Raw genomic sequence first — 57,671 nt, forward strand, 5'->3', positions numbered from 1 at the left:
CGGGGCACCTCCTCGGGCGTCGAACGTGCGGAGGCGGCGGACATGTACGGCGTGGTTGTGTTCGACGCCCTGCGGGGGCGCCCCACCGCACGCCCGACCCCAACGGCGCGGGAGTGCGGGGCTGCGGGGGTGCCCCGCAGCACGCCCGACCCCGCCGGCGCGGGAGTGCCCCGCAGCACGCCCGACCCCGCCGGCGCGGGGGTGCCCCGCCGCGCGCCCGGCCCCGGCGGCGCGGGGGCGGGTCAGAGCAGGGCGTCGCCGTGGGCGCCGCCGGCCTCCGCGATGAGCTCCGCGGGGGTCTGCGCCGGCCGGGCCAGGGAGAAGCGGACCCCCGCCGGGGTCACGGCGAAGCCGTGCACGGCCGGGCGCGGCAGGCTGTTGTAGCCGTAGTGCGCGGTGAAGAAGTACGCCCCCGTGTCCGGGACCGCGATGACGTCGCCCGCGGCGAGTGGGGGGAGCTCCCGGGCCGTCGCCAGGAGGTCACCGGCGAAGCACGCCGGGCCGGCGACGTCCTGCGCCACCGCGTCCCCGCTCTTCGGCGCGCCCTTCGCGTCGTACGGCAGGATCCGCACCGGCCAGGAGGCGGGGGCGTAGGCGGTGCGGGTCGCCAGCTGGACCCCCGCGTGGGTGAGGGCGATGGCGCGGCCCCCGCTGGTCTTGGTGTACTCGACCCGCGCCAGGACCAGGCCGTTCTTGGCCAGCAGGGACCGCCCGAACTCCGTGACGAGCCCGTACGAGCCGTCGAAGAGGCCCGGGGCCGCCCCGCGCAGGACGGACACGTACTCGTCGTAGGTCGGGGTGGTCTCGTCCGAGGCGAAGTTCACCGGCAGGCCCCCGCCGATGTCGAGGGTGTCGACCTGGCGGCGCCCGGCCGCCGCGTTGATCTCTTCGGCCAGTGCGTGCAGTTCGCGCACCCCTTCGGCGATCAGGGGCAGCGGGACCCCCTGTGAGCCCGAGTGGGTGTGCAGCCGGGTCAGCCACGGCCGTTCCACGTAGGCCCGTACGAGCCACTCGCGCGCGCCCGGATCGCGCAGGGCGATGCCGAACTTCGAGGTCGCCGTGGCGGTGGACAGTGCGTCGATGGTGCCCGCGCCGGTCTGCGGGTTGATCCGCATGCCGATCGGGGACCTGGTGGGTTCCCTTCCGATCAGGGCGTCGAGGCGCTGCAGCTCCTGCCGGTTGTCGGCGTTGACGGCGATGCCCAGCGCCAGGGCCTCGCGCAGCTCGCCCGTGGTCTTGGCGGGGGAGTCCAGCACGATCCGCCCGGCGGGGAGCCCGGCCGCCCGGGCCAGTGCCAGTTCGCCGGGGCTGGCGACCTCGCAGCCGAGCCCGGCGTCGGCGAGCAGCCTCAGTACGGGCACCAGGGGGGCGGCTTTGACGGCGAAGGCGTGCAGGACGGGGGTTCCGGGTGGCAGTGCGGCGGCGAAGGCGCTGGTCAGGGCGGCGGCGGAGGCTCTGATCCCGGCGATGTCCAGTAGGCAGGCCACCGGCTCGGAGTCCAGGAGGCCCTGTTCGACGGCGGCTCGTACGACCACGTCCCTGTCCATGTCCGTCATCCCATCATCCGAAGGGACGGCCCGCAGCTGTTGACTGAATCTATTCAGGACGGGAGTATGTGAATGGATTTACCAACATCGGAGGAGGCAACGCCATGTCAGGACCCCGCCCCGTACGTGCCGCGCGAGGCACCGAGCTCAGCGCCCTGGGATGGCAGCAGGAAGCCGCGCTGCGGATGCTCCAGAACAACCTCGACCCCGAGGTCGCCGAGCACCCCGACAAGCTCGTCGTCTACGGCGGCACCGGCAAGGCCGCCCGCGACTGGCGCTCGTACGACGCGATGGTCCGCACCCTGCAGACCCTGAAGCAGGACGAGACGATGCTCGTCCAGTCCGGCCGCCCGGTCGGCGTGATGCAGACCCACGAGTGGGCGCCGCGCGTCCTGCTCGCCAACTCCAACCTGGTCGGCGACTGGGCCAACTGGGAGGAGTTCCGCCGCCTGGAGCACCTCGGCCTGACCATGTACGGCCAGATGACGGCCGGTTCGTGGATCTACATCGGCACCCAGGGCATCCTCCAGGGCACCTACGAGACCTTCGCGGCCGTCGCCGCCAAGAAGTTCGGCGGCACCCTGGCCGGCACCATCACCCTCACCGCCGGTCTCGGCGGCATGGGCGGCGCCCAGCCGCTGGCCGTGACGATGAACGACGGCGTCGCGATCTGCATCGACGTCGACCCGCGCGCCATCGAGCGCCGCATCGAGCACCGCTACCTGGACGTCAAGGCCGACGACCTGCGCCACGCGCTGCAGCTGGCCGTCGAGGCCCGTGATGCCCGCAAGCCGCTCTCCATCGGCCTGCTCGGCAACGCCGCCGAGCTGCTCCCGCAGATGCTCGCCGAGGGCGCCCCGATCGACATCGTGACGGACCAGACGTCGGCGCACGACCCGCTCTCCTACCTCCCGGTGGGCGTCGACTTCGACGACATGGCCTCCTACGCGGCCAAGGACCCGGCCGGCTTCACCACGCGGGCCCGCGAGTCCATGGCCAAGCACGTCGAGGCCATGGTCGGCTTCATGGACGCCGGCGCCGAGGTCTTCGACTACGGCAACTCCATCCGCGGCGAGGCCCAGCTGGCCGGCTACGACCGCGCCTTCGCCTTCCCCGGCTTCGTCCCGGCCTACATCCGGCCGCTGTTCTGCGAGGGCAAGGGCCCCTTCCGCTGGGCGGCGCTGTCCGGCGAGGCATCGGACATCCACAAGACCGACAAGGCGATGCTGGAGCTCTTCCCGGAGAACGAGTCCCTGCACCGCTGGATCAAGATGGCCGGCGAGCGCGTCCACTTCCAGGGCCTGCCCGCCCGCATCTGCTGGCTCGGCTACGGCGAGCGCGACAAGGCCGGCGAGCGCTTCAACGAGATGGTGGCCGACGGCACGCTGGCCGCCCCGCTGGCCATCGGCCGCGACCACCTCGACTGCGGCTCGGTGGCCTCCCCGTACCGCGAGACCGAGGCCATGCTCGACGGCTCCGACGCGATCGCCGACTGGCCGCTGCTCAACGCCATGGTCAACGTGGCCTCCGGCGCCTCCTGGGTCTCCATCCACCACGGCGGCGGCGTCGGCATGGGCCGCTCCATCCACGCGGGCCAGGTCACGGTCGCCGACGGCACCGCGCTGGCCGGCGAGAAGATCCGCCGGGTCCTCACCAACGACCCGGGCATGGGCGTCATCCGCCACGTCGACGCCGGCTACGACATCGCCGAGACGGTGGCCGACGAGCGCGGCGTCCGCGTGCCGATGCGCGAGGGCGACGACGCGTGAGCGACAACCCCGCAGGGGCGGCCTCGTTCCACACCATGTGGAACGAGCTCGCCCCCATCGGCCGCCACGCGGAAACCGGCGGGTACCGCCGCCACGCGTGGACCGGCGCCGACGCCGACTGCCGGACCTGGTTCCAGGCGCAGGCCGAGGCGCGCGGGCTGACGTACGAGACCGACCGCAACGGCAACCAGTGGGCCTGGCTCGGCGACCCCCGCGCGGGGGACGCTGTGGTCACCGGCTCGCACCTGGACTCCGTCCCCGACGGCGGGGCCTTCGACGGCCCCCTCGGCGTGGTGTCCTCCTTCGCGGCCCTGGACGAACTCCGCAGGAGGGGCGCGGAGTTCGCCAGGCCGCTGGCCATCACCAACTTCGGTGACGAGGAAGGCGCCCGCTTCGGCCTCGCCTGTGTCGGCTCCCGGCTCGCCGCCGGGCAGCTGACCAAGGAGAAGGCGTACGAGCTCCGCGACGCGGACGGCATCAGCCTGCCCCAGGCCATGGAGGCCGCCGGGTACGACCCCGACGCCATCGGGGCCGACCCCGAACGGCTGGGCCGGATCGGCGCGTTCGTCGAGCTGCACGTGGAACAGGGCCGCGCCCTCGACCTCTCCGGCGACCGGGTCGGCATCGCCTCCGCGATCTGGCCGCACGGCCGCTGGCGGTTCGACTTCCGCGGCGAGGCCAACCACGCCGGAACCACCCGGCTCGTGGACCGGCGCGACCCGATGCTGACGTACGCGGCGACCGTGCTGGCCGCCCGCACCGAGGCGGCCCTCGCCGGGGCCGTCGCGACCTTCGGGAAGATCGCCGTCGAGCCCAACGGGGTCAACGCCATCCCGTCCCTGGTGCGCGGCTGGCTCGACTCGCGGGCGGCCGACCAGGCCACCCTCGACACCGTGGTCACCGCCATCGAGAAGACCGCCCGCGAGCACGCCGACCGCGACGGCATCGACCTCGACATCGTCCGGGAGTCCTTCACCCCGGTCGTCGAGTTCGAGCACGCCCTGCGCGACGAGATGAACCGGATCCTGGGCGGCTCCGTCCCCGTACTCGGCACCGGCGCGGGACACGACGCGGGGATCCTCTCCGCGGCCGTCCCGACCGCGATGCTGTTCGTACGGAACCCGACCGGCGTCTCCCACTCCCCGCGGGAGTTCGCCGCCGAGGACGACTGCGTGGCCGGCGTCCTCGCCCTCGCCGACGTACTGGAAGGACTCGCGTGCCGGTGACGACGACGTACTGGCTGGAGCACGCCTGGCTCGACACGCACGTCGAGCCGGGCGTGGCCCTCGACGTATCCGCCGACGGGCGGATCGCCGCCGTCCGGACCGGGGCCCTGGCCCCGCCCCCGGGCGCGGAGGTCCTGCGCGGCCTGACCCTCCCCGGGCTGGCCAACGCGCACTCCCACGCCTTCCACCGGGCCCTGCGCGGCACGGTCCAGGTGGGCTCCGGCACCTTCTGGACCTGGCGCGAGGTCATGTACTCCGTCGCCCAGAACCTCACCCCCGACTCGTACTTCGCGCTCGCGCGGGCCGTGTACGCGGAGATGGCGCTGGCCGGCATCACCGCGGTGGGCGAGTTCCACTACGTCCACCACGCGCCCGGCGGCGCCGCGTACGCGGACCCCAACGCGATGGGTGAGGCTCTGATCGCGGCCGCCGCGGAGGCGGGCATCCGCATCACCCTCCTGGACACGGCGTACCTGTCGGCCGGCTTCGGAGAGGCCCCGAACCAGCACCAGCTGCGCTTCTCCGACGGCACCGCCGAGGCGTGGGCGGAGCGGGTCGGCGGGCTGAAGCCCCGGGACCACGCGCTGATCGGCGCCGCGATCCACTCGGTACGCGCCGTGCCGGCGGGGCAACTGGCCACGGTGGCCGCGTGGGCGCAGGAGCGGCGGGCGCCGCTCCACGTGCACCTGTCCGAGCAGACCGCGGAGAACGAGGCCTGCCTGGCCGCCCACGGCCGTACCCCGACGCAGCTGCTCGCCGACCACGGCGTGCTGGGACCGCGGACCACGGGCGTCCACAACACGCACCTCACGGACGAGGACATCGCCCTCCTCGGCGGCACCACCACCGGCACCTGCATGTGCCCGACCACCGAACGCGACCTCGCGGACGGCATCGGCCCGGCGGTCCGCCTCCAGCGGGCCGGCAGCCCGCTCTCGCTCGGCAGCGACAGCCACGCGGTGATCGACCTGCTGGAAGAGGCTCGGGCGATGGAGCTCAACGAGCGGCTGGCGAGCCGTACGCGCGGCCACTGGACGGCGGCGGCGCTGCTGCGGGCGGCCACGGCGGACGGGCACGCGGCGCTGGGCTGGTCGGACGCGGGCACCTTGACGGTGGGCGCGTTGGCCGACTTCACCACGATCGCGCTGGACTCCGCACGCACGGCCGGTCCGCTGCCCCGGCTCGGCGCGGAGACCGCCGTGTTCGCGGCGACGGCCGCCGATGTCCGGCACACGGTGGTGGCCGGCCGGCACATCGTCCGAGACGGCCACCACACCCTGGTCCCGGACGTCCCCTCCGCCTTGGCCGACTCCATCGCAGCCCTCCGCACCTGACCGCCAGCCCCTGCCGTGACGCCTGCGGCGGGCTTCCCCCACCCCGCCCCTTCCCGAAACCGGGGGCGCAGCCCCGGACCCCCGCGCCTCAAACGCCGGCGGGGCTGGAATGTGCCGCTGCGCGGCAATTCCAGCCCGCGCGGCGTTTGAGCGCACCGGGCGCGCAGCGCCCGGAACGGGGTCCGGGGCGGAGCCCCGGTTTCGGGAAGGGGCGGGGTGGGGGACAAGACCACGACCACCACGAGGAACCCATGACCACGACCACCGCGATCACCAACATCGGCAGCCTCGTCACCAACGACCCCGCCCAGGGCGACGGAACCCCCCTCGGCAGGATCGAGAACGCCGCCCTCGTCATCGAAGGCGACCGCATCGCCTGGGTCGGCCCCGCCGACCGGGCCCCCGCCGCCGACACCGCGTTCAACGCGAACGGCCGCGCCGTCATCCCCGGCTTCGTCGACTCCCACTCGCACCTCGTCTTCGCGGGCGACCGCACCGCCGAGTTCAACGCGCGCATGTCCGGAAGCAGCTACGCCGCCGGAGGCATCCGCACCACCGTCGCCGCCACCCGCGCCGCCACCGACGCCGAGCTCGAAGCCAACCTGCTGCGCCACCTCGACGAGGCCCGCCGCCAGGGCACCACCACCTTCGAGACCAAGTCCGGCTACGGCCTCACCGTCGCCGACGAGGCCCGCGCCCTGCGGATCGCCGCCGCGCACACCGAGGAGGTCACCTACCTCGGTGCGCACATCGTCTCCCCGGACTACGCCGACGACCCGGCCGGCTACGTGGACCTGGTCACCGGCGAGATGCTGGAGGCCTGCGCCCCGTACGCCCGCTGGGTGGACGTCTTCTGCGAGAAGGGCGCCTTCGACGGGGACCAGGCCCGCGCGATCCTCACCGCCGGCGCCGCCGCCGGGCTGATCCCGCGCGTGCACGCCAACCAGCTCTCGTACGGTCCCGGCGTGCAGCTCGCCGTGGAGCTGGAGGCCGCCTCCGCCGACCACTGCACCCACCTCACCGATGCCGACGTGGACGCCCTCGTCCAGGCCGCGGACACCACCGTCGCCACCCTCCTCCCGGGCGCCGAGTTCTCGACGCGCGCCCAGTGGCCCGACGCCCGGCGCCTCATCGACGCGGGTGCGACCGTGGCGCTGTCCACGGACTGCAACCCCGGCTCCTCCTACACGAGTTCGATGCCGTTCTGCGTCGCGCTCGCCGTGCGCGACATGCGGATGACCCCGGACGAGGCCCTGTGGTCCGCCACCGCCGGCGGCGCCCGCGCCCTGCGCCGCAGCGACATCGGGACCCTCACCCCCGGCGCCCGGGCCGATCTGGCCCTGCTGGACGCCCCGAGCCACGTCCACCTGGCCTACCGGCCCGGTGTCCCGCTCGTTTCCGCCGTGTGGCAGAAGGGTGTCCGCGCGCACTGACGAGAGCTGTTGACGAGCGGTCAATTCCGGCCCGCCCTTTGTCTTCCCTCCGTAAGACCCCCGGCGTACCTTGAGCCACCAATCTGATGTGCCGTCAGTAACTTGTGGCCCAAGGTTCGAGGGGAAGACGAAGGTGTCCGACCGGAAACGCTCCACCGCGCTCGCGCTGGCCTCCGCGCTGGCAGCCGGATCGGCGGTCCTGCTGGCCGCCCCCGCGGCTCAGGCCGCCGTCATCGACGTGGCCTACGACTGCAAGACCCCGATCGGGGACAAGTCGGCCGTATCGCCCATCGACATCAAGGCCGTGAAGGAAGGGGACGGCTACAAGCTCACCATGTCCTTCCAGAAGGGCGTCTCCTCCAGCCCCGTCGAACTCGGCAAGGGTGCGATGAGCCCCAGCGCCGTCATCCTCGTCGACGGAGCGGAGAAGACCTCCGTGCCGGTCTCCGGGGCGCCCAACGCCGAGGCGCTCCCCGCCAACACGCCCATCAAGATCACCGACCTCTCGGGCACCTACAAGCCCAAGAAGAGCGGCAAGGTCAACTTCACCGCCGGGGTCCTGACCATCAAGGCGCTGGGGACCACGACCACGTGCACCCCGGGCAACAGCCCCAAGCCCTCCCTGGAACTGGACGTCACGGCCGCCGCCGGCGGTGGGGGCACGCAGCCCGGAGGGTCCGGCGGCGGGGAGACCCTCCCGCAGACCGGACCCACCGACTCCGCCCTCGCGCTGGGCACCCTCGGCGGCACCGTGCTGCTGAGCGGCGCCGTCGGCGTGCTCTGGCTGACCCGGCGCGGCCAGCGGGCCCGGTCCTGAACGGAGCGCCTCCGGCCATGCCCGTGCTCCACGCCCTCAAGCGCGCAGGCGTCCTGCTCCTGACGGCCGCCGCGCTGTACGCGGCCCCCGCGCAGCACGCGGCGGCCGACGAGCCCGGCTGGACGGCCGAGCCCGCCGCCGGAACGGCCGCCGCCGCGCCCGGGGGTGCCCGCCCGTACTTCTACCTGGCGGGCACCGCCGGCACGGTGCTGGAGGACCGGCTCGCCCTCACCAACACCACCGACCGGGAACGCACCGTCACCCTGCGCGGGGCCGACGCCTACAACACCGCGGACGGCGCCTTCGCGGTGCGGCCGGCCCAACAGTCCACCGGCGCCGGATCCTGGATCAGCTTCGGCGCCGCGGCCACCGTGAAGATCCCGCCCCGCACCCGCGCGGTGGTGCCGTTCACCGTCACCGTGCCGCCCGCGTCCCCGCCCGGCGACCACCCCGCCGCCGTGGTCGCGACCGAAGGCGGCCACGAAGCCGGCGTACGGGTCCACCTGCGGGTCGGCGGCCCCACCCTGGCCGCGCTCACCGTCGAGGACGTCTCGGTACGCGGTGAGGGCGCGGCCGCCGTCATCGCGTACACCCTGGTCAACCGGGGCAACGTGGCCCTCGCCCCCGAGCTGTCGGTCCGCGCCGAGGGTCGCTTCGGCGAGGTCGCGGGGCGCGGCGCCCGCACCCTGCCGGTGGAACTGCTGCCGGGGCAGCGGGCCCGGCTGACCGAGCCGTGGCCCGGCGCGCCCGTCTTCGACCGGGTCCGCCTCACCCTCACCGTCACCGCACCCGGCGGCGCCCGCGCCACCGCCGCCACCTCGGCGTGGTTCGTGCCCTGGCGGCTCGCGGGCCGGCCGGCCGGCGCCCTGCTCGCCCTCGGCGGGACGACGGCGGCCGCGCTGTACCTCGTACGCGGCCGGCGGCGCACCCGGCGGGACCAGCGGTCCGACGTGACGCCCGTACCCGTACCCGTACCCGAACCGGAACACGAACTGACGGGAGCAGCCAGGTGAGCGCCAAGGCCGGCGGCACGATCCGCGCCCTCCGCCCCTTCCGCCCCCTCCGCACGCTCCTCGCGGCGGCCCTGGCCACGTGCGCCCTCGCGCTGCTCCCGGCGGCCCCGGCCACCGCCGCCGAGGACCCCAAACCGGGTGTGGCGCTCTCGCTCCAGGAGGCGGCCAAGGGCACCGAGCTCACGGTGACCGGCACCGGCTGGCGGGCCAAGTCGCTGGTGATGCTGCTGGTCTGCGGCCAGAACATGATCGGTGGTACCAACAGCTGCGCCAACGCCGACGGCGCCGCCGTCTCGGTGGCCGACGACGGTCACTTCACCGCCAGGCTGCCCGTGGTCGCCCCGCCCAAGCCCTGCCCGTGCGTCGTCAACGTGACCTCCGTCAACGGCGACCAGTCCACCGTGGCCGTGCCCCTGAAGATCACCGACCACGAGGTGGCCGAGCTGCCCGCCGAGTCCGGGACGGCCCGCCTCGCGATGCTCACGGGGGTCCGGCTGGAGGGCGAGGACGGGGTGCTGACCTGGTTCGGCGCTCCGCCCACGCGGAAGTTCAAGGTCACCGTCGGCAACCTCGGCTCGGTCGCCGTCAAGGACCCGGTCTTCCAGCTCGGCACTGCCCACGGCGTGTTCGCGCCGCTGTGGGAGGAGGCCCGCTGGAAGGGGACCATCCCGCCGGGCGGCAAGGCGGAGATCGCCCTGGACGTGGCCCTGACGGCCGGCGCCTACGGGGACTACACGGTCTCCCTCAAGTACGGCGAGACGGTGGTCGCCACCCAGCCGTGGGGCGTGGACCGCCCGTACGGGGTGCTGCTCTTCTGGGGCCTGCTCCTGCTGGTGATCCCGGCCGCCGTCTTCCGCGTCGGCATGGCCGTCGTCGACAAGGTCCGCCCGAGCGAGACGTCCGCGGGCGGCCGGCACCGGGGCGCGCCGCCCGAGTCCGCCTCGGCCGTGACGGCCCGCCTGCCCAGGATCGCGGCGCTGCGGGGCCCCGCACGCGCGGCCGCCGCTCCGTCTGCGGAAACCCCCCAGACCACCGCGGCGGTACTGCCGTGGTTCACCCCGGACAGCACGCCGGAGACAGCACCACAGACGTCCGCACCGTCTGAGAACCGTTCGACGACGAAGGGACAAGCGTGAAGACCCAACGGAGGGTGAGCGCGGCGGCAGCCGCGCTGCTGCTCGGCGGCGCGGGCCTTGTCATGGTGGCGACGCCCGCCCAGGCCGCTGAAGTCACCTACGAGGTGAAGTGTGCTCCCCCGGTCGGCAAGGACATCGTCGGCCCCACCACGGCCAAGATCACCGCACCCGCCAATGCCAAGGTGGGGGACGAGGTGAAGGTGGTGTGGGAGACCGTCAAGGCCGCGGCCGACAATCCGGGGTACGTCGACATCGACGAGGACACCGTCCAGCCGACCGGCGTGATGAAGCTGGGCGGGGCGCAGACCGGTGAGCTCCAGATGGAGGGCGACCGCAAGAACCCGAAGATCCCCAAGAACTCCGAGATGAAGCTGTCCCCCATGAAGGGCACGCTGAAGCTGACCAAGGCGGGGGAGGTCACGCTGACGCCCGACTGGTACAACGTCAACGTCAGCACGTTCAACGCCAACACGAAGTGCACGCCCACGGGCGCGGGCAAGGTCGGAGCGACCATCAAGGTCTCCGATTCCGGCGGTCCGACCCCGACGCCCACGCCGACCCCGACCCCGACCCCGACGTCCACGCCGACGCCGACCCCGACGTCCGCCCCGACGTCCACGCCGACCCCCTCCGGCGGTGCGACCCCCAGCCCCACTGCCGGCAACAGCGGCCCGAGCGAAGTCTCCGGCAAAGAGGTGTCGGTGACCTTCGCGTGCAAGGCCCCGGGGCCGGAGAGCGTCCAGTCCAAGGTGACGATCAACGCCAAGCGGAACGGCGGCAGCTGGGACCTCACCGTCAAGACCGCCAAGGGGGTCATGACCAGCCCCGCCGCACTTCCCGCAGGAGCGCTCAAGCCCTCGATGGAGGTCGTTGTCGGCGGTTCCGACAGCGGCAAGGTCCGGGTGGTCGGACCGGGCAACAAGGAGCCCATCGCGGCGAACGAGCCCGTGAGCCTCAGCGACATGACCGGCACCTACAAGCCGGGCAAGAGCGGCAAGGTGACGCTCAGCCCCGGCAACCTGACGATTGATGCACTCGGCATCAACATCGATTGCCAGGCCAAGTCCAGCGGTGTGTCGCTGGAGCTGGACACCATCGAACAGCCCGGCGGCAGCACCGGCTCCGGCCCGTCCTCCAGCGGCTCCGGCGGATCGGGCGGCGACCTCGCCCAGACCGGCTCCGACGACGAGGGCGGCATCAAGGCCCTCGCCCTGGTCGCCGGCACCGTGATCCTCCTCGGTGGCGCGGTGTTCACCTTCACCCCGTGGCGCCGCCTGCGCGGCACCCGCTAGCGGTACCGGAGAACGCGAACGGCCCGGCACACCTTCCGGTGTGCCGGGCCGTTCCCCGCTACGGGGAGTGCGTCAGTGGACGCCACCCATGAGCGGCTGGACCTTCTTGCGGTACATGTAGATCGCGATACCGGCGAGGATGGCGAGCACGCCCTGGGAGGCGAACCAGCCCTGGGTGTCCGTCGGGGCGCCGATCAGCTGGAGCAGCGCGATGGCCGAGTCACCGGCGGTGACCGCGAGGAAGAAGACGCCCATCATCTGGGAGCCGTACTTCTGCGGCGCCAGCTTGGTGGTCAGCGACAGGCCGACGGGGGAGAGGGTGAGCTCACCGACGGTCTGGATGAAGTACACGCCGACCAGCCACATCGGGCTGACCTTCGTGTCGCCGCCGGCCAGGCCCTGGGCGACCATCATGACGCCGAAGGAGGCACCGATCATGACCAGCGCGAAGGAGAACTTCGCGAGGGTGGTCGGCTCCTTGGAGCGCTTGGCGAGGGCCACCCACAGCATCGCGAAGAGCGGGGCCAGGGCCATGACGAACAGCGGGTTCAGCGACTGGAACCAGCTCTCCGGGAAGTTGAAGCCGAACAGCGTGCTGTCCGTGCTGTCCTTCGCGAACAGGGACAGCGTGGAGCCGGTCTGGTCGTAGATCGCCCAGAAGATCGCGGCGGCCGCGAAGAACCAGACGTACGCCGACATGCGGGACCGCTCGACCGTGGAGAGGTCCTTGTCGCGCTTGATCCGCATGATCGCCCACGCGGGCAGGATCAGACCGGCGATGGTCAGCGGCCACAGCGCGTAGTTGATCGTGAAGATCCCGGCCACACCGATGACGGTGTAGGCGGCGGCGGCGACGCCGAGCCAGATCAGGCCCTTCTTGACGACGGAGGACTTCTCGGCGGCGCTCAGCGGGCTCGGAACGGTGTTCGAGACCGGGTTGAGGTGGCGGAAGCCGAAGAAGTAGAAGGCGAGACCCAGGGCCATGCCGACACCGGCCATGGCGAAGCCGAGGTGCCAGTTGACCTCCTGGCCGACGTAGCCGATGGTCAGCGGCGCGACGAAGGCACCGAGGTTGATGCCCATGTAGAAGATCGTGAAGCCGCCGTCACGGCGCGGGTCGTTCTTGTCCCGGTACAGCTGGCCGACCATCGTGGAGATGTTGGCCTTCAGCACGCCCGAACCGGCGGCGATCAGCGCCAGGCCGATGAAGAACGAGATGGACGAGGGCACCGCCAGCAGGAAGTGACCGGTCATGATCACGACACCGGCGACGGCCACGGCCTTGCGGGCGCCCCACACACGGTCACCGAGCCAGCCGCCCGGGAGGGCGAGCAGGTAGACCATGGCGTTGTAGACGGAGTAGATCGCGACCGCGGTCGCGTCGTTCATCCCCAGACCACCGTCGGCCACGTTGGTGGCCAGGTAGAGGACGAGCAGCGCGCGCATGCCGTAGAAGCTGTAGCGCTCCCACATCTCCGTCATGAAGAGGAAGGCGAGGCCGCTGGGGTGGCCGAGGAAGGTCTTCTCGGTGGAGGTGTCCGCCGAGTTCCTCGTCAGGCTGGAAGCCATGGGTCGATCCTTGCTTGCTCGGGACGCTTCGCTTCGTGAGCGGAACAGCGCCCGGGACGAGTGGCCGGCACCGGCAGCGGATCCCCCACCCCACGCCCAGGGGTCTCGCCCCTGTTGGGGGCGAAGGGAACATCCGTAACCGGGATCCACGCCCGCTCGCGCACCTTCGCGCGTCGGGCCCGGCCCATAGGTCATTCACTGTCATCAAGCCCGGACAGGTGAGTCCGTCGGCAAGTCCGTCAAGACTGCCTGTCCGGTCAGGACAGAAATAGAGACCTTTGGCATTTTTTGGCACAAAGGTCCCTGAGATAGTGCATCAGGCGTCTCGCCACCATACGACACGACACTGGGGCATATGAAAGGACTTGAGATATGGATCACAGGCCGGCCGGGAACCGATCGGGCACATTCGAAGGTCGGTAGTAGTTCATAAGGCCAGTTCGGCAGGGGTGTGACGGCAGGCCCCTCGATGCACTCACCGCGGACTACCATCACCCACATGACGCGTGTACTGCTCGCCGAGGACGACGCATCCATCTCGGAACCCCTGGCCCGCGCCCTGCGCCGGGAGGGGTACGAGGTCGAGGTCCGGGAGGACGGCCCCACCGCCCTGGACGCGGGACTGCAGGGAGGCGTCGACCTCGTCGTCCTGGACCTGGGCCTGCCCGGGATGGACGGCCTGGAAGTCGCCCGCCGGCTGCGTGCCGAGGGCCACGGCTTCCCGATCCTGGTCCTCACCGCCCGGGCCGACGAGGTGGACACGGTGGTCGGCCTCGACGCCGGCGCCGACGACTACGTCACCAAGCCCTTCCGGCTCGCCGAGCTGCTGGCCCGCGTCCGGGCCCTGCTCCGGCGCGGTGCCAACGACGCCTCCCAGCCCCCCGCCACCCACGGCGTGCGGATCGACGTGGAATCGCACCGCGCGTGGATGGGGGAGGAGGAGCTCCAGCTCACCGCCAAGGAATTCGACCTGCTGCGGGTCCTGGTCCGCGACGCCGGCCGGGTCGTCACCCGCGACCAGCTGATGCGCGAGGTCTGGGACACCACCTGGTGGTCTTCGACCAAGACCCTCGACATGCACATCTCCTGGCTGCGCAAGAAGCTCGGCGACGACGCGGCCAACCCCCGCTACATCGCCACGGTCCGGGGCGTCGGCTTCCGTTTCGAGAAGAGCTAGTACGTACTGAGTCATGCGCCGCCGCCTGATCAACTCCACGCTCGCCGTGGTCCTCGTCGTGATCGCCGTCTTCGGGGTCTCCCTGGTGATCGTGGAGACCCGGACGATCACCAACAGCGCCCAGGACCGGATCGACTCCGAGGCCCTGCGCCTGCTGAGCATCGTCGAGGCCAACGCCCTGGAGAAGACGCCGATCGACGCCGAGGCGCTCGGCGAGCAGCTCGACGTCGGCCACTACGCCCGGATCACGGTCCCCGGCCGGCCGGCCGTGGAGGTCGGCGACCGGATCCCCGAAAAGGTCGTACGCGGCAGCGCCCGCGGCGAGCAGGGCGAGACGGTCGTCGTCGAGGCCTCCCGCTCCACCGTGACCAAGGAGGTCGGGCGGACCCTGGCCGTGGTCGGCGCGGTGGCGCTGCTGGCCGTCGTGGCGGCCGTACTGCTCGCCGTACGGCAGGCGAACCGACTCACCTCCCCGCTCACCGACCTCGCCGAGACCGCGGAACGCCTCGGCTCGGGCGACCCCAGACCCCGGCACAAGAGGTACGGAGTGCCCGAGCTGGACCGGGTCGCGGACGTACTGGACTCCAGCGCCGAACGGATCGGCCGGATGCTGACCGCCGAGCGGCGCCTGGCCGCCGACGCCTCGCACCAGCTGCGCACCCCGCTCACGGCCCTGTCGATGCGGCTGGAGGAGATCACCGTCACCGACGACCTGGAGACCGTCCGGGAGGAGGCGTCGATCGCCCTCACCCAGGTGGAGCGGCTCACGGACGTGGTGCAGCGGCTGCTCACGAACTCGCGGGACCCGCGGACGGGCTCCGCGGTCCCCTTCGACCTGGACGAGGTCGTCAAACAGCAGGTGGAGGAGTGGCGGCCGGCCTACCGCAGCGCCGGCCGGGCCATCGTGCGCTCCGGCAAGCAGGGTGTACGGGCCGTGGGTACCCCGGGCGCGGTCGCGCAGGTCCTGGCGACCCTCGTGGAGAACGCCCTCATGCACGGTGGCGGAACGGTCGCGCTGCGTACCCGGGTCGTCGGCAACCAGGCGGTGCTGGAGGTCACGGACGAGGGCCCCGGGGTCCCGCCCGACCTCGGGAACCGGATCTTCGAGCGGACCATCAGCGGCCGCAACTCCACGGGGATCGGCCTCGCCGTCGCCCGGGACCTCGCGGAGGCCGACGGCGGCCGCCTCGAACTGCTCCAGGCGCAGCCGGCGGTCTTCGCACTGTTCCTGAGCCGGACGTCACCGAAGCGGCCGGAGCCAGAGGCCACGGTCCGCTAGGGCACGGTCCGGAGCCCGGAGAGCGCTAGTTGTTCGCGGGCTCCGGCTCGGGCAGCGGGTCCGGCCTGCGGTCGGGCTTGGGCAGCGGCGCCGGCTCGGGCATCGGCTCGGCGGGCGTCGTGGCGAGGGGTGCGGGAAGGGCCTTGAAGACCCAGGTGCGGTAGGACCAGAAACGGAACACGGTGGCCGTCCCGATGCCGATGAACTTGAACACGTTGCTGGCGACCGAGCCGTTCCAGCCGAAGCCGTACGTGGCGACGTACAGCACGCCGTTCTCGATGACCAGGCCGATCGCGCTGAACGCCACGAACAGGACCAGTTCGCGCGTACGCCCGGCAGGGTTGCTCTGGGTGCGGTCGCGGTAGGCGAAGTAGCGGAAGCCGAGGTAGTTCGTGGCGATGGCCACGACGGTGGCTATCACGCTCGCGCGCACGACCTGCAGATCCGTGGTGCTGCGGATGAGGTTGAAGACACCCAGGTTGACCAGCACACCCAGGCCGCCGACCGCTCCGAACTTTGCGACCTCTCGTGCGAGTCCGCGTACGCGTTCGAGAACAGGTCCCTTCCCCGGCGTGCTCATCAGTAGGTCAGTCCTGTCGGTCACCGCCCCGCGAAGGGCGTCCAGTGTTATGCGTCAACTGTTCTCCGTCAACCCATCCATGCTAAGTGTCCCCCCTGTGCTCCGTCTGTGCCTTCCGGTCTCGTGAGACGCATGGCACACGCCGGAGGACCGGCCAAGGCCCGCAACGGCTTCGTGACGGGGCGGCTCAAGGGTCACGTCCAAATGGCGGAATCCAGCCGGATACCCTGGATGAGTGACGTTCCCGGTAGTTGGCATGGTCGGCGGCGGGCAGCTCGCCCGCATGACCCACGAGGCGGGCATCCCCCTCGGCATCAGATTCAAGCTCCTCAGTGACACACCACAGGACTCGGCGGCCCAGGTCGTGAGCGATGTCGTCATCGGCGACTATCGCGATCTGGAGACGTTGCGCGCGTTCGCGCGCGGCTGCGACGTGATCACCTTCGATCACGAGCACGTACCCACCGAGCACCTGCGGGCCCTGGAAGCGGACGGCATCCCCGTCCGCCCGGGGCCCGACGCGTTGGTGCACGCCCAGGACAAGGGGGTGATGCGCGCCAAGCTCGACGAGATCGGCGCACCCAGCCCCCGCCACCGGACCGTGAGCGATCCGGCGGACGTGGCGGCCTTCGCGGCGGAGGTCGGCGGGTTCCCCGTCATCCTCAAGACCGTGCGTGGCGGCTACGACGGCAAGGGCGTGTGGTTCGTACGCACCCAGGAGGACGCGGAAGCGCCCTTCCGGGCCGGTGTCCCCGTCCTCGCCGAAGAGAAGGTGGACTACGTCCGCGAACTCGCGGCCAACATCGTCCGCTCCCCCCACGGCCAGGCCGTGGCCTACCCCGTCGTGGAGTCCGTCCAGGTCGACGGGGTCTGCGACACGGTGATCGCCCCCGCCCCGAACCTCTCCCCGGAGCTCGCGAGCGAGGCCCAGGCACTCGCCCTGCGCATCGCCAAGGAACTCGACGTGACCGGCCACCTGGCCGTGGAGCTGTTCGAGACCACCGACGGCCGCATCCTCGTCAACGAACTGGCGATGCGCCCGCACAACAGCGGCCACTGGACCCAGGACGGGGCCGTGACCTCCCAGTTCGCCAACCACGTGCGCGCGGTCCTGGACCTACCGCTGGGCGATCCGCGCCCCCGCGCGAAGTGGACCGTGATGGCGAACGTGCTGGGCGGGGACTACCCCGACATGTACGCGGCGTACCTGCACTGCATGGCCCACGACCCCCAGCTGAAGATCCACATGTACGGCAAGGACGTGAAACACGGCCGCAAGGTCGGCCACGTCAACACGTACGGCGACGACCTGGACGATGTCCTTGAGCGCGCACGCCACGCAGCCGACTACCTCAGAGGAACGGTCACCCAATGAGCACCTCCGCAAGCGCGCCCCTCATCGGCATCGTCATGGGCTCCGACTCGGACTGGCCGGTCATGGAGGCCGCCGCCCAGGCCCTCGACGAGTTCGAGATCCCCTACGAGGTCGACGTCGTCTCCGCGCACCGGATGCCGCGCGAGATGATCTCGTACGGGGAACAGGCCGCGGACCGGGGGCTCAAGGCGATCATCGCGGGCGCGGGCGGCGCCGCCCACCTGCCGGGCATGCTCGCCTCCGTCACCCCGCTCCCGGTCATCGGGGTCCCCGTCCCCCTCAAGTACCTCGACGGCATGGACTCCCTGCTGTCCATCGTCCAGATGCCCGCGGGGGTTCCCGTCGCCACCGTCTCGGTCGCCGGGGCGCGCAACGCGGGGCTGCTGGCCGCCCGCATCCTCGCCACGCACGACGAGGACCTGCTGGCGCGCATGCGCGACTTCCAGCAGGAGCTGAACGACCAGGCCACCGAGAAGGGCAAGCGGCTGCGGGCGAAGGTCGCGGGCGCGGACTCCTTCGGATTCGCGAAGTGAGCGCGGCGCAGCGCCTGGACGAGGCGCGTGAGCTGCTCGCCGAGCACCCGGTGGTCGACGGCCACAACGACCTCCCCTGGGCGCTGCGCGAGCAGGTCCGCTACGACCTGGCGAAGCGCGACATCGCCGGCGACCAGTCCGCCCACCTGCACACCGACATCCCCCGGCTGCGGGCCGGCGGGGTCGGCGCGCAGTTCTGGTCGGTCTACGTCCGCTCCGACTACGCCGGGGACACGGCGGTCAGCGCCACCCTGGAGCAGATCGACGCGGTCTCCCAGCTGATCGACCGTTACCCCGGCGACCTGGTCCGGGCCCTGACGGCCGACGACATGGAGGCCGCCCGCGCGAGCGGACGCATCGCCTCCCTCATGGGCGCCGAGGGCGGCCACTCCATCAACAACTCCCTCGCCACCCTGCGCGCCCTGCACCGGCTGGGCGTGCGCTACATGACCCTGACCCACAACGACACCATCGACTGGGCGGACTCGGCGACCGACGAGCCCCGACACGGCGGCCTGACCGACTTCGGCCGCGAGGTCGTCCGCGAGATGAACCGCGTCGGCATGCTCGTGGACCTCTCGCACGTCGCCGCGACGACGATGCGCGACGCGATCGCCGTCTCGGCCGCGCCGGTGGTCTTCTCGCACTCCTCCGCGCGTGCGGTCTGCGACCACCCCCGCAACATCCCGGACGACGTCCTCGCCCTGCTCCCGGCCAACGGCGGGGTGGCGATGGCCACGTTCGTCCCGAAGTTCATCCTCCCGGCGGCGGTCGAGTGGACCCGGGCCGCGGACGAGAACCTGCGCGCCCACGGCTTCCACCACCTGGACACCACACCCGAGGCGATGGCCCTGCACCGCGCCTTCGAGGAGGCCCGCCCCCGTCCGGTGGCCACCGCCTCGACGGTGGCGGACCACCTCGACCACATGCGCGAGGTGGCCGGCATCGACCACATCGGCATCGGCGGGGACTACGACGGCACGGCCTTTACCCCGTCCGGCCTGGACGACGTGGCGGGCTACCCGAACCTGGTGGCGGAACTCCTCACCCGCGGCTGGTCCCGCGAGGACCTCGCGAAGCTGACGTGGTCGAACGCGGTCCGCGTCCTCCGCGACGCGGAGTCGGCCGCGCGAGACCTGTCGACGACCCGCGGCCCGTCGAACGCGGTGCTGTAGCCCACCGCCGCGCGGCGCTTCCACCGGGGCCCCGCCCCGAACCCCGCGCCTCAAACGCCGGCGGGGCTGGATTTCGCCGCCGTCCGAGCCCCGGCTCTTCCAGCCCGTCCGGCGTTTGAGGATCGGGGTTCGGGCCGGAGTTCCGGGTTTTTTCAGCCCGTCCGGCCTTTGAGGACCGGGGTTCGGGCCGGAGTCCCTGGTTCTTTCAGCCCGTCCGGCGATTGAGGACCGGGTCCGGGCGGAGCCCGGGAAACGGAGAAAGGGCGGGGCGGGGAGCAGCTCCGCGCAGCGGCCCCCGCCCCACCGGGCCCCGCACCCGGCCCTGCCCGGCACCGGTACCGGCACTGGCAGCGGCGGCAACGGCCCGGCCAGGGCAACGGCAGCGGCCACCCGAACGCCTCACCCGCCGGGCGGCACACACGCCCCGCGTGTCACGGTGGCACCACCTCTCCCTGCTGCCGCCGAGACCGGAGCGAACGCCATGGCCGACCTGCAGGATGAACCCCACTCCGTGGGCATCGGAGCCGAAGACCCCCCGGCCCCCGCCACCAAACCCGCCGCCGGCGCGCTCGACCGCGCCACCGCGCTGCTGTCCGTCCATCCCGTCGCGGACGGCTGCAACACGCTCGTCCGGACCTTGCGCCAGAGCCCGTACCACGACATCGACACCCCGGAAGCCGGCGTCGACACCGACATCCCGAGGCTCCGCGCCGGCGGGGTCGGTGCCCAGTTCTGGTCCCTGCTCGTACCCCAGACCAGCCCTCCCGGGGCCGTGGTCTCCGAGACCCTGGAACAGATCGACGTGGCGCTGGCCCTGATGCGCCGCTACCCCGACAGCCTGCTCCTCGCCCTCAGCGCCGACGACATGGCCGACGCCCGCAACCGCGGCCGCATCGCCTCGTTCCTCGGCCCCGTGCCCGGCAGCACGCTCACCGATTCCCTCGGCGCGCTGCGCGCCTTCCACACGCTGGGCGTACGGATCCTCGCCCCCGCGGGAGCGCCCTGGGCGGCGGAGGAGCTGACCGCCTTCGGCCACCAGGTGGTCCGCGAGGCGAACCGGCTCGCGGTCCTGCTGGACCTCGCCGGCTGCGAGCCCGAGGCGGCCTGCCGGCTCGTGGAGGCGTCCAAGGCGCCGGTGGTCGTCTCGAACACGGGCGCGGCCGCCCTGAACCCGCATCCCGGGAACGTGACCGACGAGGTCCTGCTCGCCCTGCGCGAGGCCGGCGGCCTGGCGATGGTCACCTTCGACACCGCCCGCACGGGGGACTCCCTGCACGCGGTGGCCGACCACATCGACCACGTACGGGCCGTCGCCGGTCCGGGCGGCGTCGGCCTCGGCGCCGGCTTCGGCTCCGAACAGGGCAGCCCCCGCCCGACCGGCCTCACCGACCCCTCGGGTTACCCCAAGCTGCTCGCGGAACTCCTCGAACGCGGCTGGTCGGAGGCCGACCTCGCGGCGTTGACCTGGGGCAACGCCCAGCGGGTCCTGCGCGACGCGGAATTCACGGCCCGCGCCGCCCAGCACCGCCGCACGTAGACCTAGCAGGCGCAGAGGCAGACCGGGTGCCCGGCAGGGTCGGCGTAGACCCGCCACGTGCGGCCCCGGTCGTCCGTGTCGAGGGGCTTGGCCCCGAGGGCGAGGATGCGTTCCTCCGCGGCGTCGAGGTCGTCGACGGTCAGGTCCAGGTGGAACTGCTGCGAGCCCTCGGGGGAGGGCCAGTTCGGAGCGACGTGCCCCGGTGCCAGCTGGAAGGCCAGTGGCGTGCCCTCGTGCCCCTCCAGGTCCACCCAGGTCCCGTCCTCGTCGGCGCTGGGGCTGCCGCCGAGCAGGCCTGCGTAGAAGGTGGCGAGGGCGAGCGGGTCGGGACAGTCGAGGACGACGGTGCCGAGCTTGGCGACGGCCATGGTTCTCTCCTTGGGGTTACCGGTAAACACCTCTTACGGGTAACCCCAACCTACGCGTTACCTCTGCTCCGCGCCAAGAGGTAACGTCGAGGGCATGAGTGGACGCGCACCGGCACCCGGCGGTCTCGCGCTGGTGGAGAAACTCGTCAACACGCTGAGCGTGGACACGGGCGACGACCGCCTCGCGGCCGAGTTCGGCCTGTCCGGGGCGGCCCTGGCGGAGGCCGTGGAACTGCGCGAGGCCCTGCGCGACGCCCTGCTGGCCCACGCGGGCCACGAACTGCGCCCCGGCGCCGAGGACCGCCTGAACCGCCTCCTGGCGGAGGCCCCGCTGACCGTGCGCATCGACGCGTCCGGCGCCGTGACCCTCGCCCCGGCGGGCGCCCCGACCCTGCTCACCCGGATGGCCGAGGCCCTGGCCGAAGGGGCCGCCGCGGGCACCTGGCCCCGCCTGAAGGCCTGCGCGGCGGACGACTGCCGCTGGGCGTACTACGACCGCAGCCCCGCGGGTCGCGGCCGCTGGTGCTCGATGTCGATCTGCGGCAGCCGCGAAAAAATGCGCAAATACCGCGCCCGCGATGCCAGCCCCACCGGCGGCAACCCCAGCCCCTCCGGCGGCAACCCCAGCCTCTCCGGCGGCAACCCCAGCCCCTCCGGCGTTTGAGGAGCGGGGTCCGGGGCGGAGCCCCGGCAACGGCGCCGCACCGGCATCCCGCAGTCCAACGGCGCCGCACCCGCATCCCGCAGTCCAACGGCGCCGCACCCGCATCCCGCAGAGCAAGGCGCCGCACCCGCATCCCGCAGAGCAAGGCGCCGCACCCGCATCCCGCAGAGCAAGGCGCCGCACCCGCATCCCGCAGTCCAACGGCGCCGCACCTACGTCAAGCGGGGCATGCCCGCAGGGCGCCAGGCAGGGCGCCAGGCAGGGCGTCAGGCCCGGGGGCGCCCCATCGCGCGGTACGTCCAGCCGGCCGCCCGCCACACCGTGGGGTCCAGCGCGTTGCGGCCATCCAGGATCAGCCGGTCCGTGACGACGCCGCCCAGCTCCGCGGGGTCGAGGTCACGGAACTCGCGCCACTCCGTGAGGTGCAGGACGACCTCCGCCCCGCGCGCCGCCTCCAGCGCGGAGTCCGCGTACCCGAGGGTCGGGAACACGCGCCGCGCGTTCTCCATCCCCTTGGGGTCGTACACCGTCACCTGCCCGCCCTGGAGGTGGATCTGCCCGGCCACGTTCAGCGCGGGCGAGTCCCGTACGTCGTCCGAGTCCGGCTTGAAGGTGGCGCCGAGCACGGCCACCCGCTTGCCCAGGAACGAGCCGCCCACGGCCTCCCGCGCCAGCTCGACCATGTGCCCGCGGCGGCGCATGTTGATCGAGTCGACCTCCCGCAGGAAGGTCAGCGCCTGGTCGGCTCCCAGTTCGCCGGCCCGCGCCATGAACGCCCGGATGTCCTTCGGCAGGCAGCCGCCGCCGAAGCCGATCCCGGCCCGCAGGAACTTCGCGCCGATGCGCTCGTCGTAGCCGATGGCCTCCGCCAGCTTCACCACGTCGCCGCCCGCCGCCTCGCACACCTCGGCCATGGCGTTGATGAACGAGATCTTCGTCGCCAGGAAGGAATTGGCGGCGGTCTTCACCAGCTCGGCGGTCGGGAAGTCGGTCACCACCATCGGGCTGCCCTCGCCCATCGGCGTCTCGTACACCTCGCGCAGCACCTTCTCGCCGCGCTCGCCGTGTACGCCGATCACGATCCGGTCGGGGTGCAGGGTGTCCTGCACGGCGAAGCCCTCCCGCAGGAACTCCGGGTTCCAGGCCAGTTCCACGTCCGCGCCCGCCGGGGCCAGCTCCACCAGCTTCTCCGCCAGCCGCTGCGCCGAGCCCACCGGCACGGTCGACTTGCCGACCACCAGGACGGGCCGCGTCAGGTGCGGGGCCAGCGACTCCATCGCGGAGTCGACATACGACATGTCACACGCGTACTCCCCGTGCTTCTGCGGAGTGTTCACGCAGACGAAGTGGACGTCGCCGAACTCGCCGACCTCCTCCCAGGAGGTCGTGAACCGAAGCCGCCCGGTGGATCCCGGCAGCCCGGCCACGTGCTTGGCGAGCAGTTCCTCCAGCCCGGGCTCGTACATCGGCACCCGGCCGGACGCCAGCATTTCGATCTTCTCGGGCACCACGTCCAGCCCCAGCACCTCGAACCCCAGCTCCGCCATCGCCGCGGCGTGGGTCGCGCCGAGGTAGCCGGTGCCGATCACGGTGATCTTGAGGGGGGCCATGGGTGCTCCAGAGGTGCGGGGCCGTGTGCGGCCACTGAGCATAGTCGGGCCCGTACGGGGGACGTTCCCCAGTGGGTGACCCCTCTGTCACGCAACTCACGTGGGCCGTCCATACCGCTGCCCCGGCACCGGCGACTAAACTTGGGTTACTTAACGGTAGTTAGCATCACGAAACGCGTCACCCTTGGGGAGTGAGAGATCTTGGCGGGTTCTGCCGACTTCGACCTGTACCGCCCGGCCGAGGAGCACGACATGCTCCGAGAGTCCGTCCGCTCGCTCGCCGAGGCGAAGATCCTGCCGTTCGCCGCCGCGGTCGACGAGGAGTCCCGCTTCCCGCAGGAGGCCCTCGACGCCCTGGTCGCCAGCGACCTGCACGCCGTCCACGTGCCGGAGACCTACGGCGGCGCCGGCGCCGACGCGCTCGCCACCGTGATCGTGATCGAGGAGGTGGCCCGCGTCTGCGCCTCCTCTTCGCTGATCCCGGCCGTCAACAAGCTCGGCTCGCTGCCGGTGATCCTCTCCGGCTCCGAGGAGCTCAAGGCCAAGTACCTCGGCCCGCTGGCCAAGGGCGACGCGATGTTCTCGTACGCCCTCTCGGAGCCGGACGCCGGCTCGGACGCGGCCGGCATGAAGACCCGCGCGGTCCGCGACGGCGACCACTACATCCTCAACGGCGTGAAGCGCTGGATCACCAACGCGGGCGTCTCCGAGTACTACACGGTCATGGCCGTCACCGACCCGGAGAAGCGCTCGAAGGGCATCAGCGCCTTCGTCGTCGAGAAGTCGGACGAGGGCGTCTCCTTCGGTGCCCCGGAGAAGAAGCTCGGCATCAAGGGTTCCCCGACGCGCGAGGTCTACCTCGACAACGTCCGCATCCCCGCCGACCGCATGATCGGCGCCGAGGGCACCGGCTTCGCCACCGCGATGAAGACCCTCGACCACACCCGCATCACCATCGCCGCGCAGGCACTCGGCATCGCCCAGGGCGCCCTGGACTACGCCAAGGGCTACGTCCAGGAGCGCAAGCAGTTCGGCAAGCCGATCGCCGACTTCCAGGGCATCCAGTTCATGCTCGCGGACATGGCCATGAAGATCTCCGCCGCCCGCGCCCTGACCTACCAGGCCGCCGCTGCCTCGGAGCGCGGCGACGCCGACCTCACCTACCTCGGCGCCGCGGCCAAGTGCTTCGCCTCCGACGTGGCCATGGAGGTCACCACGGACGCCGTCCAGCTCCTCGGCGGCTACGGCTACACCCGCGACTACCCGGTGGAGCGCATGATGCGCGACGCCAAGATCACGCAGATCTACGAGGGCACCAACCAGGTCCAGCGCATCGTCATGGCGCGCAACCTGCCGTAGCCCCCTTCGCTTGCGGTTGAAAAAGCCCGGCCGGGTTTTCCCGGTCGGGCCTTTTTTCGTGGAGGGGCCCCGGGGATTCGAGCTAATGTTTGACAACTACCAAGATCCAAGCGATTTTTGGCTGTTGTCTCTCCCGTCCTGAAAGGACCCTGCCCGGTGCCCTCTCGCATGCGTCAACCCGTCATAGCAGCCATCGCGGTCACCGCGCTCTGTGCCTTCGGTGCCTATGCGACGGCTGCCGACGGTTCGGGTGATTCTTCGGTGGCGGATCCGGCGGCGCTTGCGAAGCCCTCGGCGTCGGCATCGGTGCCCGCGTCGCCCAGCGCGTCGCCCACGCCCACGGCGACCGCCACGACCTCGCCGTCGCCCTCGGTACCCGTCCCCGCCTCGCAGTCGCCTTCGGTGCCCGTCGAGGCCCCGGAGACCCCGTACCCGAACTCCGCGGAAATCCTCGCGAAGGACGGAATCAAGATGGTTCGCGGAAACGGCGGAATCACCCTCGCCGAATGCGGAATGAATGCTTCCCAGATTCGCGTGTACGCCTACGAGGACGCCGCCACCAAGCGGAAGCCCATGTACTGCTTGAACGTCGGTTCGCAGACCGGCCGGGTCACCTTCGAATTGGACCGGGTCTTCGCCCTCGACGCCGGTGCGCACCCCGTGAACGCCAAGCTCGTCTCGGGCGCCACCACCACGAACGCGATTGTCCCCAAGAACAGCTACGTGCGCGTCGTCGACAAGCCGCTGGACGCCACGGGCCACGTCGTCGTCGAACTCCGCGTGACCGGCTGACCCTGCCGCGGCCGTCGGGTCCCCGGGTTCGAGACCTCTGGTTTCCCCGGTCACCCAGCCGCGCCTTCCGCCCTGTCATGCGAAGACGTTCCGCGTCGCAGTTCCTCTCCAGCGAAGGTCCCAGACCCGTGATGAAGCGCACCGCGCACCTCAGCCTTGCCCTGCTCGCAAGCACCGCCCTCCTCGGGCTCGGCGTCACCCCGGCCGCCGCGGCCCCAGTGCCCTCCCCGCCCCTTCTCCACATCATGCCGCTCGGTGACTCCATAACCATGGGTGTCGGCAGCCCCGGCAACGTCCTCGGATACCGGCCCGCCCTGTGGAACCTCATGTCGGGTCAGTCCCGCTACCTCCCCGACTTGGTCGGCAACCTCTCTTTCGGCAACTTCGCAGACCCCGACAACGAGGGGCACAGCGGATGGCGAATCGCAGACGTGCAGCCGCAAATCGCCCAGTGGCAGTCCGCCGCCAACCCGGACGTCGTCCTGCTCCACCTGGGCATCAACGACCTGCTTGAGAAGGACGGGAGCACCGGCGCCTTCAAGGCCGACCCGGTCACCGCGGCGAACCGGCTGTCCACGCTCATCGACGGGATCCAGGCGCGAAAGCCCGGCATCACGGTCATCGTCCAGGGTCTGCTGACCTCCACCGTGGGCCAGGAACAGCGCGCGGCCGACTTCAACGCGGTCATTCGTGGACAGGAGGCCTCCCGCCGGGCCGCCGGCCAGCACTTCCGCTTCGCGGAGCCGGCCCAGGTGGTCGCCGCCACGGAACTGGCCGACGGTCTGCACCCCAACGAAGCCGGCTACGCCAAGATGGCGCGCGTCTACAGTGACGCCCTGGAGCAGGCCGTCACCGACGGCTGGACGCAGCACGCCCCCGCCCCGCGGGCCGGGAACGAGGTCGGCGGTGCCGCTCGGGTGCGCTGGGCCGACTGGGACGGTGACGGCAAGGTCGACCAGATCCTCGTCGCGGACAACGGCGCCGTCGACGTCAAGCTGAACCGCGGCGGGAACTCCCGTGGCGGCTGGCAGGGCCCCATCCGCGTGGCGAGCGGCCTCACGACGGACCGCTCGCGAGTCCGGTTCGCCGACTGGGACGGGGACGGCAAGACGGACTACATCCTCCTCAACACCAACGGCAGCATCGTCGTCTACCTCAACCGCGGCGGCGACGCGGGCGGCGGCTGGGCGAACGCCGGGCAGGTCGGCTCCGGCGCCACGAGCACCCAGGACCAGGTCCGCTTCGCCGACTACGACGGCGACGGCCGCACCGACTACCTCACGATCGGCACCAACGGCGCCGTCGTGGCCTACGTGAACCGCGGCGGAGACGCCGGCGCCGGCTGGCAGGTCCTGAACCAGGTGGCCACCGGTACCACGAGCGACCGCTCCCGCGTCCGCTTCGCCGACGTGGACGGCGACGGCCGGGCCGACTACATCACGATCGGCACCAACGGCGCCATCGTCGCCTACACGAACCGCGGCGGTGACACGCACGGCGGCTGGGGCTCGCTCGGGCAGATCGCGAGCGGTCTGACGACGGTGCAGAGCAAGGTGCAGTTCGCCGACTTCGACGGCGACACCCACGCCGACTACTTCCTCTCGGGGACCGGCGACAGCGTGGTGGTGTACCTCTTCAACGGCGGCGACGGGAAGGGCGACTGGACCTCCCTCGGCACCGTCGTGTGATCCCCGTGTGATCCGCATGTGAGAGGGGGAGGGAAGCCCGGTTCCGTCGCGCACGGCAACGGCACCGACGCGGTGACGTACCGAATCCGCAACAACGTCACGGGTCTTCCCTCCTCCCACCCCACATCGTGCGGACGAGCATCCGATCCAAGGCATGATGGGGGGCGCGCCACAGGCGCGGGCGGCACTCGGGGGAGGCGCGGACGGCAGGTGGCCGGAGCGGCCCACCTGGGACTTTTGTACGCCCCCGTATGGGCTAACTTTGAACCTTCGTACGCCCGAACCGCTTGGGGAGAAAACAATGACGGAAGCGATCCTGCTGGTCGGAGGGCAGGGGACGCGACTGCGCCCCGTGACGGTCAACACCCCCAAGCCGATGGTGCCGGCCGCTGGTGTGCCGTTCCTCGCCCACCAGATAGCCAGGGCCGCCGCCGCCGGTGTCACCCACATCGTGATGGCCACCTGCTACCTGGCAGAGGTCTTCGAGCCCTACTTCGGTGACGGGTCCGAGTTCGGGGTCACCCTGGAGTACGTGGTCGAGGACGAGCCCCTCGGTACCGGCGGCGCCATCCGCAACGCCGCGCAGCGCCTCACCGGAGGCCCCGACTCCTCCGTCCTCGTCTTCAACGGTGACATCCTCACCGGCCTGGACATCGCCGGCCTGGTCGAGTCGCACCAGGCGGCCGACGCCGACGTCTCCCTGCACCTGGTGCGGGTCGAGGACCCGCGCGCCTTCGGTCTGGTCCCCACCGACTCCGAGGGGCGGGTGCTGGCCTTCACCGAGAAGCCGCAGACCCCCGAGGAGATCGTCACCGACCAGATCAACGCCGGCTGCTACGTCTTCCGCCGCAGCGTCATCGACTCCATCCCGGCCGGTCGGCCGGTGTCCGTCGAGCGCGAGACCTTCCCCGGTCTGCTCGCCTCCGGAGCCAGGCTGCACGGCGTCACCGAGGACACGTACTGGCTGGACCTCGGCAAGCCCGAGTCCTTCGTCCAGGCTTCCGCCGACCTCGTCCGCGGCATCGTCTCCTCCCCGGCCGTCCCCGGCCCCCGTGGTGAGGCCCTCGTGCTCCCGGGTGCCCAGGTGGCTGACGGAGCCAAGCTTTCGGGCGGTACCGTGGTGGGTGCCGGCGCCCGCATCGAAGCGGGCGCGGTCGTCCAGGGCTCCATCGTGCTGGACGGTGCGACCCTCGGCCCCGACACGGTGGTGAGCGCCAGCCTCATCGGCGCGGGTGCCTCGGTGGGTTCGCGCACGGTGGTGAACGGCGCGGTCATCGGTGACGGTGCCGTCGTAGGAGCTGACAACGAACTTCGCGCAGGGGTGCGGGTGTGGTGCGAGGCTGAACTTCCCGCCGCCGCGGTCCGCTTCTCCTCCGACCGGTGACCAACTTCAGTGAGGCATAACCCTGTGATAGGCGAGCAGCAGACCCCCCGCGCGACCGACGTCGCATCCACGAAGCTCCCCGACGCCTGGGCGCACACCCCGCTCACCGTGGTCATGCCCACGTACAACGAGGCGGGCAACCTGCCGGGCATGGTGGAGTTGCTGATGGGGCTCGACCAGCCGGGTCTGCGCCTGCTGGTCGTCGACGACTCCTCGCCCGACGGCACCGGCAAGATCGCCGACGAACTGGCGGAGAGCCACCTCACGGAGGACGGCAAGCCGCGCATGTCGGTCCTGCACCGCACCGCGAAGGACGGCCTCGGCCGCGCCTACGCGGCGGGCATGGCCAAGGCGGTCGAGGACGGCGCCGAGTACGTGCTCCAGATGGACGCCGACGGCTCCCACCCGGCCGGGAAGATCGCGGAGATGCTGGGCGTCGCCCGCTCCACCGGCTCCGGTCTCGTCGTCGGCTCCCGTTACGTCCCGGGCGGCACCCTGTCCGACGCGTGGGGCGCCCACCGCAAGCTGCTCTCCCGCTGGGCCAACGCCTACGCGAGCACCATCCTGGGCACCCGCGTCCGCGACATCACGGGCGGCTTCAACCTGTGGAGCGCGGACGCGCTGAAGGCGATCGACCTGGCGTCGATCGGCAGCGCCGGCTACAGCTTCCAGGTGGAGATGAAGTTCAAGGCCCTGCGCCGCGGCTTCCAGGTCATGGAGGTCCCGATCCACTTCGAGGACCGCACCGTCGGCGAGTCCAAGATGAACCTGGCGGTCCAGCTGGAGTCCATCGCCATGCCGTGGAAGCTCCGCGCCCGCGCCGGCAAGCGCTGATCGACCCACCCGCGTACGGGAAAGGGGCACCCCCGAGGGGGTGCCCCTTTCCCGTACCGCCGTCCGCCCGCGAGCCCGGTGCGGGTGCGGGTCACTGCCCGCGGACGGTCACCTTCTCGTCGTTCTGGATCTGCTTGACCAGCTGCTGCACCTTCGCCTTGTCCCAGACGAGGTTGCCGCCGCGCTGGCCGGAGATCGGCATGTTCATCGAGACGCCGTCACCTCCGTTGACGCCCTTCATCGCGAAGAACATCTGGCCCATGTCGTACAGGCCCATGTCCTTGTCCACGATCAGCGTGTCCAGGCCCGCGCCCATCAGCGGGTAGAGCTTGAACGGGTTGAGGATCGTGGACGGGGTCGCCGCCTGGTTGGCGAGCGCCGACAGGAACTTCTGCTGGTTCTTCGTCCGCTGGAGGTCCGACTCCGCGAAGGCGTACCGGGTGCGGACGAAGGCCAGGGACTGCTCGCCGTTCAGCGTCTGCTTGCCCGCCTTGAAGTCGGCGCCCGACTTCTCGTCCTTGAAGCCCTGCTCGATGTCGAGTTCGACGCCGCCGAGCGAGTCCACGATGTTCGCGAAGCCGGCGAAGCCGATCTCCGCGTAGTGGTCGATGCGCAGGCCGGTGTTGAACTCCACCGTCCGCACGAGCAGCTCGGGGCCGTCCTCCGCGTACGCCGCGTTCAGCTTGGTGCGCTTGCCCGTGCCCGCGTACTTCTTGCCGGACTGGGAGCCGACGAACGAGGGGATCTCCACGTCCGAGTCACGGGGCAGCGAGATCATCGTGTTCCCGCTGGAGCACTTCGCCAGGATCATCATCGAGTCGGTGCGCTTGCCCTCGGCGGAGCCCGTGTGGAGCTTCTTCTTCTCCTCGTCGGACATGCCCTCGCGGCTGTCGGAGCCCACGATCAGGTACGTCGTGCAGTCGCCCTCCTTGGGCCGCTCGATGACCTTGGAGAGGTCCACCTCGCGGCGCACCTTGGAGTCGGCCCAGAAGTACGTGGAGACGCCCGTCACCAGCAGCGCGGAGACCAGGACGATCGAGCCGACCTTGATCCGCTTGCGCCAGTCCGGCGCGGGACCGGCCGGCCGCGGCGCGGAGCCGCCGGGACCACCCGGACCACCCGGACCGCCGGGGCGCCCGGAGCCGCCCTGGCCGCCGCCCGAGGGGGAGCCGTAGACCTGGCCGGTGTTGTAGCCGCTGTCGTAGCCGTCGTACGTGTCGTGGCTCCGCGCCCCCTGCGGAGGCACGGACGGGCGTACGGGCTGCGCGGGGCGCCGCGGCGCCGGGGGACCCTGCGGGGGCCGCGGGGGCTGGGGCGGCTGCTGCGGCTGCTGCCGCTGGATGTGCCGCATCCGCTGGGCGCCCTCGGGCTGCGGCTGCGCGCTGCCCTGTCCGTACCCGCCGTCACGACCTTCTGGCCAGTCATTCATGCGCCCAAGAATGCCTGCTCGGGCGTGTCGTCCGACAGCCCGGTGGGCCTTCCGTACCGGTGCTGTTGCAGAGCTGATGCCTCCGGTACCGATCTAAGGTGTCCGTATGACTCAGATACCGGGCGAGCTGCCCGGGAAGCCGACCGCGGCCTCCCGTACGACCCTCAGCCACATCATGACCGCCAACGACACCAACCTCCTGGGCACGGTGCACGGTGGAGTGATCATGAAGCTGGTGGACGACGCGGCGGGCGCCGTGGCCGGCCGCCACTCCGGCGGCCCGGCGGTCACCGCCTCCATGGACGAGATGGTCTTCCTCGCGCCCGTGCGCGTCGGCGACCTCGTCCACGTGAAGGCCCAGTGCAACTGGACCGGCCGCTCCTCCATGGAGATCGGCGTACGGGTCCTCGCGGAGCGGTGGAACGAGTCCACCCCCGCCACCCAGGTGGGCACCGCCTACCTCGTCTTCGCGGCCGTGGACGCCGAGGGCAAGCCCCGGCCGGTCCCGCCGGTCCTGCCGGAGACGGAGCAGGACGAGCGGCGCTACCAGGAGGCCCAGATCCGCCGCACCCACCGGCTGGCCCGCCGCCAGGCGATCCGGGCCCTGCGCGAGGAGCGGGCCGCCCAGGGGTTCGACGACTGACCTCAGGGGGATTTCCCGCCCGGTTCCCGGCGGCGACCCCCGTGCTGAGTCCTGTCTCACTTTCGTCGGTGGCCGGTCCAACCCTCACATCGGGCCCACGTAGACTGACCCGCTGACGTTCGGCTCGGCTCGTGGGGTGGAGCGACGTGGTCCGTGAACCGGCTCTGCTGCGGAGAAATTCCTCTATGTCGACGGTCATCCAGCCTCACCGGTCTCCAGAGGGCACTGCGCCGGGGCCGTCGGAGCCCGCGCCGGCACCGGTCGAGTCGGGCGGCGTCCGCCGCCCGCGGCTCCGGGCCCTGGACGGACTGCGCCTGGTGGCCGCGCTCATGGTGGTGGCCTTCCACTGGACGGGCGTCAACCGAGGGCCCGACGTCTGGGAAGGCGTCCCCCGGAAGCTGATGCCGGAACTGCACCGGTTCACCGCGTACGGCTTCCTCGGCGTGGAACTGTTCTTCCTGATCAGCGGCTTCGTCATCTGCATGTCCTGCTGGGGCAAGACACCCCGGCAGTACTTCACCTCGCGCGTCGTGCGGCTCTTCCCCGCCTACTGGGTCGCGATCATCCTCACGGCGCTCGTGTTGAAGTACGCGGCCACCGCACGCCACCGCGCCCATCTCAGCGTGACCGACGTGCTCACCAACCTGACGATGCTTCAGCAGCCGCTGGGTGTCTCCGAGGTGGACCCCGTCTACTGGACCCTCTGGGTCGAACTCCGCTTCTACCTGCTGTTCGCGGTCGTCGTGGCCATGGGTCTGACCTACCGCCGGGTCCTGGTTTTCTGCGGGATCTGGATGTTCTTCGCGGCCATCGCCGCCAAGTCGGACGTCGAGCTGCTGAAGACGTTCGTGATGCCCGAGTACGCGCCCTACTTCATCGCCGGTGTGGCGATGTTCCTGATCTACCGGTTCGGAGTGAACTGGCTGCTCCTGGGCATCGTCGGGTTCTCCTGGCTGGTGGCCCAGAACCAGCTGCTCGGTACGAAGGACAGCTACGAGTACGGCGTCATGCACACGCTGAGCTGGTACGTCATGGCGGGCTTCTCCCTCCTGGCCTTCGGCGTGGTGCTCGCCGTGGCGATGGGCGCCTTCGACCGGATCCAGTGGAAGTGGCTCACCGTCGCCGGCGCGCTCACCTACCCCGTGTACCTGCTGCACCAGGAGATCGGCTTCGCGTTGATCCGCTGGGCCCGCAACCACGGCATGGGCATCGGAGTGACGCTGCTCGGCACGCTCGCCGCCGTACTCCTGCTGTCCTGGATCGTGCACCGGTACGCGGAGCGGCCGCTGTCGGCCCTCATGAAGCGCATGCTCGACGCCCCCGGTCTCCACCTGCCGAAAGCCGACCCGCCGGTGCGCCGACGCGCCGCGAACGAAGAACGGAAGACGATGGAAACGGCGGGTCCCGCACGATGAGCACCAGTACCGTCCCCGCCTCGACCGGCCGTCCCGCACCCGAGCGGTCCTCCGACCGAGCAGACCGGGAACGCCGCCCCGCCCGTGTGCCCGACTGGCTCTGGGCCGCCGTGCTGACCTTCCTCGTGGCCGTCGCCGGCAGCGGCAACCCGCAGCTGTGGCGCGACGAGCTGGCCAGCTGGAACGCCGCGATACGCAGCACCGGCGACCTCATAGCCATGCTGGGCCACGTTGACGCCGTCTCCGGCCTCTACTACCTGCTCCTCCACGGCTGGGTCTCCCTCTTCGGCGACTCCGCCATGATGCTGAGGATGCCGTCCGCGTTCGCCGTGGCGGGCGCGGCCGCCTTCGTCGTACTGACCGCCCGTAGGGCCTTCGACCGCCGCACCGCCGTCTTCGCGGGCCTGTTCTTCGCCCTGCTCCCGACGGTCACCCGCTACGGCCAGGAGGCCCGCTCGTACTCCTTCGCCGTGCTCGCGGCGGCCGCCGCGACCTGGCTGCTGCTGCGGGCCCTGGACCGGCCGACCGCGCGCCGCTGGGCGCCGTACGCCCTCGCGGTGGCGGTCGCCGGGCTGTTCCACATCGTCTCGCTGCTGTTCCTGCTGCCCCACGCACTGGTCGTGCTGTGGCGCTGGTGGCAGGACCGGCGCGGGCGCACCGTGGTGGCCTTCGCGGTGACGGTCGCCGTCGCCCTGGTCCCGGTGGTCCCGCTGGTGCTGCTGGGCCAGCGCCAGGTGACCCGCCAGATCAGCTGGATCAAGACCCCGCACCTGCGCGGCATCGCGGACCTCTGGAACGCCCTCTTCGGCTCCCCGCTGATCGCACTCGCCGTCGTCGCGCTCGCGCTGCTCCCCCTAGCGTGGAGCCGCGGCCGCCGGCCCGCCGTCGAGCTGCTGCTGGTCGGCGCGGTCCCGATCGCGGCCGCCTGGGTCGTCTCGCAGGGCGCCACCTCGTACTTCATGGACCGCTACCTGCTCTTCACCATGCCCGCCTGGGTGGTGCTCGCCGCCGCCGGTCTGGCGGCCCTGCGGCCCCGGCCGCTCGGCGTGGCCGGCCTCGCCGCGGTGATCCTCCTCGGCCTCCCCGACCAGCGCCAGCTCCGTACGGAGACGGTCAAGTCCGGTCGCGAGGGCCAGAAGGCCGCGGAGCTCATCACCAAGGGCTACCGGCCCGGTGACGGCTTCGTGCCGGTCAGGGGCGCCGACAGCGTGTTCATGACCGATTTCCAGGTCGAGTACTTCCTGCCGCCGAGGGTCAAGCTCCGCGACGTGTTCGCGGAGCGCACGGCCGTGGCGAACGACGACCTCTTCCCGGTGGAGTGCGAGCAGCCGGAGAAGTGCCTCGGCACCACCCAGCGGGTGTGGGTGGTCACCTGGAGCGGCACCCAGAACCCGTACCACAAGCTCCCGCAGGAGCAGGCCGCCGCGTTGGAGAAGCACTTCAAGGCGGTGCAGAAGACGAAGGTCGGCAACCTCCAGGTGACGCTGGTGGAGCGGGTCCGATAGGCCCGGTGGGTCCAGTGGGTCCGGTGGGCCCGGTGGGCCCGGTGGGCCCGGTGGGCCTACCTCCCGCAGACCACCTGGTCCCCGGTGACCACCCCGGCCGTGCCGCCCTGGTAGGGGTCCTCCGCCCGCACCGGGACCACCTTGCTGTAGTCCGCGCCCGCGATGACCAGCACCGTCCGGCCCTGGCCCGGCACTGCCCGCAGCTCGCTGCCGGGCAGTGCCGCCGAGACCGACCGGGCGGAGCGGTCCCAGCGAGGGTCGTACGTGACCACCGTGCGCCGGACCTCGCGGCCGGCGCCGTTGGCCGGGGTCCCGGTGGTGTCGAAGCCGGTGGCGCGCAGCGCGGCGTCGACCCGGCCGCCCAGCCCGTCGATCCGGCTCCCGTTCTCCACCTGCACCCGGACCTGCTGCGGCGGCACGTCCACCGGCACCGCCGCCGGCCTGGCCGCCGCGGCGGCGGTCTTCCCCGGCCGGGCGGGAGCCAGGGCCCGGTCCTCGCGCAGCGCCTCGAAGAGCTTGGCCGCCTTCGGTTCGTCCCACTTCACGGTGGAGCCGATGCCCTTGACGGGGAAGGAGGCGTCACCGATCGGCACCGAGGCGAACTCCGAGGAGGAGGGGGTGAAGTCCCGCATCGCCTGGCCGAGCGCGAGCATCTGCTCCGAGCCGAAGCCCTTGTCGGCCCGGACGGAGCCGAGCAGCGTGGAGCTGACCTCCTTGAACTTCACCGGGTTCAGCAGCACCCCGCCGCCGGTGGCCTGTTTGATCAGGGCGGCGATGAACCGCTGCTGACGCTGCATCCGGCCGAGGTCGGAGGCCCCGTCCACATGGCGCGAGCGCACGTACTGAAGGGCCTGTCCGCCGGTGAGCCGGTGGGTGCCGGGGAGCAGCTCCAGGCCGGTGTTCGGGTCGCGCATGGTCTTGGCGGTGCAGATCTCCACCCCGCCCATCGCGTCGACGGTCTTCATGAAGCTGGTGAAGTCGACCTCCAGGTAGTGGTCGATCTTCACCCGGGTCATGGCCTCGACGGTCCGCACGGTCAGCTGGGGGCCGCCCTCCGCGTAGGCGGCGTTCAGCTTCACGGGGTGGGCCTTGTGGTCCTTGCCGCTGTTGAGGTCCCGGTGCGCGGGCACCTCCGCGTAGCTGTCGCGGGGCAGGCTGATCACGCTGGCCCGTTCCCGGTCGGCCGAGAGGTGCACGAGCATGATCGTGTCCGTGCAGTGGCAGGGCGCCCCGCCGAGGTGGTACTCGCGCTTCTCCTCGGGGGTGATCTTCTCCCGGCCGTCGGTGCCCACCAGCAGGAAGTTCAGGCCGTGCCCGGCCTGCGGGCGGTTCTTCATGTCCTTGAACGGGTCCACGCGCTCGATCCCGGTGTCCAGGCCGGTCATCACGGCGTGCCCGACGGCCCCGGAGCCCAGGACGACCACCGCCAGCCCGGCCGCGATCCGCACCCCCCACCGGGGCCGGTCGTCGCCCCGGCGCCGTGCGCGCTGCGCCGGGCGCGGCCCGGCTGGACGGGGGGGACGGTGCGGGTGGGGCACGGGGGACACCTCCGCGAGGCAGCAGGGGAACGGTCGGCAAGGGCGTCGAAGCTTCGGCTGATTCGGCAGAACAGTAGGCCCATACGATCAGCGTCTGTCCGTACCGCTCACTCGGCGCGCACCCGGTTCCCCCGTACGCGGTAACGTGACACAGATACCCGACCTTGAAGGACGACATGCCCGCCCAGCAGCCCGCAGTCTCGGTGATCATGCCGGTGCTCGACGAGGAGCACTACCTCCGCGATTCCGTCCGCCACATCCTGGAACAGGAGTACGCGGGCGAGATGGAGGTGGTGATCGCCCTCGGGCCGTCCACGGACCGCACCGACGAGATCGCCGCCGAACTCGTCGCCGAGGATCCCCGCGTCCACACCGTTCCCAACCCCACCGGACGGACCCCGGCGGCGCTCAACGCCGCCATCAAGGCCTCGCGTCACCCGATCGTGGTACGCGTCGACGGCCACGGCATGCTCTCGCCGAACTACATCGCCACCGCGGTCCGCCTCCTGGAGGAGACCGGTGCGCAGAACGTCGGCGGCATCATGCACGCCGAGGGCCAGAACGCCTGGGAAGACGCCGTCGCGGCGGCGATGACCTCGAAGATCGGCGTGGGCAACGCGCCGTTCCACACGGGCGGCCAGGCCGGCCCCGCCGAGACCGTCTATCTGGGTGTCTTCCGCCGTGAGGCGCTGGAGCAGCAGGGCGGATACAACGAGGAGTTCATCCGCGCCCAGGACTGGGAGCTGAACTTCCGCATCCGCGAGGCCGGCGGCCTGATCTGGTTCTCCCCGGAACTGAAGGTCCAGTACCGCCCGCGGCGCACCGTCAAGGCACTGGCCAAGCAGTACAAGGACTACGGGCGCTGGCGCCACGTGGTGGCCCGGTACCACGCGGGCTCCATCAACCCGCGCTACCTGGCCCCGCCCACCCTGGTCTGCGCGCTGGCCGCGGGCGTGGTCGTGGGCGTGGCGGTCAACCCCCTGGGCTTCGTCCTCCCGGCCGGCTACCTCGCGGCGATCGTCGCGGGCTCGATCCCGGCGGGCAAGGGCCTGTCGCCGAAGGCCCGGGCGCAGATCCCCGTGGCCCTGGCGACGATGCACCTGAGCTGGGGCTTCGGCTTCCTGACGAGCCCGCGCGCGCTGGCGAACAAGGTCATCGCGAGCCGCCGTCCGGCGGTCCGGCGGGACTCCTCGCAGGTCTGAGACGCGGTCCGTACACGCGAGGAGGGGGCCCGGTGCGACAGCACCGGGCCCCCTCCTCCATGTGTACGGGCTACCAGGTGAAGCCGGGCTGGATCGCCATGCAGGCGCCCTCGTTGTCGCCGTTGAGGGCGTGGGCCGAGGTCGGCAGCGAGGTCGGGGCCGGCGCCGGCGGGGCCGGGGCGTCACCGGTCCGCCAGTCCTTGCCGACGTACAGGGTGATCCCGGAGACCTCGTCGGACTTCAGCACCGAGGAGGCCGGCAGGCCCAGCGCCGTGGCGACGACCGCGGCGTCGGCCGCCTGCGCGTCGTCGGCGAAACGGACCACGGTGGTGTCCTCGCCCCCGGCCGTGGCCGTGGTCTCCGAGGAGGTCTTGGTGAATCCCTTGCGGATCATCAGCGAGGCGACCTCGCTCGCCCGGCTCCTCACCTTGGCCTGGGCACCGTCCTTGCCGCTGGTGGCGTTGCGGACGAAGATCGAGATCTTCGCCGGTGCCGAGGCCGGGGCCGTGCTCGGGGACGCGGGGGACGACGGCGGCGCGGAGGCGCCCGGCGAGGGGGAGGTGCCGGCGGCCGCGGGGTCACCGGAGCCCTTGAAGTCGAGCGGTACGTCCTCGCGGACCATCTTGAACACGGCCTCGGCCGCACCCGGTTCGGGCTCGACCCGGCCCTCCTCGCGGGTGCTGTACACCCACGGCATGGTGGTCATGGTGATCCGGTTCGGCGGAACCTTCTTGAGTTCCATGCTCAGGTCGTACAGCCGGTCGATCTTGTTCAGGCCGGGGTCGACGACCATGGCCTTGATCGCGGCCTGCGCCAGGCTGTTGAGCATCACCGGGTTGCTGAGCTTGGCGTTCTTGCGGAACTCGCGGGACAGCGAGCTCATGTACTGGTGCTGCGCGTGGGTGCGGCCGATGTCGGTGCCGTCCTCGAACCCGTAGCGGGTGCGCATCCACTGCAGGGCCTGCTCGCCCTGGATCCTCGTCGTGCCCTTCGGCAGTTTCAGGCCGGAGCCCTTGCCGTCACGGGTCCGGGAGTGGACGTTCTGCTCGACGCAGACCGGGACGCCGCCGATGGCATCGGCCATCGAGACCACGCCCTTGAAGTCGATCATCATGAAGTGATCGATGGGTATCTTCGTCAGCTCGGTCCAAGCGGCGACGGTGCAGCCCGGGCCGCCGCGGTTGAGGGACTCGTTCGTCTGGACGAGCCGGGTGCTGGCCGGGTGCACCTTGCCGTTCGGCTCGGTGCACTTGGGCATCATCAGCAGGGTGTCGCGCGGCATCGAGACCACCGACATGTTGCTGCGGTCCGCGGACAGGTGCAGCAGCATCTGCACGTCCGCGAGGGGCGGGCCGTCGAAGGTTTCCGTGGCCCCGCCGAGCGCCTGGTTCGCCTCGTCGTTGCGGGCGTCCGAGCCGATGAGGAGGATGTTCAGCGGGGTCTGCCCGAAGGCGTTGGGCTTGGAGCCGCCCAGCTTGTTCTCGCCGAGGTTCAGCGCATCCGTCCTGATGCTGCCGTTGAGGTGGCGGTAGTACAGGTATCCGGCCGCCGCCGTCCCGAGTATGAGGAAGGCCAGCACGGAGGACGCCCAGCGCAGCACGCGTCGGCGACCCCGCCTGGAGCCGCGGCCGCCGTCCGCGCGCCGGCTCCTGCGCGAGCCGCCCCGTGGTGGGGGCACCGTGCCGGACGAGCTCGCCCCGCCGCCGGATATGTCACCGGCGGACTGGGCGGTCGCCCCCTCCCCCCGCACGCTGCTACGCCTCACGTGTTCCCCCTAGAAGAATCCTGATTACTCGGCATTGTGCCGGTATGACCGGCTACGGCCCGTTATTTGGCGCAGACTGCCTTGTCGGCCTGTGCCTGCTGTACGTCTTCCGGCAACTGCTGCGGGGCGGCCGGCGCCAGCGGGGCGCCCGGCTGCTGGAAGTCCGACCCGAGCGTCAGCTTCATCGGCGTCCTGGCCGCAGCGTCGGTGGTGCCCATCTTCATCGCCGTGGCGGGCAGCCCCATCATGTCCGCCAACGCCCGGGCCTGGTCGGCCTGGTTGGGGGCGTACTCCAGTTGCGTGGCACCGACCTTCGCGGGCGCGTTGCCCCCGCTGCTCGTCTTGAGCACGCCCTTGGTGTTCTGCAGCCAGGTGAGCGTCGTGGACGCCGCGCCCTTGGTTCCGCTTCCGTTGTACACAACCACTCTGATGTCGCCGGCGGGCGACCGGTTCCCTTGCAGGAGCGCGTCCTGCTTGGCCTTCGCCTGCGCGTCGGCGGCCTGCTTGGAGGCCTTCTCCTGCTTCTCGACCTCCGTGAGCGAGACGTCTCCCCGGATCATCTGCAACAGAGGGTCGGCCAGTGCCCGATTGACCACGACGGTCGCCTTGACCTTCTCGGCGGGGTTGTCCAGCACGGGCAGGGTGGTGAAGGTGATGTTCTTGAGGTCTATGTCCTTCAACTCGCCCGCGAGGTCGGTGAGTTTCTTGATGGATCCCAGACCCTGGTCCACGGTCAGCGACTTGGTGGCCGCCTCCGCGAGGGAGAAGAACTTCTTCGGGCTGGTCAGCGTTTCCTTCGACTTCATCTCGCGCATCATCGAGCCGAGGAACTGCTGCTGGGTCTTGATCCGGTCCAGGTCGCTCTCGTTGCCGAAGGCGTGCCGGGTCCGTACGAAGGCCAGCGCGTCCTCGCCCTGCAGCCGGTGCTCGCCCTTGTCGAGCTTCAGCTTGGAGTCCTTGTCGTCGACGGCCTTGTCCAGGCACACGGGCACCCCGCCGACCGCCGTGCTCAGCGTCTTCACGGCGTTGAAGTCGACCATCATGAAGTTGTCGACCTCGATGCCGGTGAGCTCCGTCACCGTGCGCATCGTGCAGCCCGCGTCGCGACCCTCCTGGCCCAGGCTGGTGTTGAAGCGCGTGCCCTTCGTGCCGCGGATCTCCTTCGTCGTCCCGTCGGGCTGCTTCGTCGGGCAGTTCGGGATGTCGGTGATCAGGTCGCGCGGGATGGACAGCGCGGTGGCGTTGCTGCGGTCCTTGGCGATGTGGAACAGGATCGTGGTGTCGGCGTGGCCGACGCTGTCCTTGTCCCCGTAGCCCTCGTTGCCGGCGCCGCTGCGCTTGTCGGTGCCGATGACCAGGATGTTGATCGCCTGGTCCTTCTTGAAGCCGCCCGTGCCGCCCACGATGGTGGTGACGTTGAGGTTGCCGTTGAGGTGGTCGTAGTAGAGGTAGCCCGCCGTGGCGCCGCCGACCAGCAGCAGCGCCAGCGTCGCGCTGGTGATGAGCAGGGCCTTCTTGCGGCGTCCGCCGCCTCCGCCGCCGCCGCCCCTGCGGGAGCGCCCGCCGCGACGGCCCCCGGGGGGAGCGTCACCGCGCCGGGGCTGGGGTACGGAAGGGGAGGTCGCGGGCTCGGGGCGCGAGGGGGCCGAGCGGGATCTGCGTGGTGCGGCGACTCTGGGCCTCTGCTGCGCTGCGGAGTCACCCGATCGCAGCTCGTAGTGGCCGGTGCGGGGGTTCAGTACCCACTGGTCTGCGGGGTCGATCTCGTCGGCCCGCCCACGGCTTTGCGCATCCACGGTTGCTCGAATCCTCCGTCGGTGCCTCGCGAGGCGCCTCCCCCAAGGCGCCCGGTCAACGTCCGGCTGCAGGTGCCCGACCTCTGGTCCGGCCGGGGCACCGGATCGCTCACCTTATCCGTCGGATTCGACTGCAAACCATGCCGGTGATGAATTCCACTGGCCTTATAACGGGGCGAAACCCCCATCCCGCTCGGTTCGGTCCCCGGCTTTGGGATTGCTTTACCGGCAGTCGGCGGTGCCCGCCGTCGTCCCCGTGAAGGTGGGGGCGGGCGTGGGCGTGGCTTCGGTTCCCTCGCGGACCCGGCCCGTGGAAGACCCGCTTTCGGCGGTCTGCGTGGGCTCGATCCCGTCCCCGGTGCCGGTTTCGTCCCCCACCTCGTCGCCGGTGGTCTCGGTCTCGGGCTTCGGCGGGGTGATCGTCACCGGCTCGTCCGTGCGCAACTGCTGGAACAGCCGGTCGGCGTCCGCCCGGACGAGTTCGTCCCGGTTCGGATCGGCGGCGTACGGACGGCGGGGCACGGTCAGGAACTTGACCTGATCGGTCGGTATGTCCCGTACGCCCCGTACCAGTTCGTACAGTCCGCGCAGCGAGGCCAGCCCCGGGTCCGTGGTCACCGAGGAGGTCGCCGCGTCCAGCAGCGGGTACAGCCGGGCCGGATTGAGCAGGACCCCGTTGCTCTGCACCTTCTTGACCAGCGAGCCGAGGAACTGCTGCTGGCGCTCCATCCGTTCCGTGTCGCTGCCGTTGCCCAGGCTGTACCGGGCCCTGACGTAGCCGAGCGCCTCCTCGCCCCGCAGGGTCTGCCGCCCGGCGGGCAGCTTCAGATGGGCCTCGGCGTCGTCCATCGGGCGCTTGAGGCAGACCTCCACCCCGCCGATGGCATCGACCATCTGCTTGAACCCGCCGAAGTCGATCACCATGTGGTGGTCGATGCGGATCCCGGTGAGGTTCTCCACCGTACGGACCGTGCAGGCGGCCCCGCCCCACTGGAAGGCCCAGTTGAACTGGGCGAACCGCTCACTGGTTCGGGTGCCGTCCGCCTGGAGGCAGGCGGGGATGTCCGTCATCAGGTCCCGGGGTATCGACACCGCGGTCGCGCTCTTCCGGTCCGCCGGCAGGTGCAGCAGGATCGTGGTGTCCGAGCGCTGGGTGCCCCGGTCCTGTCCGTAGCGGGCGTTGGCCTTGCCCGAGCGCGAGTCGGAGCCGATCAGCAGGATGTTCTGGGAGCCGGTCGTGAGGTGCGCCGGGCGTTCGCGCTCGTAGCGCTCCAGCTCCGCCGCCGCCGACGTGTCCTCGGTTATGTTCCCGTCGAGCTTGTTGTAGAGCCACCAGCCGGTGGCCGTTCCCGCCAGCACCAGCAGCGCCACCCCGAGACCGGCCCAGCGCAGCAGCCGGCGCCTGCGGCCGCGGCCGTGGCCCGGGCCGTGGCCGCGGCCGGGCTGCCGGCCCGCGCCCTCGCCCGAGCCCTGGTCCTGGCCCCGGTCCCGACGGGTCCTCGGGTCGTCTCCGGACGCTCCCGTCCCGCCGCCCGGTATGCCTGCGCTGTCCGTCACGGGCGTCCGTCCCCTCGCCGTTGCGACAACCAGCCGTACGGGTGAGCACGGCCACTGCCGATCCTGCCCCCGGGCCGCCGGAGCAGCCTGGGGGCAGGGGCGTGTCTAGGGCCATGTGGGTGACAGATCGCCCGGCGCCGCCGTCCCGCCGTGCGGGTGACGGCTCAGAGCGTGTGGGTGACGCGTTCGCTCTCCACCCGCTGGGCGAGCGCCTCCGGCGACAGCCGGTCCAGGTTCCGGCACAGCACCACGGACCCGCCCGAGGCCAGCGCCGCGTACAGCCCGGCCGACAACCCCTCCCAGGTGTCGTAGCCGAGCCCGGTCAGCACCCGCGAACCCGCGCCGAGGCCGAGCTTCACCGCGTCCTCGCGGGCCCGCGCGGTCAGCTCCGCGTACGAGAGCTCCTCACCGCCGACCACCAGCCCCGGGCCGTCCGCGTCGACGGGGGCGAACGGCGCGAACCGGTCGCCCTGCCCCGGCACCTCCACCGCGTAGTCGGCGAACCCGGCCGGCGGCTGCGGGAACCTTCCGCCCAGCGGCCGCAGCGCCAGCGCCACGCGCTCGCCGGAACAGGCCCGTGCCTCCTCCAGGGAGTCGGGCCCGCTCACGACGAGATCCGCGCCGGCCGGGTCCCCGCCCACCTCGGCGACGACTCCGACCGACGCGCAGGCCAGCAGCCACACGGCGCTCTGCCAGTGCGCCGGGAGCAGCAGCGCGAGGCGGTCACCGGGCTCGGCGCCCAGGTCGCCCTGGAGCAGATTCGAGGTCTTGGCCACCCAATTGGCGAAGGTGGCCACGGACAATTCGACGCGCTCGCCCGTGGCGTCGTCGTAGAACGTGACGAGCGGGCGGCCCGGATCGGCGGCGAGCGCGGATCGCAGCAGGTCGGCAGGGGTGCGGTCAGTGGAGTTCACGCACCGAAGCGTACGCGGGCCCGTCCCCCGTACGGCCGTCACTTGATCCACCGTACGGGGGAGAGGCACCACGGGCCGCATCGGACGGTGCGTCAGTTCTCGGATGGCGCCGCACGGTGAGCGTGCCCACCATCCTTTCCATGCGTGGATTCCTTGCTTCCTCGATCGGCGTCGCGACGGCAGCCGCCCTGGCCCTGCCCCTCGTGCTCCCCACCCCAGCCCTGGCGGCCGTGTCCCCGGACGCGGCCGCCGCACCCGTGACCCCCGCCGGGTCCACCCAGTCGCTGCCGCTCGCCCCCACCGGGCCGGGCACCGCGGACCGCGGCCCCGGTGTCCCCGGCATGAGCGCCTCGCCCCGCCTCCCCGAGACCCGTGGCCTGGCCGCACGCGACGTCAAGACGTTCTCGCTGGTCGGCGTCGTCTGGGACGACGTCACCACCCAGCTCCACGGCCGGGTCCAGGTCCGCACCCGGTCCACGGCCACCGCGGCCTGGTCCGACTGGCAGGACGTCGAGACCCACAACGGCGAACACGCCGCCGACCCCGACGCGGTGGAACGCGGCTCCGGCCGCGTCCGCGGCGCCACCGCCCCCCTGTGGGTCGGCGAGTCCGACGGCGTGGAGGTCCGCGTCCAGGCGGAACCGGGCGCCGGGGCCGCCACCCGCGCGCCCGGCGGCCGGCTGCCGTCCGGCCTGCGCATCGAACTGGTCGACCCGGGCCGGTCCGCACCCGGCACCGGACCCGACGGCAAGAACGGCCGCCCCGTCGGCGACGACAAGGGCGAGGTGGTGGTGCCGGGCATGACGATGGAGATGGCCGAGTCCTCCGCCGCGAACGTCCCGCACGCCCCGCTCGGCGCGAACGAGATCACCGCCCTCGACAAGGCCGACTCCACGGCCGACGCGGTCTTCGCGAGCGACGGCGACCTCTCCGAGGCCGCCGCCCCCTACATCGGCCCGCGCCCGCGCATCGTCACCCGCAAGGGGTGGGGCGCGGACGAGAGCCTGCGCGAGCCCGGCTTCGTCTACACGAACACGGTCAAGGCGGCCTTCGTCCACCACAGCGCCTCCGGCAACAACTACGACTGCAAGGACGCCCCGGCGGTGCTGCGCAGCCTGTACCGCTACCACGTGGTCAGCAGCGGCTGGCGCGACATCGGCTACAACTTCGCCGTCGACAAGTGCGGCACGGTGTACGAGGGCCGTGCGGGCGGGGTCTCCAAGCCGGTGATGGGCGCGCACACCATGGGCTTCAACACCGACAGCATGGGCATCGCCGTCATCGGCACGTTCACCTCCACGAACCCGCCGAAGGCCGCCCTCGACGCGGTGTCCCGCCTCACGGCCTGGAAGCTGGGCCTCTTCGGCGCGGACCCGCGGGCGAAGACGACCCTGAAGTCGGGCGGCGGCAACCGCTTCCCGAAGGGCCAGTCGGTCAAGCTCAACGTCATCTCGGGCCACCGCGACGGCTTCGCCACGGAATGCCCGGGCAAGCGGCTGTACGACCAACTCCCCCCGACCCGCACCACCTCGGCCAAACTCCAGGGCCGCCCGTAGCCCCCGGCGGTCGGTCGGGCGTCGGCGCCGCTGCGGGGGCTCCGCCCCCGAACCCCCGCGCCTCAAACGCCGGCGAGGCTGGATGGTGCCGGCCTGCCCGAGCCCTTTCAGCCCCGCTGGCATATCCAGCCTCGCCGGCGTTTGAGGCGCGGGGTCCGGGGCGGAGCCCCGGGGAACAGGGGGCACCTCCCAGCGGTAGCTGGGGGCGGAAGGGCGGGTAGGGGAGTGCTCCGCGCAGCGGTACCCCGGGGGTGGCCCGCACGTGAGGGGCCGTCGGGGTCGGGCGCGCGGCGGGGCACCTCCTCGGGCGTCGAACGGTTCGAGGGGGTGAAGAGGGGAAGCGGGGTGCGTTCGACGCCCTGCGGGGGCGCCCCACCGCACACCCGACCCCGACGGCGCGGGAGCACGGGGGCGCGGGGACACCCCGGCGGGACGGTACGGGGCCACGGGGGCGCCCCGACGTGCCGGTGGCGGTCGGGAGTGGTGGGGCGGGGGCTACGCTCAGAGGCATGGCCGGCCGCTTCGACCCCCTCACCCGCACCGCAGTCCGCGGCGGCCGCACCCACGTCCCCGCAGGGCAGGGCCGAGCGGTGGGGTCCGGGGCCGCCAAGGCCCGGGTGTGGACGCCCGAGGGACCCGTGGACCTCGGCCTCACCCTCGGCCCCCTCAGGCGCGGCCCCGCCGACCCCACCTTCCGCACCACACCCGACGGCTCCGTGTGGAAGGCCTCCCAGACCCCCCAGGGCCCGGCCACCCTCAGGGTCGCGGCAGCGGGGAGTGCGATCCACGCCGAGGCCTGGGGGCCCGGCGCCGACTGGATGATCGAGCAGCTGCCCGCCCTCCTCGGCGCCGGCGACGACCCGGCCGCCTTCGTCCCCCGCCACCGCCTCGTGCACGCCAGTCACCGCCGCCGCCCCGGCCTGCGCCTGACCCGCACCGGGATGGTCCTGGAGTCGCTGATCCCGGTGATCCTGGAACAGAAGGTCACCACCGACGAGGCCTACCGCGCCTGGCGCCGCCTCGTACGGCAGTACGGCGAGCCCGCCCCCGGCCCGGAGCCGGTGCGGGCGCTGGACCTGTACGTCATGCCCACCGCCCCCACCTGGGCCAAGATCCCCTCCTGGGACTGGCACAAGGCCGGGGTCGACGCGAAGCGCTCCTCGACGATCCTGCGCGCCGTCCGCGTCGCGCCCCGCCTGGAGGAGGCCGCCGCCATGGAGCTCCCGCGGGCAACGGCCCGGCTGGAGGCCGTCCCCGGCATCGGCCCGTGGACCTCCGCCGAGACGCTCCAGCGCAGCAACGGCGACCCGGACGCCGTCACCACCGGTGACCTCCACCTGCCCGGCATCGTGGGCTACGCCCTCGCGGGCGACCGCGACGCCGACGACGCCGTCATGCTGGAGCTCCTCGCCCCGTACGCGGGCCAGCGCCACCGCGCCGCCCGCCTGATCCTCCTCGCAGGGCACACCCCGCCCCGCCGTACCCCCCGGATGCCCCGCGGGGACATCGGGCGGCTTTAGGGCCTGTCCGGGGGCTCAGCGGACCTCGATGAAGTCCTCCGGGTCCCGCTCGGCCCGCTCGGCCGGAGCCGCGGCGGGGTGGCCGACGGCCACCGCTCCCATCGGGTCCCAGTCCTGCGGCAGCCCCAGTACCTTGCGCACCACGTCCCGGCAGAACATCGTCGAGGACACCCACGCCGATCCCAGCCGCTCCCCGGCCAGCGCGACCAGCAGGTTCTGCACGCCCGCGCCCATCGCGACGACGAACATCTCCCGCTCGGCGGCGTCCCGCCGCGCGTGCCCGTAGTCGTGCGCGCCGTCCGTCACCAGGCACGGAACCACCAGGTAGGGGGCCTTGCGCAGGACGTCCCCGCGCCGGACGCGCTTGGCGATGGACTCCTGCGACTTGCCGTCCCGGCGCAGGTCCGCGATCCACGCGTCCCGCATGGCGTCGAGGAGCTCGGTCCGGGACCGCTCCGACTCCAGCAGTACGAAGCGCCACGGCGTGGTGTGGTGCGGGGCCGGGGCCGTCACCGCCGCGGCCACCGCGCGGCGGACCGCGCCCGGGTCCACCGGCTCGGCGGTGAAGGCCCGTACCGTACGGCGCTGGGTCACGGCCTCCCGTACCGCCTCCGAGGTACCCAGGCGGAACATGTCGTCGGCGGGGACCCGCACCAGGTCCCGGGCCGTCGAGTCCTCGCCCAGGACGTGGCCCAGTCCGCGCACGACGGCCACCGGGAGGCCGGCAGACTTGCCCTTGACCAGGTCGCCCGCCGCGGCCAGCTCGTCCGCCGTGGCCACTATCGTCGCGCTCAGCGGATTGCCGTGGGAGTCCGTCCCGCCGCGCAGGTCGTCGAGGACGCGTACGCCGGCCGAGCCGATCGCGACGTCCGTCAGCCCGGTCCGCCACGGCCGCCCGAAGGTGTCCGTCACGATGACGCCCACGTCCACGGACAGGGCGTCGCGGACGCCCGCGCGGATCGCGGCGGCCGAGGCGTCCGGGTCCTCGGGGAGCAGCAGCACCGTTCCGGGGGCGGTGTTGGAGGCGTCGACCCCGGCAGCGGCCATCACCAGGCCCTGCCGGTTCTCGACGATGCGCAGGGGGCCGCGGCGCGCCACGACCCGTACGGTCTCCGCGTCGATCGCCGCCTCGCGGGAGTCGGCCTCCACGACGCGGCCCTCGGCCTTGGAGACGATCTTCGAGGTGACCAGCAGGACGTCCCCGTCCCGCAGGTCGGGGGCGGCCGTCGTGATCAGCTTCGCCAGGTCGTCACCGGGCCGGACCTCCGGGATCCCGGCGACGGCGCGGACCTCGTACGAGGGGCCCGTCACCGGGAGGCCTCGGCCAGCTCCAGCGCGGCGCGGGCCATCTCCGCGGTGGCCGCCAGGTCGGTCATCATCAGCGGCACCGCGCGGCAGGTGATCCCGGCGGCCTCCACCTCGGCGACCGCGTCCGCGTCGGCGGAGTCCACGAGCCAGCCGTCGAGCAGCCCGGTCCCGTAGTGCAGGGCGACGGCGGCGGCCGTGGACTCGACGCCCACCGCGGCCAGCACCTTGTCGGCCATCCCGCGCACGGGCGCGCCCCCGACGATGGGGGAGAGGCCCACGACGGGGGCGGGGGCGGAGGCCACGGCCTCCCGGATGCCGGGGACGGCGAGGATCGTGCCGACCGAGACCACCGGGTTGGAGGGCGGGAAGAGGATCACGTCGGCGGAGGCGATGGCCTCCAGCACGCCGGGCGCGGGCTTGGCCTGGTCGGCCCCGACGGGGACGACGGCCTCCGCGTCCACCGAGGCGCGCAGCCGGACCCAGTACTCCTGGAAGTGGATGACGCGGCGCTCGCCCGTTTCGGCGTCGGTGATCGCGACGTGGGTCTCGACCCGGTCGTCGCTCATGGGCAGCAGTCGCACCCCGGGCTGCCAGCGGTCGCAGAGGGCCTCGGTGACGGCGCTCAGGGGGTAGCCGGCGCCGATCATCTGCGTGCGGACGATGTGCGTGGCGAAGTCGCGGTCGCCGAGGCCGAACCAGGTGGGTCCGACCCCGTACGCCGCGAGTTCCTCCTTGACGGTGAAGGACTCGTCGGTACGGCCCCAGCCCTGGCTCTCGTTGATGCCACCGCCGAGGGTGTACATCACCGTGTCCAGATCGGGGCACACCTTGAGCCCGAACAGGTGAATGTCGTCACCGGTGTTGCCGATGACCGTGATGTCCGCGTCGGGGACTGCCGACTTGAGTCCGCGGAGGAACCGGGCGCCGCCTATACCGCCGGCCAGAACAACAATGCGCATGCACCGCAGTCTGTCAGGCCCGCCGAGGTCAGGCGGGTACGGACTCGGTTTCCGCGGGGGAGCAGTGGTGCATCGGCATCTCGGTGAGGCCGGGGAAGTAGACGTGCAGGCTGACCGCGCCGTCGAGGGTGTCGTTGACGACCTCGTGGGCCTGGCCGGGGGCGAGGACGCGCTGCGCGCCGGGGCCGTGGGTGAGCGTGCCGCGGGTGGTGTGCTCGGTGAGCTCGCCCTCCAGGACGGTCAGTACTCCGGAGGAGGCGCCGTGGTCGTGCAGGCCGCTGCCCTGGCCGGGCACCCAGCTCAGGAGCCAGACCTCGTAGCCGGGGCCGGTGCGCAGTCGGTGGTACCAGCGCGTGGTGGCGTCGTACTGGACGAGGTGTTCCCAGGAGCCGCGGTCCTCGGCGATGGAGCGGGCGAGGCCGACGAACTCGGCGACGGTGGTCGGGTGTTCGCGGGCGGGCTGGAGGAGGTGCTGGACGGCGAGGATGTCGCCGGCGATCTGGAGGTCGCTCTCGACGGTGGCCGCGGGGCTGTTGGTGGTGGCGGTGCTGTTCATCGTGGGGGAAGTCCTCGACGGATGTCAGTGGTGCTGGCGGTCGCTGTGGGGGTGGCCGGAGCCCAAGGGGAGCGGACGCTCCTGGGGCATCAACAGCTGCAACAGCAACAGCGAACCTGGGCAGCGCACAGGAACCCACGAATGGGGGTCCGGGTGGTGGCTGCGGGCGCTGACATGCGAACAAGGAGAACGGGTCAGAGGTCGGACTGTCAACCCAATGTCCGGAATGGGGCAAAAGTTTCACCTCATCCGGTTACTGTGTGCGGAGAAAGGTTTGTGCACTCGACGGCAGGGGATGTGGCGCTGTGCCGGGCCCAAATCCGGTGCGTCTAAACCAGGATGCGCGATCTCGTGATCGGACTGTGATCTACGCCGCTTCTTTGGCCGGATCGCAACCACACCGCTGAGTGACACGTCGATTCCGGGTGAAGACGGGCATCGCGTGACGCCTGTGGCATGTGTCACGATTTTTGGCGATATGAACACTTTCTGCATACGCTTGGTTCCGCAGAGTGAATAAGGGGCCCAATAGCAGATCTCGGCTTGACTGCCCCGGAGCACCGCACTTGTAATTTCACTCGTGTCGTTACGTAGCGATGAGTGACGACATGACCACGGGGACGCACAAACAGAGCGAGGGGCGCACATGACCGAGCTGTTTCAGGAACTGCTGGTCGAGGAGGCGGACGAGGAGCTCGGATGGCAGGAGCGCGCGTTGTGCGCCCAGACCGACCCCGAGTCCTTCTTTCCCGAGAAGGGCGGCTCCACCCGCGAGGCCAAGAAGGTCTGCCTGGCCTGCGAGGTCCGCTCCGAATGCCTTGAGTACGCCCTCGCCAACGACGAGCGATTCGGCATCTGGGGCGGTCTGTCCGAGCGTGAGCGGCGCCGTCTGAAAAAGGCCGCCGTCTAGCCGTCCGGCCATCCGTTCGACCGGCCGCCCGACCCACTGGTCCGACCACCGGCCCGACCGCCGGTTCCCGGGCCCGGAAGCGCCGCCCGACCGGCACCTTCCACGCATCACCCGACATATCGCACGCGTATCGCACGACGTACCGCAGGGCATATCGGTCGCACGGCCGACACGGCACCCGGCACGGCAAGAGCACCGCACACGGTCCGCCTCCCGCACCTTCCCCGCAGGAGGCGGACCGTCGCTTTGCCAGCCGTTAGGGTGGGGCGCTGTCCAGCAGCCTCCGAGGGCACACCACCCCCGGACCCCCGGCCGGAGGGCCCGTACCGCGATGTCCCTGCACAGCCAGTCGGCGGCCTCCCACCAGGCCCCCGCCACCCCCGAGTTCCCCCGGCACGTCGTCACCGCGGTCCTCGTCGCCCACGACGGCGCCCGCTGGCTGCCCCGGACCCTCGCCGGCCTGCTCGGCCAGGAACGTCCCGCGCAGAACCACGTCGCCGCCGACACCGGCAGCGCCGACGAGTCCGCGCGGCTCCTCACCGAAGCCTTCGGCGACGACCGCGTCCTGCACCTCGCCCGCCGCACCGGATTCGGCGCCGCCGTCGACGAATCCGCCCGCACCGCCGGCACCCTCACCCCCGAGGACCTGCCCTACCTCAAGCGCCCCAGCGGCTGGGACCCCGTCAGCCGCACCTGGCGCGACGACAACTACGACCTCCCCGAACTCCCGCACGGCGAGCCCGTCCAATGGCTCTGGCTGCTCCACGACGACAGCGCCCCCGAACCGGACGCCCTCGCCGAACTGCTGCGCGTCGCCGACGAGAACCCCGAAGCCGCCGTCATCGGCCCCAAGCTGCGCGGCTGGTACGACAAGAAGCAGCTGCTCGAAGCCGGCGTCAGCATCGCCCGCAGCGGCCGCCGCTGGACCGGACTCGACCGTCGCGAACAGGACCAGGGCCAGCACGACCAGGTCCGCCCCGTCCTCTCCGTCTCCACCGCCGGCATGCTCGTACGCCGCGACGTCTACGACGACCTCGGGGGCTTCGACCGCCGCCTGCCCCTCATGCGCGACGACGTCGACCTGTGCTGGCGCGCCCAGAGCGCCGGCCACACCGTCCTCGTCGCCCCCGACGCGATCATGCGCCACGCCGAGGCCTCCGCCCGCGAACGCCGCACCGTCGACTGCGCCGGCCGCAGCGCGACCAGCCCGCACCGCGTCGACAAGGCCGGCGCCGTCTACACGATCCTCGCCAACAGCTCCGGCCGCGCCCTGCCGTACGTCCTGCTCCGCGTGCTCCTCGGCACCGTCCTGCGGACCCTCGCCTACCTCATCGGCAAGGCCCCCGGACAGGCCGTCGACGAGATCACCGGCCTCCTCGCCACCCTGCTGCGCCCCGGCCGGATCCTCGCCGCGCGGGCGCGCCGCCGCCGCCCCGTGGTCCCCGCGGCCGAACTGCGCCCCCTCTTCCCGCCGCCCGGCGCCTCCCTGCGGGCCAACGCCGAACAGCTCGCCGGCTACTTCGGCGACGCCCGCGGCTCCGACTCCGTCCCCGCCGGCCGGCACGGCGGCGGCAGCATCCTGACCGCCCCCGGAGAGGACGGCGACTACCCGGTGGCCGAGGAGCGGTTCGCGCGCCTCAAGCGGATCGCCCGCAACCCCGCCCCCGCCCTCTTCGCCGTCCTCCTGCTCGTCTCCCTCGCCGCCTGCCGCGCCCTGATCGGCGGCGGCTCCCTGATGGGCGGCGCCCTGCTGCCCGCCCCCGACGGCGGCGCCGACCTCTGGCGGGCCTACACCGCCGGCTGGCAGCCCGTGGGGACCGGCACCACCGCCTCGGCGCCCCCCTACCTCGCCGTCCTCGGCGGCCTCGCCACCCTGCTGTTCGGATCCACCCAGGCCGCCCTGACCCTGCTGCTCGTCGGTTCCGTCCCGCTGGCCGGGCTCACCGCCTACTTCGCCTCCCGGCCGCTCGTCGAATCCCGGCTGCTGCGCGCCTGGGCCGCAGTCGCCTACGCCTTCCTGCCCGCCGTCACCGGAGCCCTCGCCGGCGGCCGCCTCGGCACCGCCCTGCTCGCCGTCCTGCTGCCGCTCATCGCCCGCTCCGCCGTATCCGCCTTCGCGCTCGGCGGGGCCTCCGACAAGACCGAGGACCCCGAGCGGCGCGGCACCTGGCGCGCGGTGTGGACGTACACCCTCCTCCTGACGCTGGCCACCGCCTTCACCCCCGTCGTCTGGCCGCTCGCCGCCGTCCTCGGCGTCGCCGCGCTGGTACGGCGCCGGGCGCAGTGGAAGACGTACGGACCGCGGCTGCTCGCCGCCCTCGCCGTTCCGGTCCTCGTCCTCGCCCCCTGGTCGCCGGCCCTGTTCCTGCACCCCGGCCGGCTCCTCGACGAGGCCGGGCTTCCGTACGGAGCCGGCTCCGCGAGCGGCCTCGACCTCCTCGGCATCAGCCCCGGCGGCCCCGGTACCGGCGCCGGCCTGCTCCTGATCGGCATCGTCCTCGCCGCACTCGCCGCCCTGCTGCGCACCGACCGGCGGTTCGCCGTCCGCGCCGCCTGGGCCGCAGCCCTGGCCGGCCTGGCCCTCGCCGTCCTCCTCAACCGCGGCGCCTGGGCCGGACCGGCCACCCTCGTGTACGGCCTCGGGCTCCTCGCCGCCGCAGCGGTCGGCGCGGACGGCGCCAGGGAACGCGTCGCCGCCCGCAGCTTCGGCTGGCGCCAGCCGCTGGCCGCGCTGATCGCGCTCGCGGCCGCCGCGGGCCCGCTGTTCGCCGCGGCCACCTGGATGGTCGCGGGCGCCGACGGCCCGCTGGAGCGCCGCGACCCGGTGCAGGTCCCGGCCTTCGTCGCCGACGCCGGCGGGGACGACAACCAGACCCGCACGCTGGTCCTCGGCCTCGACGCCGCCAAGGGCGTCTCCTACAGCCTCGTGCGCGGCCCCGGCGGACGGCTCGGCGACGCCGAGATCACCAGCGCGAGCGGCGGCGACCGCCGCCTCGACAAGGTCGTCTCCAACCTCGTGGCCGGCTCCGGCGCCGACCAGTCAAGCCAGCTCAGCGCCTACGCCATCCGCTTCGTCATGTTCCGCCCCGGCGGCCCCGAGGAGATCCGCCGCGTCCTCGACGCCACCCCGGGCCTCAGCCGCCGCCACCAGCAGGACGGCACCGCGCTGTGGGGCGTCGAGCCCTGGCTGCCCCGCGCCGTCATCGTCTCGGCCAAGCAGGGCGAGGCCCCGATCCCGGTCGCGGCGGGCCCCGTCGAGATCCACGGCACCAAGATCCCCGCCGGCGAGACGGGCCGCGTGCTGCGCATCGCCGACCGCGCCGACGCGGGCTGGCGGGCCACCCTCGACGGCAAGCCCCTCAAGACCAAGACCGTCGACGGCTGGGCACAGGGCTTCGAGCTCCCCGCCGCGGGCGGCCGCCTCGACCTCGTCCACGAGGCCTCGTTCGTACGGACCGCCTGGCACTGGGCGCAGGGCCTGCTCGCGCTGCTGCTCCTGGTGATGGCGCTGCCCGGGCGCCGGGCCAGCCTCGACGACGACCTGCCGGAGGAGGAGGCCCCCGCCGCCGAGTCCGCGGGCGAGGGCCGCCGTGCCCGCCGCCTGCGCGCGGAGGCCGAGCAGGCGCCCGCCCCGGTGGAGGCGGCGGCCGTCGCCGACCCGTACGCGGAGATCCCCGCGCAGCCGGCGTACGGCGAGGACGCGTACGCGTACCAGACGTACGGCGACCAGAGCGGCTACACGTACGACCAGTCGCAGTCGCAGCAGCAGCCGTACGAGCCCTACCCGGCGTACGACCAGCAGCACCCGCAGCCCCAGCAGGCCTACGAGGACCCGTACCCGCAGCAGTACCCCCAGTACGAGCAGCCGTACGAGCCCTTCGACGCCTTCCGGCAGCACGACCCCCACGCACAGCACGACCCGCGTCCCGACGGGAGCCACCAGCAGTGAAGCAGCGCGCACCCCTGACGCTCGCGGCCGTGACCGCGGCCCTCGCGGCCCTCACCGGCATCGCCTCCCTCACCGCGCCCGACCCCGGCGCGAAGCCCGCCGACGGCAAGACGGCGGCCGCCGCCGCCCGGATGCCGGTCGAACGCTCCCTGCTGGTGTGCCCGGCGCCGAGCTCCTCCGACATCGCCGACACCACCTACACCGCCTTCACCCCGGCCGCCGCCAAGGCCTCCGGAGACGGCAAGGGCGTGGCCCGGCTGCTCGGCGCCACCAAGGACGCCAAGCCCGTACTGGAGTCCAAGGAGCCCGGCAAGCCCGTCGGGGCCACCGCCACCGGGGCGGAGGCACCCGCGCTGACGGGCAGCGCCGAGGGCGCCCTCGCCCCCGGCTGGACGGCGCAGCTGACCACCAAGGTCTCGGTCGGCCGGGCCCGCGGCGTCCTCGGAACCGCCTGCACGGCGCCCGGAACCGACTTCTGGTTCCCCGCGGTCAGCACGGCCAAGGGCCGCGAGGACTTCGTCCACCTCGTCAACCCGGACGACGCGGCCGCCACCGTCGACATCAAGCTGTTCGGCCCGGACGGGCTCGCCAAGTCCGACGCGGGCGTCGGCGAGAGCATCCGGGTCGACCCCAAGTCCAGCAGGACCGTCTCCCTCGCCACCCTCGTCCCCGGCATCCAGCTCGCGGACGCCACCGCCCACGTCACCACCCGGGCGGGCCGCGTCGGCGCCACCGTGCAGGTCGCCGAGGAGGGCGTCGGAGCCGACTGGCTGCCGGCCTCCACCGACCCGGCGGGCTCCCTGGTGCTGCCGGGCATCCCCGCGGACGCCACGTCCGTACGGCTCGTCGCGTTCGTACCCGGCGAGCAGGACGCGGACCTCAAGCTGCGCCTCGCCGCCCCGGGCGGCGCCATCAGCCCGGCGGGCAACGAGCAGCTGCACGTCAAGGCGGGCATGACCGCCACCGCCGACCTGGCGGACGTCACCCGGGGCGAGCCCGGCTCGCTGCTGCTGACCCCGGCGGACCCCAAGAAGACCGCCCCGGTGGTCGCCGCGGTCCGCGTGGTCCGCGGCACCGGCGCCAAGCAGGAACTGGGCTTCGTACCGGCCGCCGGCCCGGTCGGGACACGGGCGACGCTGGCCGACAACCGGCCCGAGGAGAACACGACCCTGCTGTCCCTGACGGCCCCGGGCGCCGACGCCAAGGTCAAGGTCACGGCCTCGCCGGGCACCGGCGGGGGCGAGCCCGCCTCCAAGGAGGTCACCGTCAAGGCCGGCACCACGCAGACCGTCGCCCTGGCCCCGGCGGGCGGCAAGGGCGCCTACGCCCTGACCGTCGAGACCCTCTCGGGCGGCCCCGTGCACGCGGCCCGCACCCTGTCGCTGCCGCACGAGGGCATCGCGATGTTCACCGTCCAGGCCTTCTCGGACGACCACTCCACGGTCTCGGTCCCGGGCGCCACACAGGACCTCTCGGTCCTCACCAGATGAGGGGAGCGCCGCGCGGCGGCAAACTCAGCCCCGCCGGCGTCCGAGGCGCGGGGGTCCGGGGGCCGAGCCTCCCGCAACGGCGCCGCAGCGGTCAGTCCTGCCCGTAACGCGGATCAACGGTCTCCGGCGAAAGCCCCAGCAGCTCCGCCACCTGCTCCACCACGATCTCGTGGACCAGCAGCGCCTTCTCGTCCCGGGTCTTCGTACGGATCTCCACCGGCCGCCGGAACACCACGATCCGGGCCGGCCTGCCGCCCGCCGGCTCCGACAGCGCGCCCAGCGGCACCGCCTCGTCGTTCCAGCCGCCGTCCGGACCGCCCGGCGGGCCCGGGACGTCACCGACCAGGAACTCCACCTCGGCGAGCTGCGGCCAGCGCCGCTCCAGCCGCTCCACGGAATCCCGTACGAGGTCCCCGAACAGCTCCGCCCGGCTCGCCGACAGCGGCACCTGCGGCGGCGCCACCGGCCCGCGCATCCCGCGTCCGTGCCGGTCCCGCCGACGTACGCGAGGCTCGGCCGGGACCCCCGCGGGCGGGTCCGCGGGAAGGGGAGGAAGGGTGCTGTCGGTCACCCCCGCAGGGTAGCCCTCGGGGCGACACGGGGGAGCGAGCGGCGCCAGAGTCGTCGCGGCCCGGTCAAGAGTGCGGTACCGTCCAACGTCGTGAGCCTTGTACGTCGCTGTTCGCGCACCGCGTGCGGCCGCCCTGCCGTCGCGACACTGACGTACGTCTACGCCGATTCGACCGCAGTTCTCGGCCCGCTCGCCACCTATGCCGAACCCCACTGTTACGACCTGTGTGCCGAGCACTCGGAACGCCTGACCGCGCCGCGCGGCTGGGACGTCGTCCGCCTGTCCGACGGGTCCGCGCCGTCGCGTCCCAGCGGCGACGACCTCGAAGCCCTCGCGAACGCCGTACGCGAAGCGGCCCGCCCGCCGGAGCGCGCGGCCGGTGCCGGGGGCCCCGGGCACGGCCAGAACGGGGGCCCGGCCACCGGAGAGACGCGTCGCGGACACCTGCGCGTCCTGAGATCGCCCGATTCTTGACGCTCTGACCATCTGAAAAGCATCTCCGGGTTCAAGGTAGGTTGGCCGGACCGCACGGGACCTTCAGGAGGGCAGGCAGTGGCCGCAGATTTTTCGAACATCGTCAAGGCGTACGACGTGCGAGGTGTCGTACCGGACGAGTGGGACGAGCCCCTGGCGGAACTGTTCGGTGCCGCGTTCGTCGAGGTCACGGCTGCCACGGCGATCGTGATCGGCCATGACATGCGGCCCTCCTCCCCGGGTCTGTCGGCAGCCTTCGCGCGCGGCGCGGCCGCCCGCGGCGTGGACGTCACCCTGATCGGGCTGTGCTCCACCGACCAGCTGTACTACGCCTCCGGTTCCCTGAACCTGCCCGGCGCCATGTTCACGGCCTCGCACAACCCGGCCCAGTACAACGGCATCAAGCTGTGCCGCGCGGGCGCCGCCCCGGTCGGCCAGGACACGGGCCTCGCGCAGATCCGCGAGCTGGTGGAGAAGTGGTCGGACGAGGGCGCCCCCGCGGCCGCGGAGGGCACCGTCCCGGGCACGATCACCGAGCAGGACACCCTCACCGGTTACGCCGACCACCTGCGCGGCCTGGTCGACCTGAGCGCGATCCGCCCGCTCAAGGTCGTCGTCGACGCCGGCAACGGCATGGGTGGGCACACCGTCCCCACCGTCTTCGAGGGCCTCCCGCTGGACCTCGTCCCCATGTTCTTCGAGCTGGACGGGACCTTCCCGAACCACGAGGCCAACCCCCTCGACCCGAAGAACATCGTCGACCTCCAGGCCCGGGTCATCGCCGAGGGCGCCGACCTCGGCATCGCCTTCGACGGCGACGCCGACCGCTGCTTCATCGTCGACGAACGCGGCGAGGGCGTCTCCCCGTCCGCGATCACCGCCCTGGTCGCGGCCCGCGAGCTGGCGCGCAACGGCGGCACCGGCACCGTGATCCACAACCTGATCACCTCCTGGTCCGTCCCCGAGGTCGTCCGCGAGAACGGCGGCACCCCCGTCCGCACCCGCGTCGGCCACTCCTTCATCAAGGCGGAGATGGCCAAGACCGGCGCCATCTTCGGCGGTGAGCACTCCGCGCACTACTACTTCAAGGACTTCTGGAACGCGGACACCGGCATGCTCGCCG

General features: G+C 72.2%; 47 protein-coding genes (1 of these 47 running past the window's edge). 31 read left to right on the forward strand and 16 right to left on the reverse strand.

The features are described 5' to 3' along the window. Positions 1-242: 242 nt before the first annotated feature. Positions 243-1,556, reverse strand: a complete 1,314-nt coding sequence (locus ACIQ5Y_RS35525; RefSeq protein WP_403890218.1) for a diaminopimelate decarboxylase — start codon at positions 1,554-1,556, stop codon at positions 243-245. Between the two features lie 95 nt (positions 1,557-1,651). On the opposite strand from ACIQ5Y_RS35525, the gene hutU reads away from it, so the two are divergent. The 8 genes from hutU to ACIQ5Y_RS35565 all read left to right on the forward strand — a co-directional run bounded on the left by hutU (position 1,652) and on the right by ACIQ5Y_RS35565 (position 11,567). Further along, on the forward strand, positions 1,652-3,316 hold the full coding sequence (gene hutU, locus ACIQ5Y_RS35530; RefSeq protein WP_403890221.1) for a urocanate hydratase: 1,665 nt from the start codon (positions 1,652-1,654) through the stop codon (positions 3,314-3,316). A 35-nt stretch (positions 3,317-3,351) separates the two neighbouring features. Next, positions 3,352-4,542 (forward strand): allantoate amidohydrolase, encoded by a 1,191-nt coding sequence (locus tag ACIQ5Y_RS35535; RefSeq protein ID WP_403890361.1) that lies wholly within the window; start codon positions 3,352-3,354, stop codon positions 4,540-4,542. Next, positions 4,539-5,876, forward strand: a complete 1,338-nt coding sequence (locus ACIQ5Y_RS35540; RefSeq protein ID WP_403890224.1) for a formimidoylglutamate deiminase — start codon at positions 4,539-4,541, stop codon at positions 5,874-5,876. The genes ACIQ5Y_RS35535 and ACIQ5Y_RS35540 overlap by 4 nt, the downstream gene beginning before the upstream one ends. Before the next feature lie 251 nt (positions 5,877-6,127). Beyond that, positions 6,128-7,309 (forward strand): imidazolonepropionase, encoded by a 1,182-nt coding sequence (gene hutI, locus ACIQ5Y_RS35545; protein WP_403890227.1) that lies wholly within the window; start codon positions 6,128-6,130, stop codon positions 7,307-7,309. A 133-nt stretch (positions 7,310-7,442) separates the two neighbouring features. After that, positions 7,443-8,126: an LPXTG cell wall anchor domain-containing protein gene (locus tag ACIQ5Y_RS35550; protein WP_403890230.1), complete on the forward strand. Its 684-nt coding sequence runs from the start codon at positions 7,443-7,445 to the stop codon at positions 8,124-8,126. 17 nt (positions 8,127-8,143) lie between these two features. Further along, positions 8,144-9,139 (forward strand): hypothetical protein, encoded by a 996-nt coding sequence (locus ACIQ5Y_RS35555; RefSeq protein WP_403890232.1) that lies wholly within the window; start codon positions 8,144-8,146, stop codon positions 9,137-9,139. Positions 9,140-9,210: 71 nt separating this feature from the next. Next, positions 9,211-10,275, forward strand: a complete 1,065-nt coding sequence (locus tag ACIQ5Y_RS35560; RefSeq protein WP_403890364.1) for a hypothetical protein — start codon at positions 9,211-9,213, stop codon at positions 10,273-10,275. Further along, the gene (locus ACIQ5Y_RS35565; RefSeq protein ID WP_403890235.1) at positions 10,272-11,567 is read left to right on the forward strand and encodes a hypothetical protein; all 1,296 of its coding nucleotides are present in this window, start codon (positions 10,272-10,274) and stop codon (positions 11,565-11,567) included. Before ACIQ5Y_RS35560 ends, ACIQ5Y_RS35565 begins: the two co-directional genes overlap by 4 nt. 72 nt (positions 11,568-11,639) lie before the next feature. Here the strand turns inward: ACIQ5Y_RS35565 and ACIQ5Y_RS35570 are convergent, their stop codons facing one another. Further along, complete coding sequence (locus tag ACIQ5Y_RS35570) at positions 11,640-13,136, reverse strand: peptide MFS transporter (RefSeq protein ID WP_403890238.1); 1,497 nt, start codon at positions 13,134-13,136, stop codon at positions 11,640-11,642. A gap of 499 nt (positions 13,137-13,635) precedes the next feature. Between ACIQ5Y_RS35570 and ACIQ5Y_RS35575 the strand changes: the two genes are divergently transcribed. After that, positions 13,636-14,313 (forward strand): response regulator transcription factor, encoded by a 678-nt coding sequence (locus ACIQ5Y_RS35575; RefSeq protein WP_403890241.1) that lies wholly within the window; start codon positions 13,636-13,638, stop codon positions 14,311-14,313. A gap of 13 nt (positions 14,314-14,326) precedes the next feature. Further along, entirely contained in the window at positions 14,327-15,592 is a 1,266-nt protein-coding gene (locus ACIQ5Y_RS35580; RefSeq protein WP_403890244.1) for an ATP-binding protein, read from the forward strand. A 25-nt stretch (positions 15,593-15,617) separates the two neighbouring features. On the opposite strand, the gene ACIQ5Y_RS35585 is transcribed toward ACIQ5Y_RS35580, so the two are convergent. Next, positions 15,618-16,172, reverse strand: a complete 555-nt coding sequence (locus ACIQ5Y_RS35585) for a GtrA family protein (protein WP_403890247.1) — start codon at positions 16,170-16,172, stop codon at positions 15,618-15,620. Between the two features lie 235 nt (positions 16,173-16,407). On the opposite strand from ACIQ5Y_RS35585, the gene ACIQ5Y_RS35590 reads away from it, so the two are divergent. From ACIQ5Y_RS35590 to ACIQ5Y_RS35605, 4 genes are all read left to right on the forward strand, one after another. After that, positions 16,408-17,547, forward strand: a complete 1,140-nt coding sequence (locus tag ACIQ5Y_RS35590; RefSeq protein ID WP_403890250.1) for a 5-(carboxyamino)imidazole ribonucleotide synthase — start codon at positions 16,408-16,410, stop codon at positions 17,545-17,547. Continuing rightward, positions 17,544-18,080, forward strand: a complete 537-nt coding sequence (gene purE / locus ACIQ5Y_RS35595) for a 5-(carboxyamino)imidazole ribonucleotide mutase (protein WP_403890252.1) — start codon at positions 17,544-17,546, stop codon at positions 18,078-18,080. Before ACIQ5Y_RS35590 ends, purE begins: the two co-directional genes overlap by 4 nt. Then, complete coding sequence (locus tag ACIQ5Y_RS35600) at positions 18,077-19,255, forward strand: dipeptidase (protein ID WP_403890255.1); 1,179 nt, start codon at positions 18,077-18,079, stop codon at positions 19,253-19,255. The genes purE and ACIQ5Y_RS35600 overlap by 4 nt, the downstream gene beginning before the upstream one ends. A gap of 481 nt (positions 19,256-19,736) precedes the next feature. Beyond that, a complete protein-coding gene (locus tag ACIQ5Y_RS35605; protein ID WP_403890258.1) occupies positions 19,737-20,792 on the forward strand; it encodes a membrane dipeptidase in 1,056 nt (351 codons plus the stop codon). 2 nt (positions 20,793-20,794) lie between these two features. Here the strand turns inward: ACIQ5Y_RS35605 and ACIQ5Y_RS35610 are convergent, their stop codons facing one another. Next, positions 20,795-21,160, reverse strand: coding sequence for a VOC family protein (locus tag ACIQ5Y_RS35610; protein ID WP_403890261.1), 366 nt, complete (start codon positions 21,158-21,160; stop codon positions 20,795-20,797). Between the two features lie 94 nt (positions 21,161-21,254). Here ACIQ5Y_RS35610 and ACIQ5Y_RS35615 point away from each other — a divergent pair, with 94 nt between their 5' ends. Further along, positions 21,255-21,824 (forward strand): CGNR zinc finger domain-containing protein, encoded by a 570-nt coding sequence (locus ACIQ5Y_RS35615; protein ID WP_403890264.1) that lies wholly within the window; start codon positions 21,255-21,257, stop codon positions 21,822-21,824. A 266-nt stretch (positions 21,825-22,090) separates the two neighbouring features. On the opposite strand, the gene ACIQ5Y_RS35620 is transcribed toward ACIQ5Y_RS35615, so the two are convergent. Then, positions 22,091-23,434, reverse strand: a complete 1,344-nt coding sequence (locus ACIQ5Y_RS35620) for a UDP-glucose dehydrogenase family protein (protein WP_403890267.1) — start codon at positions 23,432-23,434, stop codon at positions 22,091-22,093. Positions 23,435-23,686: 252 nt separating this feature from the next. Here ACIQ5Y_RS35620 and ACIQ5Y_RS35625 point away from each other — a divergent pair, with 252 nt between their 5' ends. Then, a complete protein-coding gene (locus ACIQ5Y_RS35625) occupies positions 23,687-24,793 on the forward strand; it encodes an acyl-CoA dehydrogenase family protein (protein ID WP_403890367.1) in 1,107 nt (368 codons plus the stop codon). Between the two features lie 224 nt (positions 24,794-25,017). Here the strand turns inward: ACIQ5Y_RS35625 and ACIQ5Y_RS35630 are convergent, their stop codons facing one another. Continuing rightward, on the reverse strand, positions 25,018-25,263 hold the full coding sequence (locus tag ACIQ5Y_RS35630) for a hypothetical protein (RefSeq protein WP_403890270.1): 246 nt from the start codon (positions 25,261-25,263) through the stop codon (positions 25,018-25,020). A 43-nt stretch (positions 25,264-25,306) separates the two neighbouring features. On the opposite strand from ACIQ5Y_RS35630, the gene ACIQ5Y_RS35635 reads away from it, so the two are divergent. The 4 genes from ACIQ5Y_RS35635 to ACIQ5Y_RS35650 all read left to right on the forward strand — a co-directional run bounded on the left by ACIQ5Y_RS35635 (position 25,307) and on the right by ACIQ5Y_RS35650 (position 29,491). Then, positions 25,307-25,585 carry a hypothetical protein gene (locus ACIQ5Y_RS35635; protein ID WP_403890273.1) on the forward strand — a complete coding sequence of 93 codons (279 nt, stop codon included), beginning with the start codon at positions 25,307-25,309 and terminating at the stop codon, positions 25,583-25,585. 131 nt (positions 25,586-25,716) lie between these two features. Further along, the gene (locus ACIQ5Y_RS35640; RefSeq protein WP_403890276.1) at positions 25,717-27,273 is read left to right on the forward strand and encodes an FG-GAP-like repeat-containing protein; all 1,557 of its coding nucleotides are present in this window, start codon (positions 25,717-25,719) and stop codon (positions 27,271-27,273) included. A gap of 301 nt (positions 27,274-27,574) precedes the next feature. Then, positions 27,575-28,657, forward strand: a complete 1,083-nt coding sequence (locus tag ACIQ5Y_RS35645; RefSeq protein ID WP_403890279.1) for a sugar phosphate nucleotidyltransferase — start codon at positions 27,575-27,577, stop codon at positions 28,655-28,657. Between the two features lie 24 nt (positions 28,658-28,681). Then, positions 28,682-29,491 (forward strand): polyprenol monophosphomannose synthase, encoded by an 810-nt coding sequence (locus tag ACIQ5Y_RS35650; protein ID WP_403890282.1) that lies wholly within the window; start codon positions 28,682-28,684, stop codon positions 29,489-29,491. A 91-nt stretch (positions 29,492-29,582) separates the two neighbouring features. On the opposite strand, the gene ACIQ5Y_RS35655 is transcribed toward ACIQ5Y_RS35650, so the two are convergent. Then, complete coding sequence (locus ACIQ5Y_RS35655; RefSeq protein WP_403890285.1) at positions 29,583-30,920, reverse strand: LCP family protein; 1,338 nt, start codon at positions 30,918-30,920, stop codon at positions 29,583-29,585. 106 nt (positions 30,921-31,026) lie between these two features. Between ACIQ5Y_RS35655 and ACIQ5Y_RS35660 the strand changes: the two genes are divergently transcribed. From ACIQ5Y_RS35660 to ACIQ5Y_RS35670, 3 genes are all read left to right on the forward strand, one after another. After that, positions 31,027-31,563 (forward strand): acyl-CoA thioesterase, encoded by a 537-nt coding sequence (locus ACIQ5Y_RS35660; RefSeq protein WP_376661857.1) that lies wholly within the window; start codon positions 31,027-31,029, stop codon positions 31,561-31,563. Between the two features lie 185 nt (positions 31,564-31,748). Further along, on the forward strand, positions 31,749-32,978 hold the full coding sequence (locus ACIQ5Y_RS35665) for an acyltransferase family protein (protein ID WP_403890288.1): 1,230 nt from the start codon (positions 31,749-31,751) through the stop codon (positions 32,976-32,978). Next, complete coding sequence (locus ACIQ5Y_RS35670) at positions 32,975-34,483, forward strand: glycosyltransferase family 39 protein (protein WP_403890291.1); 1,509 nt, start codon at positions 32,975-32,977, stop codon at positions 34,481-34,483. The genes ACIQ5Y_RS35665 and ACIQ5Y_RS35670 overlap by 4 nt, the downstream gene beginning before the upstream one ends. A gap of 56 nt (positions 34,484-34,539) precedes the next feature. Here ACIQ5Y_RS35670 and ACIQ5Y_RS35675 read toward each other — a convergent pair whose 3' ends face one another. Then, positions 34,540-35,931, reverse strand: a complete 1,392-nt coding sequence (locus ACIQ5Y_RS35675) for an LCP family protein (protein WP_403890294.1) — start codon at positions 35,929-35,931, stop codon at positions 34,540-34,542. Positions 35,932-36,197: 266 nt separating this feature from the next. Between ACIQ5Y_RS35675 and ACIQ5Y_RS35680 the strand changes: the two genes are divergently transcribed. After that, positions 36,198-37,223, forward strand: a complete 1,026-nt coding sequence (locus ACIQ5Y_RS35680) for a glycosyltransferase family 2 protein (protein ID WP_403890297.1) — start codon at positions 36,198-36,200, stop codon at positions 37,221-37,223. A gap of 70 nt (positions 37,224-37,293) precedes the next feature. On the opposite strand, the gene ACIQ5Y_RS35685 is transcribed toward ACIQ5Y_RS35680, so the two are convergent. From ACIQ5Y_RS35685 to ACIQ5Y_RS35700, 4 genes are all read right to left on the reverse strand, one after another. Next, the gene (locus tag ACIQ5Y_RS35685) at positions 37,294-38,988 is read right to left on the reverse strand and encodes an LCP family protein (RefSeq protein WP_403890300.1); all 1,695 of its coding nucleotides are present in this window, start codon (positions 38,986-38,988) and stop codon (positions 37,294-37,296) included. 62 nt (positions 38,989-39,050) lie between these two features. Beyond that, entirely contained in the window at positions 39,051-40,784 is a 1,734-nt protein-coding gene (locus tag ACIQ5Y_RS35690) for an LCP family protein (RefSeq protein WP_403890302.1), read from the reverse strand. Between the two features lie 222 nt (positions 40,785-41,006). After that, complete coding sequence (locus ACIQ5Y_RS35695) at positions 41,007-42,341, reverse strand: LCP family protein (RefSeq protein WP_403890305.1); 1,335 nt, start codon at positions 42,339-42,341, stop codon at positions 41,007-41,009. A gap of 164 nt (positions 42,342-42,505) precedes the next feature. Beyond that, positions 42,506-43,255 (reverse strand): TIGR03089 family protein, encoded by a 750-nt coding sequence (locus ACIQ5Y_RS35700; protein WP_403890307.1) that lies wholly within the window; start codon positions 43,253-43,255, stop codon positions 42,506-42,508. Positions 43,256-43,395: 140 nt separating this feature from the next. Between ACIQ5Y_RS35700 and ACIQ5Y_RS35705 the strand changes: the two genes are divergently transcribed. Further along, positions 43,396-44,811 carry a peptidoglycan recognition protein gene (locus ACIQ5Y_RS35705; protein WP_403890310.1) on the forward strand — a complete coding sequence of 472 codons (1,416 nt, stop codon included), beginning with the start codon at positions 43,396-43,398 and terminating at the stop codon, positions 44,809-44,811. A gap of 509 nt (positions 44,812-45,320) precedes the next feature. Then, on the forward strand, positions 45,321-46,331 hold the full coding sequence (locus tag ACIQ5Y_RS35710) for a DNA-3-methyladenine glycosylase family protein (RefSeq protein WP_403890313.1): 1,011 nt from the start codon (positions 45,321-45,323) through the stop codon (positions 46,329-46,331). A 15-nt stretch (positions 46,332-46,346) separates the two neighbouring features. Here ACIQ5Y_RS35710 and ACIQ5Y_RS35715 read toward each other — a convergent pair whose 3' ends face one another. Genes ACIQ5Y_RS35715 through ACIQ5Y_RS35725 form a run of 3 tightly spaced genes read right to left on the reverse strand, consistent with a single transcriptional unit; the run spans position 46,347 to position 49,154 of the window. After that, complete coding sequence (locus ACIQ5Y_RS35715; protein WP_403890315.1) at positions 46,347-47,642, reverse strand: coenzyme F420-0:L-glutamate ligase; 1,296 nt, start codon at positions 47,640-47,642, stop codon at positions 46,347-46,349. Further along, on the reverse strand, positions 47,639-48,598 hold the full coding sequence (cofD, locus tag ACIQ5Y_RS35720; RefSeq protein WP_403890318.1) for a 2-phospho-L-lactate transferase: 960 nt from the start codon (positions 48,596-48,598) through the stop codon (positions 47,639-47,641). The genes ACIQ5Y_RS35715 and cofD overlap by 4 nt, the downstream gene beginning before the upstream one ends. A gap of 28 nt (positions 48,599-48,626) precedes the next feature. Continuing rightward, positions 48,627-49,154, reverse strand: coding sequence for a cysteine dioxygenase (locus ACIQ5Y_RS35725; RefSeq protein WP_403890320.1), 528 nt, complete (start codon positions 49,152-49,154; stop codon positions 48,627-48,629). 646 nt (positions 49,155-49,800) lie between these two features. Here ACIQ5Y_RS35725 and ACIQ5Y_RS35730 point away from each other — a divergent pair. The 3 genes from ACIQ5Y_RS35730 (at position 49,801) to ACIQ5Y_RS35740 (ending at position 55,503) form a co-directional block, all read left to right on the forward strand. Further along, on the forward strand, positions 49,801-50,064 hold the full coding sequence (locus ACIQ5Y_RS35730; RefSeq protein WP_003983763.1) for a WhiB family transcriptional regulator: 264 nt from the start codon (positions 49,801-49,803) through the stop codon (positions 50,062-50,064). A 331-nt stretch (positions 50,065-50,395) separates the two neighbouring features. After that, positions 50,396-54,013, forward strand: coding sequence for a glycosyltransferase (locus tag ACIQ5Y_RS35735; protein ID WP_403890322.1), 3,618 nt, complete (start codon positions 50,396-50,398; stop codon positions 54,011-54,013). Continuing rightward, complete coding sequence (locus ACIQ5Y_RS35740) at positions 54,010-55,503, forward strand: DUF5719 family protein (RefSeq protein ID WP_403890325.1); 1,494 nt, start codon at positions 54,010-54,012, stop codon at positions 55,501-55,503. The genes ACIQ5Y_RS35735 and ACIQ5Y_RS35740 overlap by 4 nt, the downstream gene beginning before the upstream one ends. A 91-nt stretch (positions 55,504-55,594) precedes the next feature. Here ACIQ5Y_RS35740 and ACIQ5Y_RS35745 read toward each other — a convergent pair whose 3' ends face one another. Beyond that, on the reverse strand, positions 55,595-56,074 hold the full coding sequence (locus ACIQ5Y_RS35745) for a metallopeptidase family protein (protein ID WP_403890328.1): 480 nt from the start codon (positions 56,072-56,074) through the stop codon (positions 55,595-55,597). Positions 56,075-56,164: 90 nt separating this feature from the next. Between ACIQ5Y_RS35745 and ACIQ5Y_RS35750 the strand changes: the two genes are divergently transcribed. Continuing rightward, entirely contained in the window at positions 56,165-56,548 is a 384-nt protein-coding gene (locus ACIQ5Y_RS35750; protein WP_403890331.1) for a DUF3499 domain-containing protein, read from the forward strand. Between the two features lie 78 nt (positions 56,549-56,626). Then, on the forward strand, positions 56,627-57,671 hold the 5' portion of the coding sequence (locus tag ACIQ5Y_RS35755; RefSeq protein WP_403890333.1) for a phosphomannomutase/phosphoglucomutase. 326 nt of this gene lie beyond the right edge of the window; the window shows 1,045 of its 1,371 coding nt (coding positions 1-1,045); the start codon lies at positions 56,627-56,629; its stop codon lies beyond the right edge, outside the window.

The organism is Streptomyces sp. NPDC096339, assembly GCF_044762985.1.
GTDB lineage: Bacteria > Actinomycetota > Actinomycetes > Streptomycetales > Streptomycetaceae > Streptomyces.

Coding starts and splice junctions, on each gene's coding strand:
- ACIQ5Y_RS35660 (WP_376661857.1), top strand. CDS start 31,027: ATGACTCAGATACCGGGCGAGCTGCCCGGGAAGCCGACCGCGGCCTCC.
- ACIQ5Y_RS35620 (WP_403890267.1), bottom strand. CDS start 23,434: ATGGCCCCCCTCAAGATCACCGTGATCGGCACCGGCTACCTCGGCGCG.
- purE (WP_403890252.1), top strand. CDS start 17,544: ATGAGCACCTCCGCAAGCGCGCCCCTCATCGGCATCGTCATGGGCTCC.
- ACIQ5Y_RS35665 (WP_403890288.1), top strand. CDS start 31,749: ATGTCGACGGTCATCCAGCCTCACCGGTCTCCAGAGGGCACTGCGCCG.
- ACIQ5Y_RS35725 (WP_403890320.1), bottom strand. CDS start 49,154: ATGAACAGCACCGCCACCACCAACAGCCCCGCGGCCACCGTCGAGAGC.
- ACIQ5Y_RS35645 (WP_403890279.1), top strand. CDS start 27,575: ATGACGGAAGCGATCCTGCTGGTCGGAGGGCAGGGGACGCGACTGCGC.
- ACIQ5Y_RS35705 (WP_403890310.1), top strand. CDS start 43,396: ATGCGTGGATTCCTTGCTTCCTCGATCGGCGTCGCGACGGCAGCCGCC.
- hutU (WP_403890221.1), top strand. CDS start 1,652: ATGTCAGGACCCCGCCCCGTACGTGCCGCGCGAGGCACCGAGCTCAGC.
- ACIQ5Y_RS35670 (WP_403890291.1), top strand. CDS start 32,975: ATGAGCACCAGTACCGTCCCCGCCTCGACCGGCCGTCCCGCACCCGAG.
- hutI (WP_403890227.1), top strand. CDS start 6,128: ATGACCACGACCACCGCGATCACCAACATCGGCAGCCTCGTCACCAAC.
- ACIQ5Y_RS35580 (WP_403890244.1), top strand. CDS start 14,327: ATGCGCCGCCGCCTGATCAACTCCACGCTCGCCGTGGTCCTCGTCGTG.
- ACIQ5Y_RS35585 (WP_403890247.1), bottom strand. CDS start 16,172: ATGAGCACGCCGGGGAAGGGACCTGTTCTCGAACGCGTACGCGGACTC.
- ACIQ5Y_RS35625 (WP_403890367.1), top strand. CDS start 23,687: ATGCTCCGAGAGTCCGTCCGCTCGCTCGCCGAGGCGAAGATCCTGCCG.
- ACIQ5Y_RS35635 (WP_403890273.1), top strand. CDS start 25,307: ATGAATGCTTCCCAGATTCGCGTGTACGCCTACGAGGACGCCGCCACC.
- ACIQ5Y_RS35640 (WP_403890276.1), top strand. CDS start 25,717: ATGAAGCGCACCGCGCACCTCAGCCTTGCCCTGCTCGCAAGCACCGCC.
- ACIQ5Y_RS35605 (WP_403890258.1), top strand. CDS start 19,737: ATGGCCGACCTGCAGGATGAACCCCACTCCGTGGGCATCGGAGCCGAA.
- ACIQ5Y_RS35710 (WP_403890313.1), top strand. CDS start 45,321: ATGGCCGGCCGCTTCGACCCCCTCACCCGCACCGCAGTCCGCGGCGGC.
- ACIQ5Y_RS35610 (WP_403890261.1), bottom strand. CDS start 21,160: ATGGCCGTCGCCAAGCTCGGCACCGTCGTCCTCGACTGTCCCGACCCG.
- ACIQ5Y_RS35575 (WP_403890241.1), top strand. CDS start 13,636: ATGACGCGTGTACTGCTCGCCGAGGACGACGCATCCATCTCGGAACCC.
- cofD (WP_403890318.1), bottom strand. CDS start 48,598: ATGCGCATTGTTGTTCTGGCCGGCGGTATAGGCGGCGCCCGGTTCCTC.
- ACIQ5Y_RS35535 (WP_403890361.1), top strand. CDS start 3,352: ATGTGGAACGAGCTCGCCCCCATCGGCCGCCACGCGGAAACCGGCGGG.
- ACIQ5Y_RS35680 (WP_403890297.1), top strand. CDS start 36,198: ATGCCCGCCCAGCAGCCCGCAGTCTCGGTGATCATGCCGGTGCTCGAC.
- ACIQ5Y_RS35570 (WP_403890238.1), bottom strand. CDS start 13,136: ATGGCTTCCAGCCTGACGAGGAACTCGGCGGACACCTCCACCGAGAAG.
- ACIQ5Y_RS35655 (WP_403890285.1), bottom strand. CDS start 30,920: ATGAATGACTGGCCAGAAGGTCGTGACGGCGGGTACGGACAGGGCAGC.
- ACIQ5Y_RS35735 (WP_403890322.1), top strand. CDS start 50,396: ATGTCCCTGCACAGCCAGTCGGCGGCCTCCCACCAGGCCCCCGCCACC.
- ACIQ5Y_RS35730 (WP_003983763.1), top strand. CDS start 49,801: ATGACCGAGCTGTTTCAGGAACTGCTGGTCGAGGAGGCGGACGAGGAG.
- ACIQ5Y_RS35615 (WP_403890264.1), top strand. CDS start 21,255: ATGAGTGGACGCGCACCGGCACCCGGCGGTCTCGCGCTGGTGGAGAAA.
- ACIQ5Y_RS35525 (WP_403890218.1), bottom strand. CDS start 1,556: ATGACGGACATGGACAGGGACGTGGTCGTACGAGCCGCCGTCGAACAG.
- ACIQ5Y_RS35555 (WP_403890232.1), top strand. CDS start 8,144: ATGCCCGTGCTCCACGCCCTCAAGCGCGCAGGCGTCCTGCTCCTGACG.